We start from the raw sequence: 56,110 nt of genomic DNA, 5'->3' as shown, positions 1-56,110 counted from the left end.
AGGTGAGGGCCACGACGAGGATGCGTATTCGGCGCTGCATACGGGCGGCCGTCCAGCGCTCCATGCGGTGGGCCACCCGGGAGGCGCACAGGAAGGCCCGCTCCCGCGCGGTGAGGTCGTCCTCGCGGCGCTCGCGGGTGAACAGCACGTCGGCCAGGGCGAGATGGATGCCCCGGTAGAGGGTGCCGGGGTCGTGGCCGTGCTCCTGCCAGTTGCGGGCGGCCTCGGTGAGGTGGCGCTGCATGCGCAGCCGCTCGCGGTTCTCCTCGATCCACTGCTGCAGCCGGGGCCAGCCGGTGATCAGGGCCTCGTGGGCGAGTTCCACGTTCCCCTCGTCCACGGTGATCAGCCGGGCGCAGGAGAGCCGTTCGAGGACGACGGGCACCTCGGGGTCCGGCCATTCGCGCAGATCGGCGCGTCTGACCGGGCGGCGGCTGTCGGGGGTGCCGTCACCGGGGGCGATCAGGGCCAGCAGGAGCCGCCGGGCGGTGCCGGCCTGGTCGGGGGAGAGCCCGCCGTACACCTCCTCGGCCGCCGCGGCGATCGCTCCGTGGACGCCGCCCGCCTCCTCGTACGCGGCCAGCGTCAGCACTCCGCTACGGCGTCTGCGCCAGGTCTCGCGCAGGGCGTGCGAGAGCATCGGGAGCGCGCCCGGCTGGTCGTACACCTCCTCGACGATCCGCGCCGTCAGCTCCCGCTCGATCCTCAGACCCGCCGCAGTGGCCGGTTTGACGACGGCGTCCCGCAGTTCCTCGCGGGTCATCGGACCGACCGTCAGGCTCGTGTGCCGCAACGCCCCGGCGAGGCCCGGGTGTTCGGCGCACCGGCTGTGGAAGCCGGCGCCGACGGCAACGACCACGCGCAGTCGGCCGCCGGAGTCCTTGGCGGCGAGCAACTGGTCGACGAACAGCCACCGTTCGGCCCGGTCCCGGCAGAGCGTGAAGATCTCCTCGAACTGGTCGACCACGACCACGCGGTGGGGCTCGTCCGGTCCCGGTGCAAGCAGCCGGGCGTGGGTGGCGGCGGGCCGCGCGCCGGGGGTGATCAGCCGGAGCTCCGCCTCGCAGCCCGACTCCTCCACGACCTTCTCCAGGCGGGGCATCACCCCGGCCCGCAGGAGCGAGGACTTGCCGCTGCCGGACGCGCCGACGAGCACCGCGAACAGGTGCTCCTTCATCAACTGCACTGTTTCCCCGGCCAGTTCGTCGCGTCCGAAGAACAGCTCCTGGTCGCCCGGTTCGAACCGCGCCAGCCCCTGGTACGGCGACTCCCCCTCGGCCGTACCGCAGGCCGCGACCTCGTCGGCCGCCGCCGACAGCCGCTTCTCCCACTCGTCCGGGTCCGCCCCGCAGGCCTGCGCGTACGCCCGCACGACCGCGACCGACGGCAGCCGCTCGCCCGAGGCCGCGCGGGACAGGGCGGCCACCGAGACCCGGGCCCGTTCCGACATCGTCCGGTACGACGGGGAGCCGGCCTGCGCACGCAGTGACCGCAGCTCATGGGCGAAGCGCTGCACGGGCCCCGCGTCGGGATCGAGCGGCCGCTCGGGGCGTCCCCGCTGCCGACTGCTCATGGATGCTCCCGCAAATGACTTTTCACGTTCACAGGCAATCGCTTTCACAACGGGCCGGGGACGGCTGCGCGCTGGGCGGCGAGTATGTCATGACAGCTTGAGGGTTCAAAGGAACACAATGTGAAGCAGATGCAAACCGGCCATGCCGCGTACGCGAAGCCGGGTTTACGGCGTCGCCGCAGACGACCGACGGACTACCGCGGGGGCCCGGGCCACACCGCCGACGCGTCGTCACGGCCGGGATCGGACAGGCGGACCGGGCGGACCGGGATTGCGCGCGTGCGGCCCTCCGAAAGCGCTGTCCATGGGGCGGGGCGGCCCGAGTAGCACAGGCTGGTCAGCGCGAAGACGCCGTCGGCGTACACCTCGACGTACTCGCCGACGGTGAGGATCCGCAGGGAGGCGGCCGGTTCGGTCAGGACGGTCTCGTCGATGCGCTCCCCGCCGGGTCCGGTGATCCAGAGGTTCTTGCCGTCGCAGCCGACGGCCAGGGCGGGGCGGCCGTCGTCCCCGCCGGTCCGGAGGGTGATGTCGATCCGTCCGGAGACGGGCACGTCGCCGACCGCGTGCAGCACCGGGTCCTCCGTCTCCTCGCCCAGCCACCCGTCCAGGCCCGGCCACCACTCCAGGCGGGGCGCCGAATCGGCAGGTACGACAAGGGACTTGGGCTGGGCGAGCATGCCGCGGCAGCGTTCCCCGGCGTCGGTGAGGCCGACGCGCCGGGGGGTGGTGTGCAGGACGACGCGGGAGCCGTCGGGGGCGGTGATGACGCGGGGCGCGTAGGAACCGGTCGGGCCCAGCGGACCGCGGCGGGTCCACGGGCCCCTCAGCCGGGGCGCGGTCCACGCCTCGAAGCCGCGCGTCGAACCGATCGAGCCGAGCAGCAGCCAGCTGCCGTCGTCGAGGCGTTCCAGGACCGGGCACTCCAACTCGTTCACGTCACCGGGTGAGATGAGCGGCGGCCGGACCGTCCAGTGCTCCAGGTCGTCCGAGGTCGCCCACGCCACGCAGCCGCTGATCTCGACCGGGAGCGAGGCGTCGGCGGCGCAGACGACCATGACCCAGCCGTCGGACTCGTCGTCGCGTACGACGAACGGGTCGCGCCAGCCCATGCGTTCACCGGTGCGGTACCAGCGGGCGTCCGCCTCGACGACCGGTCCGGTGCCGTGGCGTCGCCAGCCGGTGCCGTCGGTGCGGTCGGAGTAGGCGAGGCCGACCGACTGCAGTGGCCAGCCGTCCGCCGTGAGGCCGCTGACGCCCGTGTAGAACATCGCCATTCCGGCGCCCTCGCCGTGCCGGACCGGGTGCATCGTCCAGACCGCCTGCTGGTCGAAGCGGCCGGGCAGTCCGTTGCCGAAGGCCGTTCCCTCGGGCCGCCAGGCGACCAGGTCGGTGGAGGTGGCCCGGCCGTAGGAGGTCTCCATCCGCAGATGGTCGAACTCGGCCGTCCACGGGCCCTGCAGATGCAGCACGACGTAGGTGCCGTCGTCGTCGCGGAGCAGGGCGAAGTCGTTCACGCAGAGGCCGGGCGGGGCGTATCGCATGCACAGTTCCTGTCGGCTAAGCGGTCTCGGTGCTGCATCGATATGCGGCTCCGCAGCGCTCAAACGCGTGCGCTGACCAGTGACCTCGAAGGTCTCGCTTGAGAATCGGCCCAAGTAAATCTGAACGCAAACGCTTGCGCAACAGGATGGGCGGGTTTACGGTCTCGTCACCCCCAGATCACACCGACGTGAAACCGACGGGAGAAAAGCGCTGTGACCGTCAGCATCACCGATGTCGCCCGCGCCGCCGGAGTCTCGGCGTCCACCGTGTCCCGCGCACTGCGCGGCCGGCCGGGCGTCTCCGACGAGGTGCGCGCACAGATCACGGCCGTCGCCGCGCAGCTCGGCTATACGGCGTCCCAGTCGGCGTCCAGCCTGGCCAGCGGGCGCACCTTCACCATCGGGGTCGTGGTCCCGTACGTGGGCCGCTGGTTCTTCGGCACCGTGCTGGACGCCGCCGAGCAGGTGTTCAGCGCGGCCGGGTACGACGTCCTGCTGTACAACCTGGGCTCGCCGGAGACCCGCAAGCGTTTCTTCGCCAGGATGCCGGTCCGCAAGCGGGTGGACGCGGTGCTGTCGCTGCTCATCCCCGACGAGGCGGAGTCCGCGGCGCTGCGCTCGCTGGGGGTGCCGCTGGCCAGCACCGTCGGCGACGCCCGGCCCGGCTTCAGCGTGGTCGGCATCGACGACCGGGCCGGTGCGGAGAGCGCCGTACGGCATCTGGTGAACCTCGGCCACCGCCGGATCGGCATGATCAGCGGGGCGAGCGGGCCGCTGCACTGGACCACGCCCGTCGAGCGCCGCCAGGGCTATCTGGACGTGCTCGCGGAGGCCGGCATCGAGCACGACCCGGCGCTGGAGGCGGACGGCGACTACACCGTCGAGGGCGGCGAGCGGGCCATGACCGAGCTGCTGGCCGCCTCCCGGCCGCCGACGGCCGTGTTCGCACAGTCCGACGAGATGGCGATGGGTGCGCTGCGCGCTCTGCGGCGGCACCGGCTGAAGGTGCCGGACGACGTGTCCGTCGTCGGCTTCGACGATCACGAACTCGCCGATGTGATCGGGCTGACCACCGTCGCCCAGCCGGTCGCGGGGCAGGGCGCCGAGGCCGCCCGGCTGCTGCTGCGGCAGCTCGACGAGCCGGACGCCGAGCGGTCCGGACACGTACAGATGCCCATCCGTCTCGTCCTGCGCGAGACCACCGCACCGCCGCGCCCGCGCGGACCCCAGTGACCGCACTCCCCCACTCCGGAAAGCACCAGCGCACCACGAACCCTCGCACCGCACGGAGGCATGAACCATGAGCTCGACCAACGGCTCGACCAGCAGAAGGCACCGCCGCACGGCCTGTACGGGGCTGGCGCTCGTCCTGCCGCTCGCGGCCCTGGCCGCCTGCGGCGGCGGCAGCGGCGGTGACACCTCCGCCGCCGCGGGCAGCGGCAAGGGCACGATCAAGGTCTGGGCCCACCAGGGGCAGAAGAGCGAGGACGCCGCCCTGCAGAGCGCGGTGAAGTCCTTCAACTCTTCCCAGGACAAGATCAAGGTCGAGCTGAAGCTGATACCCGGCAACGACTACACCAAGACCATCACCGCCACCGACGCCTCCCAGCTGCCGGACGTGATGGAGTTCGACGGCCCGACCATGGCGAACTTCGTCTACAACAAGAAACTCGCCGCGATCGACGACTACGTCTCCTCGAAGACGCTGGCCAACGCCACCGCAGCCAGCAAGGCGCAGGGCGAGATCAACGGCAAGCACTACGGCCTGGGCATGTACGACTCCGGGCTCGGCATATACGGCAACAAGAAGCTGCTGGACGCGGCCGGCGTGAAGTACCCGACGGGTCTGTCCGACGACTGGACGGCGGAGCAGTTCACCGCCGCGCTCAAGGCGCTGGGGGCCAAGGACTCCGACGGCAAGACCCTCGACCTCCAGGAGAACAACGGCCTCGCCACCGAGTGGGGCACCTACGGCTTCTCCCCGGTCGTCTGGTCGGCCGGCGGCGCCCTGCTCAAGGACGGCAAGGCCGAGGGCGCCCTCGACTCCCCGGCCGTGGTGAAGGCGATGAAGACCGTCCAGTCCTGGAAGACGTACGTCGACGCCAACACCGACGGCAACGCCTTCGCCAAGGGCCGTGTCGCGCTGAGCTGGGTCGGCCACTGGATGTACCCCGCCTACAGCAAGGCCCTCGGCAAGGACCTGGTGGTGCTGCCGCTGCCCGACTTCGGCAACGGGCCCAAGACCGGCCAGGGCTCCTGGGCCTGGGGCATCGGCGCGGGTTCGAAGAACGGCAAGGCCGCCGGCGCGTTCCTGGACTACCTCCTCGACGACACCAATGTCACCGCGATGACGACCGCGAACGGCGCCCCGCCCGCCACCAGGAGCGCACTCGCCGCGAGCCCCCTCTACAAGCAGGGCGGCCCGCTCCAGCTCTACGCCGACCAGCTCGCCAAGCCGTGCGGCGACAGCGACATCACCAAGTCCTGCGTCGCAGTGACCCGCCCGGTCACCGCCGGATACCCCACGGTCACCGCCAAGTTCAGCGAGGCCCTGAACTCGGTCTACGGCGGCGCCGACCCGAAGAGCGCCCTGGCGAAGGCCGCCCGCGCCATCGACCAGGACTTCTCCGACAACGCCGGTTACCAGATCCCGTAGGACCGTGTCGGCCGCGGCGGGCGCGCGCAGACGCTGCCCGCCGCGCCGGGAACAGGACTCCCCCGTGAACATCGTGGAACCCGCGCACGCCGCGGCCCCTGACCGGGAGCGGACCCCGCCCATGACCGCCGTGAAGACCGCCCGGCCGACGCGTTCCGGACCCAGGAGCCGCGACCGGCTGCACGGACTGCTGATGTCCGTACCCGCCGTCGCCGGGCTGATCGCCTTCGTCGGCATCCCGTTCGGCTATGCCGTCGTCCTCTCCTTCTACAACGTGCGCCTCGGCTCCCCGCTGGCGCCCACGTTCTTCGGCGTCGAGCAGTACCGGCGGCTGTTCACCGACCCGGACGTGTCCGGCCCGTTCCTGCGGGCGCTGCTGAACAACCTGACGTTCGCCGTAGTCGTCGTGCCGCTCCAGACGGGCCTGGCGCTCGCGCTCGCGATCCTCCTCAACCGCAAGCTGAAGGCGATCGGCCTGTTCCGGTCCCTGTTCTTCATGCCGGTCGTCTTCCCCATGACACTGGTGGCGGTCATCTGGCGGCTGATCCTCGCCCGCAGCGACCAGGGACTGCTCAACTCCGCGCTGCACGCGGTGAGTTTCGGCAACTGGGGCGCCTTCGACTGGCTCGGCGACGGCGCCACCGCACTGGCCTCGGTCATCGTGCTGTCCGTCTGGCAGGGCGTCGGCTTCCAGATGGTCATCCTGCTGGCCGGCCTCCAGCAGATCCCCGACGAGCTCTACGAGGCCGCCGAACTCGACCGGGCCTCGCGCCGGCAGCAGTTCCGGCACGTCACGCTGCCCGGCATCCGCGGCACCCTCGTCTTCGTCGCCATGCTCACCTCGGTGCTGTCGTTCCGCGTCTTCGACCAGATCTACGTCCTCATCCACGGCGGCGGCCTCGACGAGGACGCCACCCGCACGGTCATGTACCAGGCCGTGACCACCGCCTTCGACCAGAACAACATCGGCCAGGCGTCCGCGATCACCGTCGTCTTCTTCCTGATCGTCGTCGCCCTCACCCTCATCCAGCGCCGCGTCGTCCGGCCCGACAACGAGGACTGACACCGACCATGGCCACGACCCGCGTCCCCCTGCGCCGCTTCGCCGACTACGCCGTCCTCGGCGTCCTGGCGTTCCTCTTCGTGCTGCCCGTCCTGTACCTGCTCATGGGCAGCCTCAAGCCCTCCGACGAGGTGCTGAACGGCCTGACCGGCTTCCTCCCCACCCATCTGACCTTCGACAACTACGCGCACGTCCTCGACGCCCTGAACTCCGACAGCACCGGCTACTTCTGGCGCTTCATGGGCATCTCGCTGCTCGTCGCGTTCGTCGTCGTGACCGGCGGGCTGATCGTCAACTCGATGGCGGCGTACGGCATGTCACGGCTGAAGTGGCGCGGCCGGGAGGCCGTCTTCACCCTGGTCCTACTGCTGATGCTGGTGCCGTTCGAGTCGGTGGCGGTGCCGCTCTTCTACATGTTCAACGACCAGCGCAACACGGTCTTCGTCCAGGCGATCCCGTTCATCGCCAACGCCTTCTCGGTCTACCAGTTCCACACGTTCTTCCGGAAGATCCCGCCGAGCATCGAGGAGGCCGCCCGCCTCGACGGCGCCGGTCCCTGGCGCACCTTCTTCGCGATCATCGTCCCGATGTCGAAGCCGGTGTTCGCCTCGGTGGCCATCCTGACCTTCCTCACCCAGTGGGGCTCGTTCCTGTGGCCGGTCCTGATGGTCTCCGATCCCTCGGTCCGCCCGCTCCCCCTGGAGATGAGCGTCTTCCAGGGCCAGCAGCCCCCGGACTGGGGCCAGATCCTCGCCTTCGGCGTCCTTCTGGTCCTGCCCGTCCTGGTCGTCTTCGCCTTCTTCCAGCGCTGGTTCGTCCAGGGGGTCGCGAGCTCCGCGGTCAAGGGGTGAGCAACGGGAACGGCGGCGTCACCCGCCGACGCCCGCCCCGCTCCCCGGCACCCCGCCGACAGTGAACCCGATCACGGCCCCGCCCCCCTCCCGCTGAACCGCGAACGGCGCCCCGCCGTGCGCCATGGCGACCTCCCGCACGATCGACAGGCCGAGCCCGGAACCGGGCAGGGAGCGTGCGTCGGCCGCGCGGTAGAAGCGGTCGAAGATGCGGATCAGGTCGCTGTCGGCGATTCCGGGGCCGCGGTCGAGGATCTCCACGCGGACCGTGCCAGTGCGGGCGGGCCCGGAGACGGCGATCTCGATGGGCCCGGTGCCGTCACGGTCGAACTTGGCCGCGTTCTCGACGAGGTTGGAGATCGCCCGCTGGAGCATTCCCGGGCGGCCCTCGGTCGTCGTGTCGCCGCTCGCACGGACCGTGATCTGCCGCCCGCTGCGGCGCCGGGCGAGCCCCGCGACATCCTCGGCGATGTCCGCGAGGTCGACCCGCTGCGGCGGCTCGGTGTCGGACTGCCCGGCCGCCAGATCCACCAGCTCATTGACCAGGTCGGTCAGTTCGCGCGCCTCCTGGCCCAGATCCGCGACCAGGTCGTCGCGGGTGGCCGGGGGCAGTTCGTCGATCCGGCGCAGCAGGGAGATGTTCGTACGGAGCGAGGTGAGCGGCGTACGGAGTTCGTGGCCCGCGTCCTGGACCAGGCGGCGCTGGTCCTCCTCCGACTGGGCGAGGCGGCCCAGCATCCGGTCGAAGGCGCGGCCCAGGCGGCCCACCTCGTCGTAGCCGGTGACGGGCACCTCGATGCCGAGCCGGCGGGTGCGGGCGACGTCCTCCGCGGCCGAGGTCAGGATGATCAGGCGGCGGGTGATGCGCCGGGCCAGCCACCAGCCGAACAGACCGGCGGCGGTCACGACGGCGGCCATCAGCATCAGCGTGCGCTGCTGCAGCGCCCGCAGCAGATCCTCGGTGTCGCTGAACTCCTGCGCGACCTGCACCGCGCCCCGCCCCTCGCCCAGGGAGACGGTCTCGATGCGGTAGACGTCCGCGTCGACACTGACGTCCTTGTGCTCCTCCGTCTTCCCCGCGACATCGTCGGCCGCGATCGCCCGGTCGTGGCTCGTCACGGGCAGCCCGGGGCTGCCGGAGTCGACGACCTTGCCGTCCGGCCCCAGCACCTGCACATCCGTACGGGCGGGCCGCACGATGTCGTGGCCCGGCGCCGAGGAGGAGAAGTCGTCCGTCGTCATCCGGTGCGTGCTCACCTCGTCGACCAGGTCCTGCACGACCTGGTCGAACACGGACTCCTGGTCCACGCGGACCAGCCGGGCCGCGGCACTGTACGACAGCACACCGACCAGCACCGTGACGGCCGCGGTCACCGCCGCGAAGGACACCGCGAACGTGGTGCGCAGGGAGACCAGCCCGGGCCGCCGTCTGGCCAGCAGCCGCCTGAGCCGGCCCACTCAGTCCTCCCGCAGCACGTAACCCACACCGCGCACCGTGTGGATCAGCGCGGGTGCGCCCGGCTCGTCGAGCTTGCGGCGCAGATAGCCGACGTAGACGGCGAGGTTCTTGGAACCGGGCCCGAAGTCGTAGCCCCAGATGCGGTCGTAGATGGTGGAGTGGTCCAGCACAATGCCCGCGTTCCGCACCAGCAGCTCGAGCAGCTCGAACTCGGTCCGCGTCAGCTCCAGCTCCCGCTCGCCGCGCCAGGCGCGCCGCGCCTGCACGTCCATGCGCAGTCCGGCGGCGTCGATCTGCCGGTCGGAGGCCTGCGGCTGCTCCTTCGGTACGTCGGCCACGGTCCCGGTGTCCGGGCTGGTCCGGCGCAGCAGCGCGCGCAGCCGTGCGAAGACCTCCTCGACGTCGAACGGCTTGACCACGTAGTCGTCGGCGCCCGCGTCCAGGCCCGCGATACGGTCCGCGGTCTCGACGAGCGCGGTGAGCATGAGGATCGGTGTGCGGTCGCCCTCGGCGCGCAGCACCCGGCAGACCTGCAGCCCGTCGATGCCGGGCATCATCACATCGAGCAGAAGCACGTCCGGCGGGGTCTTGTGGGCCTGAGCCAGCGCCTCGACGCCGTCGGCGACCGCGGTGACCTGGTAGCCCTCCAGGCTCAGGGCGCGCTCCAGGGCGTGACGGATGGCGCGGTCGTCTTCGGCGAGCAGCACAGTTTGGGGCACGGCTCCAGTCTGCCAAGGTCCAGGTGTCGTACGACGTGATGAGCAGCTCACCGAGCGCCCTTCTTACTGGCCTCTCACCCCTGGGGCGCAACCAATGCGGCGCCCCTACCGTCCTCTCACCCTGTGGGTCGAAGGGCGGCGAGCTGCTGCTCGAAAGGCACCAACCCGGGCTCCGCCCTCTTCGTGGTGAGCCCCGCCATCAGCCCCGCGAGCTCCCCACCTGCCCGTTCGATCCGTCCGTCCAAACCCTCCGCGCCCCAGTCCTCCGAGGCGGCGTAGACCCCCGTCGGGACGACCACGGCCTTCAGGTACGCGAACAGCGGACGCAGCGCGTGTTCCAGCACCAGCGAGTGCCGGGCCGTGCCGCCGGTCGCCGCGATCAGCACCGGCTTGCCCGCCAGGGCGTCCGGCTCGACCACGTCGAAGAAGGACTTGAACAGCCCGCTGTACGAGGCGGAGAAGACCGGCGTGACGACCACCAGCCCGTCCGCCTCCGTCACCGCCTCGAGCGCGGCCGACAGATTCCGCCCCGGGAACCCGTTCGTGAAGTTGTGCGCTATCTCGACCGCGAGCTCGCGCAGCTCCACGACCTGCACCTCCACCGGGGTCTGCCGGCCCACGGCCGCGGCCAGCCGGTCCCCCAGCAACCGCGTGGACGACGGCACGCTCAGCCCCGCCGACACGACGACGAGCCTCATGCCACGACCTCCTTCTCCGCCGCGGCCAGCAGCGACGCGTGCGTCGGCGCCTCCGGCACGTCCGCCGGACGGCCCTTGGCGAACTCCTCGCGCAGCACCGGCACGACCTCCTCGCCCAGCATGTCGATCTGCTCCAGCACGGTCTTCAGCGGCAGCCCGGCATGGTCCACCAGGAAGAGCTGACGCTGGTAGTCACCGGCGTACTCCCGGAAGGACAGGGTCTTCTCGATCACCTGCTGAGGGGAGCCGACGGTGAGCGGCGTCTGGTCCGTGAAGTCCTCGAGGGAGGGCCCGTGGCCGTACACCGGCGCGACGTCGAAGTACGGGCGGAACTCCCGCACGGCGTCCTGGGAGTTCTTCCGCATGAAGATCTGGCCGCCGAGCCCGACGATCGCCTGCTCCGGCGTCCCGTGCCCGTAGTGCGCGTACCGCGTCCGGTAGAGCTCGACCATCCGCTTGGTGTGGTCGGCCGGCCAGAAGATGTTGTTGTGGAAGAAGCCGTCGCCGTAGTACGCCGCCTGCTCGGCGATCTCCGGCGAGCGGATCGAGCCGTGCCAGACGAATGGCGGGACCCCGTCCAGCGGCCGCGGCGTGGACGTGAAGCCCTGCAGCGGCGACCGGAACTTCCCCTCCCAGTCCACGACGTCCTCGCGCCACAGGCGACGCAGCAGCGCGTAGTTCTCGATCGCCAGGTTGATGCCCTGGCGGATGTCCTGGCCGAACCACGGATACACCGGGCCGGTGTTGCCGCGGCCCATCATCAGGTCCACCCGGCCGTCGGCCAGGTGCTGGAGCATCGCGAAGTCCTCGGCGATCTTCACAGGGTCATTGGTGGTGATGAGCGTCGTGGAGGTGGACAGGACCAGCTTCTCCGTCTGCGCGGCGACATAGCCGAGCATCGTGGTCGGGGACGACGGCACGAAGGGCGGGTTGTGGTGCTCGCCGGTCGCGAAGACGTCGAGGCCGACCTCCTCGGCCTTCAGCGCGATGGCGACCATGGCCTTGATGCGCTCGCGCTCCGTCGGCGTACGGCCCGTCGTCGGGTCCGGCGTGACGTCGCCGACGCTGAAGATCCCGAACTGCATGGTCGCTCAACCTCCAAGTTGTTGACTGTTCAACTATAGCGGTGAACTACCTCCGCGACCCACGTATTCCGCCGACTGTCAGTGCCGGACCGTACGCTCCCCTCATGGCCGCCCCACGCCGTGACACCCGAGGCATCGTCGGCGCCGCGGACTTCCTCGCGCGCGTGGACTTCCGCCGCCCCGAGCCCGCCGAGCAGCTGCGCCGGTACGTGGAGCACTACTGGCTGATCGACTGGGACCTCGCCGAGCCGTACGTCTCGCACGTGGTCCCGCATCCCGCGGTCCACATCGTCTTCCAGCACTTCGAGGGCCAGGAACCGTTCGTCGAGGTCGCGGGCATCCAGCAGGGCCTGTTCACCCAGAAACTGGAGGGGCGGGGACGGGTGTGCGGCATCAAGTTCCGGCCCGGCGCCTTCCGCCCCTTCGCACCCGGGCGGGCGGTGAGCGAGTGGACGGGCCGGCGGGTCCACTCCCCCGAGGACTTCCCGACGGCGGACCTCGCGGCCGTCCTCACCCCGGACGACGAGGCCGACCGGATCTCCGCCCTGGACGGCTTCCTGCTCTCCCTCGACCCCCGCCCCGACCCCCAGGCCGACCTCGCGACGGCCCTGGTCGACCGCATCCGCACCGACCGCACGATCCGCCGCGCCGGCGACTTCGCCCGCGCCGAGGGGATGTCCGTACGAGTGCTGCAGCGCCTGTTCGCGGGGTATGTCGGCGTCGGCCCCAAGTGGGTCATCCTGCGCTACCGCATCCACGAGGCCCTGGAGCGCGCGGAGACCGACCAGGACGTCGACTGGGCGGCCCTCGCGGCCGACCTCGGCTATGCCGACCAGGCCCATCTGGTGCGGGACTTCACGGCGACGGTGGGGGTGCCGCCGGCGGCGTACGCACAGGGCGTGCGCTGAGCGTTCCACTGGATGGGCCGCGATGTGCCGTCGGTCGTCTGCGGCATCGTCGTGGCTGGTCGCGCAGTTCCCCGCGCCCCTATGGGGCGCTACCACAGCCGCCCGTGAATTCGCTTGCCCTGCGTCGGTCACTCATGGATATTTATCTGCGTGACGCAGATTCTTCGTAACGCAACAGAAAGTTCAGCCCTCTCCGCCCGCGCCCGCTGGGCCGTGCTCGCCGTCGTGCTCGCCGCCGACGTCCTCGACCTGCTCGACGCGACGATCACCAACATCGCCGCCCCGACCATCACGCGGGACCTCGGCGGCGGCCCGAGTCTCGTCCAGTGGCTCGGCGCCTCCTACGCCCTCGCGCTCGGCGTCCTCCTGGTGCCCGGCGGACGGCTCGGCGACAAGTACGGGCGCCGGCGGCTGTTCCTGACCGGACTCGCCGGGTTCGTCGCCGCCTCGCTGGCCTGCGGGCTCGCCCCGAACCCGACCGCGCTGGTCGTCGCCCGGCTCGTCCAGGGCGCCTTCGGGGCGCTCGTCATCCCGCAGGGTTTCGGCATCCTCGGCGCGACCTGGCCGCGCGAGGAGATCGGCAAGGCGTTCAGCCTGTTCGGGCCGGTCATGGGCCTGTCCGCCGTCGGCGGGCCGATCCTCGCCGGGTTCCTCGTCGACGCCGACCTGGCGGGCCTCGGCTGGCGCCCCATGTTCCTGATCAACCTGCTTCTCGGCGGCGCCGCCCTGCTCGCCGCCGCCCGACTGCTCCCCCGCGACACCGGCGACCCGTCCGTCTCCGTGGACGTCCCGGGCGCGGCCCTGCTCGGCGGCGCGATGCTCGGCCTGCTCGGCGGCCTCATCGACGGCTCGGCGTCCGGCTGGACCGGCCGCCCGCTCGCCCTGCTCCTCCTCGGCCTCGCCCTGTTCGCCGCCTTCTGCCACCGCCAGCGCACCGCCGCCGAGCCCCTGATCCGCCCGACCCTCCTCCACAACCGCGGCTTCACCTCGGGCCTGATCCTCGGCGTCCTCGCCTTCGCCGCGGTCGCCGGCCTCCTCTACGTCGTCTCCCTCCACCTCCAGCGAGGCCTCGGCCACTCCCCCGCCGGCACCGCGCTCGGCCTGATCCCGCTGTCCGCGGGCATCGTCGTCGCGTCCATCGCCTGCTACCGGCTGATCCACGCCCACGGCCGACGGCTCGTCGTCGCCGGGCTGCTGATGATCCTGGGCGGCTGCGGCTGCCTGGCGCTCCTCACCGAGTCGTCCGGGTGGGCCCTCGTCCCGCCCCTCCTCCTCGTCGGCCTCGGCATGGGCACCTGCTTCGGCACCGTCTACGACGTCACCGTCGGCGACATCGCCCCCGAGGAGGCCGGCAGCGCGAGCGGCTCGCTCAACGCGGTGCAGCAGCTCGCCAACGCGATCGGGGCGGCAGCCGTAACGACCGTGTATTTCAAGGCGGTTGACGGCGGCGAGACCCACGCACTCCTCGTGAGCCTCGCCGTGGTCGCCGCGGCCGCCGCCCTGTGCCTGCCCCTCGTACGACTACTGCCGCGCAAGGCACAGGCAGAGCAGCACCGCTAAGGGATCAGCACCAACCGGCCGCGCACCCCGCCCTCCGCCAGGCGGGCGTGCGCCTTCGCCGCCTCCTCCAGGGCGTACGTCTCGGCCACCCGCAGGGTCAGCACGCCCTCGTCGACCAGCGCCGCCAGCTCGGCCAGCCGCGCCCCGTCGGCGCTCACCTCGACCGCGCCGGTCCGCACGCCGCGCACGGACGCCGGGGCCGCCTGCGGGATGACGCCGACGTACGCACCCCCGTCCCGCACCCACTCCAGAGCCACCTCCCCGAGGATCGCCGCATCCAGCACGGCGTCGACGCTCCCCGCCCCGACCGCACCGGACGCGAAGTGCGCCGCCCCCAGCGACCGTACGAGCTCCTCGTCGTCCTCCCTGGCCAGGGCCGTCACCGAAATCCCCCGGCGCGCGGCGAGCTGGAGGGCGAACCCGCCGACCGCCCCCGCCGCCCCGGTGACCAGCAGCGACTGCCCCTCCTCCAACTCCAGCAGATCCAGGGCCTGTACGGCGGTCAGGGCGTTCAGCGGCAGCGTCGCCGCGAGTACGGCGTCGACCGTGGCCGGCGCCTTGGCGACCGCGTCCGTGTCGACGACGACGTACTGGGCGTGCGTGCCCAGCGGCTTCACCATGCCGTAGTCCAGCGCCACCACCTCGTCTCCGACGCTCCAGGCAGTGGCCACGCCCGTCGCGTCCACGGTCCCGGCGACGTCCCAGCCGAACCCGAGCGGCTTGCCCGCGCCTCCGAAGGCACCGGCCCGCACTCCCGCGTCCACCGGGTTCAGCGCGGCCGCCGCGACCTTGATCCGCACCTGCCTCGCCGCCGGCTCCGGCACGTCCACGTCCACGACCTCCACGGCCTCGGGGCCGCCGAACGTCCTCACCACTGCAGCACGCATGGTCATTTCTCCCGTAATGAGACTCTTCGAACGGTTCGCTCTGCTGCAACAACCCTAGGAAGAGTTACTATCCAGGAGGAAGTAGTTACCTGGAGGTGCCTACCTCACCGGAGGGAGAGCCATGGCGACCATGACAGCGGCCCAGAAGCGCGAGCAGGCCCGCGTGGAGTACGACGCATTTCTCCGCGCCTGCCCCACCAACCAGCTCCTCGACCGCCTCAGCGACAAGTGGGTCAGCCTCGTCCTCGCGGCCCTCGTCTCCGGCCCCATGCGCTACAGCGACCTCAGCCGCAGGATCGCGGGCGTGAGCCCCAAGATGCTCACCCAGACCCTGCGCTCCCTGGAACGCGACGGCATCCTCACCCGCACGGTCACCCCGTCCGTACCGGTCCGCGTCGACTACGAACTCACCGAACTCGGCAGCAGCCTCGCCCAGTTGATGACCGCGGTGAAGACATGGGCCGAGACCCACTTCGACGAGGTGCACGAGGCGCGGGAGCGCTACGACGCCGCGAGCGCCTAGACCTCGCCGGCTCGCAGCCGCGCCACCTGCTGCCCGCTGAACTCCACCGTGCGCCGCATGTGCCCGATGACCACGGCGAGTTCGGCGTCGTCCAGCTCCTCGAAGAGGGCGGACCAGCCGCCGCCCAGCCGGTCCCACATCCGCCCGAACTCGGCGATCCGCTCCGGCACGGTCGCCACGAGCACCCGCCGCCGGTCGTCCGCGTCCCGCTCCCGTACGACGTAGCCCGCCTTCTCCAGCCGGTCCACCAGCCGCGTCGCCGACCCGGTCGTCAGCCCCGTCAGCTCGGCGATCCGGCCACTGGTCACCGGACCGCCCTCCAGCGTCAGCAGGTTCAGACACTGCAGATCGGTGGGGTGCAGCCCGAGGTGGTCGGCGACGGCCTGGTTGAAGAGGGCGTACGAGGCCATGTAGCGACGCGAGACACCGGCCAGCTCGTCGAGCAGCCGCTCACGCACGTTCCCGGCCATGCCTCGCTCCTCTTCGCGCCTCTTCGTCTGCGCCGTGCAGAGATCGTACGACGCGGACTCTCCAGAAGCAGTACTCGTCCCCGGTGGCGAGGACGAGCACCCGCTCCCGGTCGTTCTGCCGTCCGCAGTCGTCGCCACACGGACGTACGGATGTATCCCACGCGGAGCACACGGCAGGCGCCGCCCATCGGGTTACGGCACGCATGCAAAGCTGCGGGCATGCTCATCGCACGCTCCGCCGCCCTCTTCGTCGTCGCCGCCCTCTTCGAGATCGGCGGCGCCTGGCTGGTCTGGCAGGGCGTGCGCGAGCACCGCGGCTGGCTGTGGATCACCGGCGGCATCCTCGCCCTCGGCGCCTACGGCTTCGTCGCCACCTTCCAGCCCGACGCCCACTTCGGCCGCATCCTCGCCGCGTACGGCGGCATCTTCGTGGCCGGCTCGATCCTGTGGGGCATGGTCGCCGACGGCTACCGCCCCGACCGCTGGGACGTCACGGGAGCGCTGATCTGCCTGGCCGGCATGGCGGTGATCATGTGGGCGCCGAGGGGCCGATGAGCCGCTCTCAGGACGGCTCGTCGGGCAGCAGCCCCAGCTGCCCCAGGAACTCCATCTCGTCGAAGTAGAGCCGGTAGTCCGCGATCCGCCCGTCCGCGTCGACGGTGGCCAGGTCCACCCCGCGAATCCTGACCTCCTTCTGCGTCGGAGGCAGCGTGTCCCCGGAGGGCAGCTGGATCGGCCCGGTGTTCCGGCCGCTGAAGAACCCCTCGTCTATCGCCGTGTTCCCGATCTCGTACGAGTGCACCGTCTCGAACGACCCCTCCGGAATCGCGTCCGTCATCTGGCGCCAGTACTCGGCGATGTTGTCGCGCCCGCGGATCTCCCCTCCGTCGGGGGTGAACGCGACCGCATCCGGTGCGTAGAGCTCACTGATGGTCTTCGGGTCCGCGTGTGTGGTGACCGCCTCGGTGAGCCGGTCCATGACCTCACGTGCCTGCCCCATGATTCGCCTCCCGAACTGGAGGATCACCCATCTCAATCGTCCCACTCGGACCCCGCGGAAGCCCACCGGAGAACGAGACCGCAAACCGTCCACGCGCCCGGCCCGCCTATCCTGGCCGGACAGGCATTCGACGGTCCCGATCGGACCACGCAAGAGGAGCAGCCCATGGCCACCGCCGCACCGTCCGCCGCCTCCCGCATCGCCGTCGTCACCGGTGCGAGCAGCGGAATCGGCGCCGCCACGGCACGGCAGCTCGCCGCCGCCGGTTACCGAGTCGTCCTCACCGCCCGCCGCAAGGACCGCATCGAGGCGCTGGCGGAGGAGATCAACGCGGCGGGGCACTCGGCGGCGGCGTACCAGCTGGACGTGACGGACCGCGCAGCGGTCGACGAGTTCGCGACGGCCTTCAAGACGATCGGCGTCCTGGTCAACAACGCGGGCGGCGCACTCGGCGCCGACCCGGTCGCCACCGGCGACCCGGCCGACTGGCGCACGATGTACGAGACGAACGTCCTCGGCACCCTGAACATCACCCAGGCCCTCCTCCCGAAGCTGGTCGCAAGCGGCGACGGCACGGTCGTCGTCATCTCCTCCACCGCCGGGCACGGGACGTACGAGGGCGGCGCGGGCTACGTCGCCGCCAAGCACGGCGCCCACGTCCTCGCCGAGACCCTCCGCCTCGAGATCGTCGGGCAGCCGGTCCGCGTCATCGAGATCGCCCCCGGCATGGTCAAGACCGACGAGTTCGCCCTCACCCGCTTCGGCGGCGACGAGGAAAAGGCCACGAAGGTCTACGAGGGCGTTGCCGAACCCCTCACCGCCGACGACGTCGCCGACACCATCACCTGGGCGGTCACCCGCCCTCACCACGTCAACGTCGACCTCCTGGTCCTGCGCCCGCGCGCCCAGGCGTCGAACACCAAGGTCCACCGGGAGCTGTGATGACGGACGACGCCGCCCGTGAGGCCGAGCAGCAACGCCTGTCACTGGAGAAGAAGCGCGAACGCTACGTCTGGTACTACCTCGCGTACTTCCTCTTCGGCATCCACATCGTGGCCTTCGTGATGATCTACGCGGTGCTGCACGCCAAGTAGCCGTGCTGCACGGGAAGTAGCCGTAGAGTCACCGCACGTGGACAGACACATACCTTTCGACGCGCTGCACAACTTCCGTGACCTGGGCGGCTATAGGACCCCGGACGGCCGGCGGATCCGCCCCGGCCGCCTCTACCGCGCGGACTCGCTGGGCAAGCTGCAGCAGGGCACCGAGGACTGGTCCCGCTTCCTGTCCCTGGGCATCCGCACGGTCATCGACCTCCGCCACTCATGGGAGATCGAGAAGCGGGGCCGTATCCCGGACGACGCGTCCTTCGGCTACCACAACCTCAGCATCGAGCACCGCCCGTACAACCAGCCGGCGTTGCCCCCCGACGTCGACCCGGGCCCGTACCTGGCGGAGCGCTACATGGAGGTGGCGGAGGACGGCACGAAGGAACTCCGCCGCGCACTGGAACTGGTGGCGGACGCAGCGGAGTCGGGGCAGCCCCTGGTCTTCCACTGCGCGTCGGGCAAGGACCGCACCGGCCAACTGGCCGCGCTGGTACTGGAGTTGCTGGGCATCCCGGACGAGACGATCATCGAGGACTACAGCCTCACGGAACTGGCCACCGATGCGATGCTGGCGGCCTGGACGGCGAGGGAGGGCCGCGCACCGACGTGGCTGGGCTTCGGACGGGCACCGGAGTCGGTGATGCGGCTGTTCCTCGCCGCACTGAAGGCGCGCTACGGCTCGGTCGAGAACTACGTGACCAAGGAACTGTCCCTGGACGCCGACGCGTTGGCGACGACCCTCCGCACCCACCTCCTGGAACCCCGCCCCACCACCTGGCCACCCCTGACCTACCGCAAGGCGACACCGGCAGACGCGGAGACCCTGGTCCGCCTGCGCGACACGGCCGCGCTCTGGCAGTTGGCCCGCGGAATCGACCAATGGAAGCCGGGCGAAAAGGACGAGACCCACTTCCACACGCGCATGCAGCAGGGCGAAGTCTGGCTGACCCACGCGGGCAACCACCTGGCCGGCGCCTGGGAACTCTGGTGGGACGACCCGGCAGCCTGGGGCCCCCGCCCCGCGGACGCGGGCTACATCCACCGCCTGATGACAACACCGCACACGGCCCCGCCGGGCACAGGCCGCGAGATGCTGGCGCAAGCGGAGTCCCGCATCCTCGCCACCGGCCGCCCCTACGCCCGCCTGGACTGCCTGTCCTCCAATCCCCGCCTGCGCGCGTACTACGAGTCGGCGGGCTACAAGGTCGTAGGCGAACAGACGGCGAAGGACGGCGGGTTGGGCAGCCCGTACGCGGTGACGCTGCTGGAGAAGCGGCTCCTTTGACGGAATGGGGCCCGAGCCGCATGGGCTCGGGCCCCTCAGACGTGGACGCGAAACGGTCGTCGGCCGCGTCAGCCCTTCACACAGACGACCTGCTTCAGCTTCGCCACGACCTCCACGAGGTCCCGCTGCTGATCGATGACCTGCTCGATCGGCTTGTACGCACCCGGGATCTCGTCCACGACGCCGGAGTCCTTACGGCACTCCACGCCCCGGGTCTGCTCCTCCAGGTCCTTCGTCGAGAAGCGCCGCTTCGCCGCGTTGCGGCTCATGCGCCGACCCGCTCCGTGCGAGGCCGAGTTGAAGGCCTTCTCGTTGCCGAGGCCCCTCACGATGTACGAACCCGTGCCCATGGAACCGGGGATGATCCCGTACTCGCCGGAGCCGGCCCGGATCGCACCCTTGCGCGTCACGAGCAGATCCATGCCCTCGTACCGTTCCTCGCTCACGTAGTTGTGGTGGCAGGAAATCTCCGGCTCGAAGGTCGGCTTCGCCTTCCGGAACTCCTTGCGGATCACGTCCTTGAGGAGCGCCATCATGATCGTGCGGTTGTACTTCGCGTATTCCTGCGCCCAGAACAGGTCGTTGCGGTACGCCGCCATCTGCGGAGTGTCCGCGACGAAGACGGCGAGGTCACGGTCGACCAGACCCTGGTTGTGCGGGAGCTTCTGGGCCACGCCGATGTGGTGCTCGGCCAGTTCCTTGCCGATGTTGCGGGAACCGGAGTGGAGCATCACCCAGACGGAACCGGTCGAATCCGTGCAGACTTCCACAAAGTGATTGCCGGATCCAAGCGTTCCCATCTGCTTTTCTGCACGCTCGTGACGGAATTTGACCGCCTCGGCGACCCCGTCGAACCGTCCCCAGAAGTCGTCCCACCCGGCCGTACCGAACCCGTGCAGCCTTCCCGGGTCCACAGGGTCATCGTGCATCCCCCGCCCCACCGGAATGGCCTGCTCGATCTTCGACCGCAGCCGAGAAAGATCCCCCGGCAGATCATTGGCGGTCAGCGACGTCTTCACCGCCGACATCCCGCACCCGATATCCACCCCCACCGCCGCAGGACAAACAGCCCCCTGCATGGCAATGACGGACCCGACCGTCGCACCCTTCCCGTAGTGCACGTCCGGCATGACCGCGAGGCCCTTGATCCACGGCAGCGTCGCGACATTGCGGAGCTGCTGCAGGGCCACGTCCTCGACCGTCGCCGGGTCGGTCCACATGCGGATCGGGACCTTCGCACCCGACATCTCTACGTACGACATACCTTCCCCATTCCCCCGAAAACACGACAGAAGTCTGAAATCGCAAAACCGGCGCCAAGGTCGATGAAAAAGGACAACGGACCGGCGTCCACGGTGGTGCGTGCGATACACATTGTCTCCAGGGGACGCCCCCGTGCGGCAAGCGATTAACCAGCGGGGACACTGAAGCAACGGCCACAGAGCCACCGTCGAGAGGAGCCCGACCGTGCAGCGGAAGGCGTACGTATCCGGCGTCGCCGCGCTCCTCGTGGCGCTGCTGGCAGGCTGCACCGGCGGTTCGAGCGGCGGCGGCGGCGCGACGGATGACGTGAACCCGGGTGACGCCGGTACGGCGAGCGTGGTGGCGCAGCCGGGCAAGTACCGCACGCTCCCGGGACCGTGCAGCGCGGTGAGCCACGACACGCTCGACTCGCTGCTGCCCGGCATCAGGCAGATCGCCGACGCGGACCAGCGGGAGAAGGCGTACGAGGGCGACGCCACGCTCGCGTACGACAACGACCGCAAGGCCGGCTGCCGCTGGAAGGTCGACTCGACGACCGCGACCGACCGGCTGCTCGTCGACTTCGAGCGGGTTGTCTCCTACGACAACTCCGTGAGTGACGACACCCAGGCGCAGGAGCTGTTCGCGGAGAAGGAGACGGCGGCCGACCTGCCCGAGCCGACGAGTTCCGACAGCGGTTCCGGTGCCACTTCCAGTCCCAGTCCCAGTTCCAGTGCCGGTTCCAGTGCCACCGGCAGCGCCGACCCCAGTTCCTCGGCCTCGGCCTCGCCCTCGGCATCTGTCTCGCCTTCCGGCTCCGGCTCCTCGTCCCCCTCGTCGTCCGCGACCCCGGCCAACCTGCAGCCCCGCACCCTCGACGACCTCGGTGACGAGGCCTTCGTGGACGACGCTCTGAGCGGCCCGGGTTCGACGGCGCGGCAGCGCACGGTGACTGTGGTGTTCCGCACGTCCAACGTCATTGTGACCATCGAGTACGAGGAGCAGTCGGCCGTCGTCGGCACTGTTCCGGACAGCAAGGAAATGCAGGACAGGGCCCTGAATCTGGCCGCGCAGCTGGCCGACACGCTGGGCGGTTAGCGGTCGTTCGGCCGCCCCGGGCGCCCCTCCGTAAAGCAGTGGAAGCGGAAGCACACAGTTTCCTCACCGCGTACCGTGGCCCCTCGGACCCGATCCGCCGACCTCAGGAACCACAGCGTCATGAGTGAAGGAACCATGCAGCGACCAGCAGAGCGAGACCAGCGGAACCAGCGAGAGATGCGAGCGAGGCGGCCAGGCCGTCTGCTTGCCTGCGCGGTCGCAGTGCCCGTGATGGTGTTCGCCGCCGGCTGCTCCTCGGACTCCGGCTCCGGTGACGGAGAGAGCAAGGGCGCGAGCGCCGGGGACACGGCGCCGGCGACCGCGAGCACGGCGCCGACGGTGCAGGCTGCGGCGTACAAGAAGTTGCCGGGCTCGTGTGCGGTGCTGTCGAAGAAGACGCTCTCCTCGCTCGTGCCGCAGGGCGCCAAGTCCGGCAAGGAGGGCAAGTCGGGCGACACGGCGACGCGGGCGAGCTGCTCCTGGAGCAGTCTGGACAACAACGGTGTGAAGGGCTCGCAGTTCCGCTGGCTGAATGTGTCGCTGCTGCGCTTCGAGTCGGATGCCGCGCGTGGTGAGGGCAACCAGCTGGCGCACACGTACTACGAGAAGCAGGTGAAGGACGCCCAGGCGGTTCAGGGCGCGAAGAACCTGAAGACGCAGCCGGTTTCCGGGACGGGCGCCGAGGCGACGCTGGTGCGTTACGACCTGAAGAAGAAGGAAGGCTCCTTCAAGCAGCAGACGGTGGTGACGCGCGTCGAGAACGTCGTGATCACGCTCGACTACAACGGTGCGGGCCTGGCCGGTGAGAAGACCCCGAGCGCGGATGCGCTGGTGAAGGTCGCGGAGGCGGCGGCCAAGGAGGCGGTGGCCTCGGTGGCGGCGGCGAACGGCGGCGCAGGCGCGGGCAGTGGTTCGGGCACGGCGAAGCCCTCACCGTCCAAGTCGGCGTCGAAGTCGGCGTCCCCGTCCCCTTCGAAGTCCGCTTCGGCCTCTCCGTCCTCCTCAGCGTCGAAGAAGAGCTGACTGTCACATCTGGACGCCAACTCGCAGCTCAGCACCGCTTTTTGACGGAGCCCGGCCCCCTGAGGGGACCGGGCTCCACCCGTTCCGTTACCTCGCCGGGCGCACACATGTGCCACTCTGTTGCGCGCAACAGCACGCAATGGGAGGGGAGTACGGGTGGCCGCGCCACTGCAGCTGACTCGGATGCACCGGATTCTCATCGGCGTGGTCGTTTCCGGCGCCGTGATCATCGCCGGCATCGGCTTCGCCGGTTCGTATGCGGCGGTCCGTGAGTTGGCCATCAAGAAGGGTTTCGGGAACTTCTCGTATGTCTTCCCGATAGGCATCGACGCGGGCATCTGTGTCCTGCTGGCCCTGGATCTTCTCCTGACGTGGATCCGCATACCCTTCCCGCTGCTTCGTCAGACGGCCTGGCTGCTGACGGCGGCGACGATCGCGTTCAACGGTGCGGCGGCCTGGCCGGACCCGCTGGGTGTGGGCATGCACGCGGTGATCCCGGTGCTGTTCGTGGTCGCGGTGGAGGCGGCCCGGCATGCGATCGGCCGTATCGCCGACATCACGGCGGACAAGCACATGGAGGGTGTCCGCCTGACGCGGTGGATGCTCTCCCCGATTCCGACGTTTCTCCTGTGGCGCCGGATGAAGCTGTGGGAGCTGCGCTCCTACGAGCAGGTCATCAAGCTGGAGCAGGAGCGGCTGGTCTACCAGGCCCGGTTGCGTTCGCGCTTCGGCCGGGCGTGGCGGCGGAAGGCTCCGGTGGAGTCCCTGATGCCGCTCCGGCTGGCGCGGTACGGGGTTCCGCTGGCGCAGACGGCTCCGTCGGGACTGGCGGCGGCAGGCATCGAGCCGGCGCTGCTGCCGCCGGCGGCGGAGATCGCCCCACCGGTGGAGAGCCGTGCCACTGTGGCGGCGCCTGCGCCGCAGCCGGTGGAGCAGCTGAACCACGTTCCCGCGGCGGAGCTGCCGGAGGAGAGCCAGTGGCTGCACGCCCGGCACCCGCAGCAGGTCGAGTACCACGGCGACTACGACCCCACGTACGACCCGGAGCGGTACGCGCAGTGGTTCGCGGAGCAGCAGCAGGCCGAGCAGTACCAGCAGGACGAGTACCAGCAGGACCAGTACCGGGAGGAGCCCTCTCCGGAGGAGACCGGCAGCTTCCAGATCCCGGTCAGCCCGGGCCGTACTCGCGAGCTCGGTGAGGGCGGCGGCCCGCCGGAGCCGGACGAGGACGCGTACTACCAGGTCTTCCGTGAGTCGATAAAGAGCGGGAACGGAGCGCCCACTCCCAAGGGGTTCATTGCCGACGTCGAGGCGACGTACGGCATCACGCTCCCCGAGGCCGAGTCCAAGCGCATGGTGAACCGCTTCTCCAACCGTCTCAACGCGGAGATGCAGGAAGAGCACATCGCATGAGAAAGCGCCCGGTGCCGCACGGCACCGGGCGCTTTCTCAACGTGTCACTCCCCGAGCAGGGCCCGCACCCGCTCGTGTCCCACCGCCAGCAGCAGCGTGGGCAGTCGCGGACCGGTGTCGCGGCCGACGAGCAGGTGGTAGAGCAGCGCGAAGAAGGTCCGCTGGGCGGTCTTGATCTCCGCGGGCAGTTCCTTGGGCGTGGCGTCGGCGGGGAACCCGGCCTGCACCTTGGGCACGCCGTAGACGAGGTGGGTGAGCCCGTCGAGAGACCAGTTGTCGGCGAGGCCGTCGAGCAGCAGCCGCAGGGACTGCTGGGAAGCCTCGTCGAGGGACTTGAGCAGTTCGGCGTCGGGTTCGTCGCGCACGATGGTCCGCTGGTCGGCGGGGACGTGCGTGTTGATCCAGGCCTCGGCCTTGTCGTAGCGGGGGCGCGCCTCGTCGAGCGAGCCGAGCGGGTTGGCGGGGTCCAGCTCGCTCAGGATCCGCAGCGCCTGGTCCTCGTGCCCGGCGGTGATGTCGGCGACGGAGGCCAGCGTCCGGTACGGCAGCGGGCGCGAGGTCTTCGGCAGTTCGCCGCCGGCCGTACGTACCGCACGCGAGTGGGCCGCCACGTCCGCCGGGAGGGCCGATCCGTCGGTGACCTTCCCGTCCAGCTTGTCCCACTCGTCGTAGAGGCGCTGGATCTCCTGGTCGAAGGCGATCTTGAAGGACTGGTTGGGGCGGCGCCGGGCGTACAGCCAGCGCAGGAGCTGCGGCTCCATGATCTTCAGGGCGTCGCCGGGGGTCGGCACGCCGCCGCGTGAGGAGGACATCTTGGCCATGCCGCTGATGCCCACGAAGGCGTACATCGGCCCGATGGGCTGCTTGCCGCCGAAGATCCCGACGATCTGCCCGCCGACCTGGAACGAGGATCCCGGGGACGAGTGGTCGACACCGCTCGGCTCGAAGATGACGCCCTCGTACGCCCAGCGCATGGGCCAGTCGACCTTCCAGACCAGCTTGCCGCGGTTGAACTCGTTGAGCCGGACGGTCTCGGAGAAGCCGCAGGCGGTGCAGGCGTAGGTCAGCTCGGTCGTCTCGTCGTCGTACGAGGTGACCGTCGTGAGGTCCTTCTCGCAGTTGCCGCAGTAGGGCTTGTACGGGAAGTAGCCGGCGGAGCCGCTGCTGCCGTCGTCCTCGCTCGCTGCGCCGGATCCCTCCTCGGCCTCCAGTTCGGCCTCGTCGACGGGCTTCTGCTGCTGCTTCTGCTTCGCCGGGGCCTTCTTGGTGCGGTACTGGTCGAGGATCGCGTCGATGTCGGCGCGGTGGGCGATGGCGTGCAGGATCTGCTCGCGGTAGACGCCGGAGGTGTACTGCTCGGTCTGGCTGATCCCGTCGAACTCGACGCCCAGCTCGGCGAGCGACTCGACCATGGCGGCCTTGAAGTGCTCGGACCAGTTGGGGTGCGCGGACCCCTTCGGGGCGGGCACGGAGGTCAGCGGCTTGCCGATGTGCTCGGCCCAGGTCTCGTCGACCCCGGCGATTCCGGCCGGCACCTTGCGGTAGCGGTCGTAGTCGTCCCAGGAGATCAGGTGCCGGACCTGGTGGCCGCGGCGGCGGATCTCGTCGGCGACGAGGTGCGGGGTCATGACCTCGCGGAGGTTGCCCAGGTGGATCGGGCCGGAGGGCGAGAGGCCGGACGCGACGACCACGGGTTTGCCGGGGGCCCGACGCTCCGACTCCTCGATGACGTCATCCGCGAAACGGGAGACCCAGTCGGCGGTCTCGGTGCTCTGAGCCACGATCGGCACGTCCTTCTTTCTCCGGGGCAGCCAGTACGGTCAATCGGCTGACGCCCCATTCTCCCAGACCGCCTCGCGCCCGGGAAAACGGCTTTACCCCCCATGGGATACTGGCTGGGTATATCCATCCCCACGAGGAGAACGGCACCCTTTCCTATGGCCTCGGTCAAGTCCCTCAGCGACTCCGTCCAGCAGCATCTCGCGTCCGCGCTCTCGGCCACCCTGCCGGAGGCCGCCGGAGCAGACCCGCTGCTGCGACGTAGTGACCGGGCGGATTTCCAGGCCAACGGGATCCTGGCGCTGGCGAAGAAGGCGAAGGCGAACCCGCGGGAGCTGGCGACGCAGGTCGTCTCCCAGGTCGTCACCGGTGAAGGGCTGATCCAGGACGTCGAGGTCTCCGGGCCCGGCTTCCTGAACATCACGATCGCCGACCGCGCGATCACCGAGACGCTCGCGGCGCGTGCCGCCGACGGCGACCGGCTCGGTGTGCCGCTGAAGGAGAACCCGGGCATCACGGTCGTCGACTACGCCCAGCCGAACGTGGCGAAGGAGATGCACGTCGGCCACCTGCGCTCGGCGGTCATCGGCGACGCGCTGCGCGGCATGCTCGACTTCACCGGCGAGACGACGATCGGCCGGCACCACATCGGCGACTGGGGCACCCAGTTCGGCATGCTCATCCAGTACCTGTTCGAGCACCCCGGCGAGCTGGCCCCGGCTCAGGACGTCGACGGCGAGCAGGCCATGTCGAACCTGAACCGGGTGTACAAGGCGTCGCGTGCGGTCTTCGACTCCGACGAGGAGTTCAAGGAGCGGGCGCGGAAGAGGGTCGTCGCCCTGCAGTCCGGCGACAAGGAGACGCTCGAGCTGTGGCAGCAGTTCGTGGACGAGTCGAAGGTCTACTTCTACTCGGTCTTCGAGAAGCTGGACATGGAGATCCGCGACGACGAGATCGTCGGCGAGTCCGCGTACAACGAGGGCATGCCGGAGACCGCCCGCCTCCTGGAGGAGATGGGCGTCGCGGAGCGTTCCGAGGGCGCGCTCGTCGTCTTCTTCGACGAGATCCGGGGCAAGGACGACAAGCCGGTCCCGCTGATCGTGCAGAAGGCCGACGGCGGCTTCGGCTACGCGGCCTCCGACCTGACCGCGATCCGCAACCGCGTCGTCGACCTGCACGCGACGTCGCTGCTCTACGTCGTGGACGTGCGCCAGTCGCTGCACTTCAAGATGGTCTTCGAGGCGGCGCGGCGCGCGGGCTGGCTGACCGACGGCGTCACCGCGCACAACATGGGCTACGGCACGGTGCTGGGCGCGGACGGCAAGCCGTTCAAGACGCGTGAGGGCGAGACCGTACGGCTGGAGGACCTGCTGGACGAGGCGGTGCAGCGGGCCGCCGAGGTGGTCCGGGAGAAGGCACAGGACCTCACCGAGGACGAGATCCAGGAGCGGGCGACGCAGGTCGGCATCGGCGCCGTGAAGTACGCGGACCTGTCGACGTCGCCGAACCGGGACTACAAGTTCGACCTGGACCAGATGGTGTCGCTGAACGGCGACACGAGCGTGTACCTGCAGTATGCGTACGCCCGTATCCAGTCGATCCTGCGCAAGGCCGGCGAGACGAAGCCGGCCGCGCACCCGGAGCTCGAACTCGCCCCGGCGGAGCGGGCGTTGGGCCTGCACCTGGACGCGTTCGGCGACACGGTCTTCGAGGCGGCCGCGGAGTACGCGCCGCACAAGCTGGCCGCGTATCTGTACCAGCTGGCGTCGCTGTACACGTCGTTCTACGACAAGTGCCCGGTCCTGAAGGCGGACACCCCGGCGCAGGTCGAGAACCGTCTGTTCCTGTGCGACGTGACGGCCCGCACCCTGCACCAGGGCATGGCGCTGCTGGGGATCAGGACGCCCGAGCGGCTCTGAGGGCCACACGGCGGCCGAGGCCGAGGATGGCGGCGGATGCGGGTACGCCCCGCCCGGATTGAACGGGCGGGGCGTACCGATCCGTGGGCGGTGTGGTCAGCACCAGCCTCCGCCGAGGTTGGCGAACGCCTTCCAGGCGGCCCTGGTCTTGGGTCCTGCGTCGCCGTCGATGCCGCCGGTGTCGTAGCCGATGTGGACAAGGAAGCGCTGGAGGCCGCGGATGGTGTTGGGGCCGACGTCGCCGTCCACGGTTCCGGCGTTGAAGCCACGGTCGTTGAGGAAGGCCTGCCAGGCCTTCCAGCTCTTGGTGCCGAGCTGGCCGTCGATCGTGCCGGGGTCGAACTTCCCGACGGGGGAGGCGTCGCGGACGTAGCACTGGACGCTCTTGCCCTCGGTGGTGTTCAGGCCGAGGTTGTTCGTCGCCTTGATGGTGACGGTCCGGGCGCTCGTGGCCGACGCCGGCGCGGCGAAGCTGGTGCCCGCGGTGGCCAGGCCGCCGGCGGCGAGTCCGATCACGGCGGCGGCGCTGACCAGGGTCCTGGCCAAGGCGTTCGATCGCATTCGTGTCCCTCTCGGATCGTGGTGTGTGGTGCCGGGACGAGACTGCGGGGTGGGCGGCGGGGGCCGCCACGGTTGCCGCGGAAGTGACGTCCTCGCGGGACGTCCCGCCCGTTGACCTGCGGGGACGTGGTCCGGGGCGACGGTGCGCAGGGACGGCTGTCGGCGGGTGGTGGCCGATTCCGTATGGGTGCGGGGTGCACGTTCCGGTGCGGTCTTGTGAATGCTGGTGCAGAATGCGGCACGGGGTACAGGGGCCACTGACCACGGCCGCTGTTCATGAACGCGTGGGGGGACCATGTCGCGTTGGAAAGCGCTGCCTGCAGAACTCGATCCGCGTGTCCGGCAGTTACTGGTGCGCTTACGCCGGCTGAAGGACCACAGCGGGCTGAGCGTGCGTCAGCTGGCCGCGAGGACGGGGTACAGCCCGAAGTCGTGGGAGCGGTATCTGGGCGGCCGTTCGCTGCCGCCGCGGGAGGCCGTGGAGGCGTTGGCCCTGATCGGCGGCGACGACCCGACCCGGCTGCTCGCACTGCACGAAGTCGCCGTCGAGGCCTGGGGGAACGGGCGCGGCGGAACTGCCGTACCGGATACGGACGTTCCCGAAGGGGCCGTATCCGAAGGGGCCGTAACTGGCAGGACCTTGTCCGAAGGGGCCGTACCGGAGCCGGAGATCCTGTCGGCGGGCCCCGATGGCGGGGGCGCGCGGTCGTTGCGTATCGCGCTCGTGGCGGGGGCGGTGGCTCTGGTGCTGGCCGTCTCGTCGGCGGTGCTGGTGACCTGGCGGCTCATGGACCACGGCGGCCGCGCGGCGACGGAGGAGACGACCACGGTCACCGTGACGGCCGGGGTGTCGGTGCCCACGTACACCTGCCGTCTGAAGCAGGCCGACGGCCGCTGGTACGCGGGCAACAGCCCCACGCGGGACGCCACCGTCGGGTATGGCGACGCCGGGCCGGAAGTGGCCGAGGTGCAGTGTCTGCTGCGCCGGGCGGGCATCTCGCCGGGTGGTATCGACGGCATGTTCGGCCCGCTGACGCAGGGCGCGGTCAAGCGCTTCCAGAAGCAGGCGCGGCTCGACGTGGACGGTGTCGTCGGCCCCCACACCTGGAAGGCGCTGCGGGGATGACACCGGAACAGGCGCGACTGGCCGCCGCGCTACGGGAGTTGAGAACCCGCACCGGTCTGAGCCTGGCGGCCCTCGCGGCGAAGACGGCGTTCAGCAAGTCGTCCTGGGAGCGCTACCTCAACGGCAAGACGCTGCCGCCGCGCGCCGCGGTGCAGGAGCTGTGCCGTCTGGCCGGCGAGGCGGACGGCCGTTGTCTGGCGCTGTGGGAGATCGCGGAGTCGGAGTGGAGCGGACGGGCGACGGAGGCGGGGCGGGCGGGTACGCCGACGCAGGCGCCGTCTCCGGTCGCGGCTCCGGCTGCGGATCCGGTCGCGCCTCCGGATCCGCCGACGGCCGAGCGTGCGGCTCCGGCGGAGGCTGGACAGAGCGGTGGTCACCGGGGTGTGGCAGCGGTGGCGGTGCTCGCGTCGGTGTGTGCCGTGGCCCTCGGCGGCGTGGCGGTCACACTGCTTGTGCTGCCGCGCCAGAACGACGAACCCCGGCCGACCGCCGCGGCCACGTCCACTCCCGGGCCGCACTGCCGGGCTTCGTCCTGCGAGGGCAGAAACCCGATGAAGATGTACTGCGCCGCCTCACCGGACACCCTCGCCACGCATCACACGGCCACCGGGGCCTGGCTGGAACTGCGCTACAGCAAGGTGTGCGGGACGAGTTGGGCGCGGATGTGGGGCACGCGGGTCGGCGACCGGCTCGAGCTGACGGCGGGCGGCCGGGTCCGTGGCGCCGAGGTCGAGAACGCCGTCGGCGCGGACAACTTCGTCTACACCCCCATGACGGTGACCCGCCCGGGAACCGCCATCCGCACCTGTTTCCGGCCGACGGCGGACGGCAGGGGCGATGGCGGCAAGGGCGATGCCAAGGAGGAGTGCTTCAACTCCGTTTCGCGGTGACGGCCATCGTGGCGTACGGCATGGTGATGCTGCCGCCGCGCGCGTCGATGGCGTTCCCGGCCGCCTCCAGGACCTCGGCGAGGCTGTCGGCCGGGAGGCGGGTGAAGGCGCCGTGGGTGGGCATGACGTCCAGCCAGGCGTCGCGGGTGTAGGTGAACTCCCAGTCGTACCGCCAGTGTTCGGGTTCAGCGAAGCCGCCGGCGGTCCGGATCCCGTCGCACACCTTGTCGAGGATGATCCGGTACGTGTCCACGGGGGGCCTGGTGATGGCCGCACGGAAGTCGAACGGGGCGTCGGGCACGACGCGTTCGCAGACGTCGGCGACGGCTTCGGCCAGGTCGGCCGGGATCCGGGCCACGTTCCAGAAGACGGACAGCAGCCCGCCGGGCCCGAGGACGCGGGCCGCCTTCGCGGCCCCCGCAACAGGGTCGATCCAGTGCCAGGCGGTCCCGGAGACGACGGCGTCGAACCGCCGCTTCCCCGGCTCCCATTCCTCGAACTTCGCCACGTCCACAGCCACGCCGGTCTCCAGCCGCCGCGCCAGCTCGGCCATACGTGCGTCGGGCTCGACCCCGAGCACTCTGCACCCGGCGGCCCTGAACTGCCGGGCGGCGATTCCGGTGCCGCAGCCGACATCGAGGACGTGGGGGAGGTCGGGGCCGGGGCTCGCGGCGACGATCCGCTCCACCAGGGCGTCCGGGTAGCGGGGCCTGGCCCGGTCGTAGCGCTCGGCGTCGACGCCGAACGACTCCGCGATGTCCCGTCGCTGATGGGGCCGGTTCTCGGCGGACGATAAAGTGGGCATGCGCCCACTATGAGTGGGCACGCGCCCACTCGTCAATGGGCATGCGCCCACTCGTGCCGTGACAGGAGCCGGTATGCCGACAGGTGTTGCCATCCGCGACCCACGCCAGCAGCTCTTCGACGCCGCCGAGCGCATCCTGCTGCGCGCCGGCCCGAACGCCCTGACCAGCAGGGCGGTGACGGCGGAGGCGGGCTGCGCGAAGGGGGTTCTGCACCGGCACTTCGCGGACTTCGACGCGTTTCTGGCGGAACTGGTGCTCGGCCGTATCCGCCGGCTGGACGGCATGGACGCCGCGCTCCGGGAGGCCGCCGGAACGGGCACGGTCGCCGGGAACCTCATCCGCGCGATCACTGACCTGTTCGACGCGGTGGCGATCGCCGTCGTGAGCCTGGTCATCGCCCGGGACGAACTCCGCGCCCGGCTGCGGGCGGCCGGCTCGAGCGGCATCCCGCTCATGACGGAGGCGTCAGCGATGCTCAAGGGCTACCTTGCCGCCGAGCGCGAGCTGGGCCGTATCGCGGCGGACGCCGACGTCGACGTCCTCGCGCCCACCCTGCTCGGAGCCGCGCACCTCCTGTTCGCCGACCGGGAGGCGGGACCGCCGGACGCGGCGGCGGTGCACAGAACGGTGACGGCGGTCGTCGCGGGTGCGGTGCGGTAGCCAAGTCGGCCCGGACGGCCTCTGCGGGAGCGTTGTCAGTGACCGGCCCTACAGTCACTGACATGGCGACTCTTCCCAATCCCCTGCCACAACTCGCATCTCTCGGGCTCGGACTCCCGCCGGGCGGGCTGGTGAACGCGACGGACGACGGGCCGTGGCACGAGCCGTTGCTGTGGCTGGCCGACGGCCGGGCGGCGCCCGGCGCCCGGGCCGCGCTCCAGCAGTCGGCACCGGCCGCCGGTCTGCTTCCGGTGGTCCTCGATGTCGGCGCCGGTCATGGCGGGCCGGAGCAATGGCAGTTGATGCCCGCCGAGATGTCCTACCCCGGGGATCACGACGCCGAGGAGGTGCTGGAGGAGCTCTGGGACGAGTGCGCGGAGGACGACGCCGACTGGCCCGGTCCGGCCGCCGCCCGGCCCCTCGACGCCGACGCGGAACCCGAATCCGTGGCCTCCGACGTCGTGGACTCCCTTCTCGACGGCGGTGGCCCCCTCAAGGAACCCCGCCTCGCTCTCGTCCCCGCCCGCCGCAGCGCCGACATCCCCGCGGCGATCGGCTGGACGGGCCCGGCGAACCACGAAGGCGACACCGCGCGCCTGTGTTCCGTACTCCGCTCCTGGGAGGACCGCTTCGGCATACGGGTCGTGGCGCTCGGCTTCGACCAGCTGCTGGTGTCCGTCGCCGCCCCGCCCACCACCCTCGCCGAGGCGGAGGCCGTCGCCGCCGAGCACTTCGCGTTCTGCCCGGACAACATCCTGCAGGGCGCGGACACCACCCTGGCCGCATACGCCGAACACCAGCTCCTCAACCAGCCGGCCTGGCACTTCTGGTGGGACTGACGGCCCTGCGCAGGCCGCCGCACGCAAACGCCGCGGCCGGTCCGGTGGTGGGCACACCGGTCTCGACCGCGGCGTAGGGGCTGCCTTCAGATGACGCCGAGAACGTGGTGGAGGACAAGAACCAGACCGGCGAGCAGAGCAGGGACGACCATTTGAGACCTCCATGTACGAAATGTGAAGTTTCTGCCGTCCTCGATAACGTCACACTCCCACCCGCGTTACGGGCCTGATCCAAACAGGACAGCCCGGCTACGGGCCGCTGCTCTTCAGGCCTTGTTGCCGATCAGGCGTCCGGCTGCTCCGGGACGGGAGCCGCGTGGGCGGCGCGCCGGTGATGCACCGGGACCATGAGCGCGACCGGCCGGCCGAAGTCGGCGGTCTTCGCGGCCTGTTCGAGGATCTGCGCCGGGTTCCTGAAGTCGGCGTCGACGTAGTCCGTACGGCCGTCGGGTCCGCCGGCGAGCAGGGCACGCGCGTGCGCCAGCACCACGGGGTCGTTGGCGGCGACTGCCGCCCGGTCCGCGGCATTTGCCGTCGCCCGCACCGTGAACTCACCGGTCCCGGGCCCCCGACACGTCCCGTATCGAACCCCTGGGACATGACATCCCTGCAGGTCAGAGGCCATCCCATCGCCTCGGCGTCCCGAATCGCCCGCAGACTGTGGCGCGCGGAGCCGATCACCGCTCAGGCTGGAATCCCCCAGCCCGCCGCCCACGGAAGGCACGTACCACCATGCCCGCCCGAGCCCGCCGCACCCGCCTCCTCGCCGCCACCGCCCTGGTACTCGCCGCGTTCGCACTGACGGGATGCAGGGACGGGAAAGGCCTTCAGGACGAGGGCCCGGCAACGACCCGCTCCCTGCACGCTCCTGCCGGGCACGCTCCTGCCGCAGCGAACGCGAAGAGGCCGCCCGGTCATGAACCGGGCGGCCTCGATGCTCAGGCGATCAGGCGTGGGCCAGAGCCGCTTCCTTCGGGTTCGGGCCGTACTTGTTCACGCCCGGCTGGCTGTCCGAGCACTGGAAGACCAGCAGGGTGATGGGACCGGCGATCGGGACGATCCCGAAGAGGATCCACCAGCCGGAGTGGCCCGTGTCGTGCAGACGGCGGACGGACACGGCCAGGCTGGGCAGCAGGATCGCGACGTAGAAGATGCCCGCGAGAGCCAGGACGGCCGTGACCTTGGCCCCGATGCCGATGCCGATCAGCACGGCGTAGATGACCACGACGAACAGCGTGTACATCCAGTACTCCTTGCGGCGCGCGCGCCCGCTGAACACCGCGTACTTCTTCAGCGCCTCGAGAAACCAGCTCATGTGCGTCCCCCCTGGGATCGACGTTCGGACCATCCGGAATGGATCAGGCCAAGCGCAGAAGGTATGGACCCGGCCGAGAGCCCGTCAATCCAGTACGTCTGCGCAGTTCAACGCGGCGTGGGGGGGTTCAGGACGCGAACCACCCCACCAGGGTTGACCTAATTCCGGACAGATCCACCGACGACAGCGGGGAGTTGGGAAGACGGACAACGCCCGTTCCTCCCACCGAGTTGCTTCCGTTGCCGAACCGAGTACGTTCCGATGCCGACAAGTCGCCGATTCGAGGCCGGAAGTATCCCCATCCGTTGTCGAAGTCAGCGCAACTTCTGCGCCACTTCGGTCGCCCAGTACGTGAGGATGTTCTGCGCACCGGCCCGCTTGATCCCGGTCAGCGCCTCCAGGATCGCCCGGTCGCGGTCGATCCAGCCCTTCTCGGCGGCGGCCTCGATCATCGAGTACTCACCGGAGATCTGGTAGGCGGCGACCGGCACGTCCACCGCGTCCGCGACCCGCGCCAGGATGTCCAGATACGGTCCCGCCGGCTTCACCATCACCATGTCGGCGCCCTCTTCGAGGTCGAGCGCCAACTCCCGCAGCGACTCACGCGCATTGGCGGGATCCTGCTGATAGGTCTTCCGGTCCCCCTTCAGGGAGGAGGCGACGGCCTCCCGGAACGGCCCGAAGAAGGCGGACGCGTACTTCACCGTATAGGCGAGGATCGCGACGTCCTCCCGCCCGATCTGGTCGAGCGCGTCGCGGACGACCCCGATCTGCCCGTCCATCATCCCGCTGGGCCCCACCACATGGGCTCCCGCATCGGCCTGGACCTGCGCCATCTCGGCATACCGCTCGAGCGTGGCGTCATTGTCGACGCGCCCGGCCGCGTCCAGTACCCCGCAGTGCCCGTGATCGGTCGTCTCGTCGAGACAGAGATCGGACATGACCAGAAGATCGTCCCCGACCTCGGCCCGCACATCACGGATCGCGACCTGCAGAATCCCGTCCGGGTCCGTCCCCGGCGTCCCGAGGGCGTCCTTCTTCTCCTCCTCCGGCACGCCGAACAGCATGATCCCGGAGATCCCGGCGGCCACCGCCTCGGCGGCCGCCTTCTTCAGGCTGTCGCGCGTGTGCTGGACGACACCGGGCATGGCGCCGATCGGCACGGGCTCGCTGATGCCCTCTCGTACAAAGGCCGGGAGGATGAAGTCCGCCGGGTGCAGCCGGGTCTCGGCGACCATGCGCCGCATGACGGGGGTGGTCCGCAGCCGCCGCGGCCGCGTGCCGGGGAAGGATCCGTACTTCGTCATGCCACCTACGCTACGCCCGGCTCACAGGCACCTTTGCCGACGGTATGTCGGGGCTGCATGCCGGACCGCACAGCCTGCCGTCGCTCGCGATGCGCCCTCCACCCCGGGGGTCCATCCTGAAATGAGCAGAGAGCCCTGAAATGGGCGAAGAGCAAGGACCGGGCCCCCGTCCCCTCGCCGCGCACGCCTACACCCACGCCTGCCTGCGCGAAGGAGGAGGACGAGATGACCGCCACCCACCACCCCCCGCACCACACCCCGGACCTGTTCGCCCTGTCGGAGATCCACGGCCCCGTCCTCCGCCCCGGCGACGACGCCTACGTGGCCGAGGTCACGGGCTTCAATCTGTCCGCCTTCCACAACCCGGACGTCGTGGTCGGGGCGGCCGGCGCCGACGACATCGTGACGGCGATGCGCTGGGCCGCGGCCACCAACACCCCCGTAGCCGTCCAGGCCACCGGCCACGGCGCGAACTTCCCGATCGACGGCGGCCTGCTCATCAGCACCACCCGCATGACCGACGTGACGATCGACCCGGCCGAACGCACCGCGACGGCCGCCGCCGGCGCGAAATGGCGCCACGTCCTGGAGGCGGCCGCCCCCTACGGCCTCGCCCCGCTCAACGGCTCGTCCTCGGACGCCGGCGTCGTCGGCTACACACTGGGCGGCGGTCTCCCCATCCTCGGCCGGGCCTACGGCTACGCGGCCGACCGGGTCCGCTCCGTCCAGGTCGTCACCCCCGACGCAACCCTGCGCACGGCGACCGCCGACACCGAACCCGACCTCTTCTGGGCCCTGCGCGGCGGCAAGGGCAACGTAGGAGTGGTGACCGAGCTGACCTTCGACCTGGTCCCGCTCTCCACGGTCCTGGGCGGCGGCATCTACTTCCCCGGCGAACACGCGGAGACGGTCCTGCGCACCTGGGCCGACTGGACGACCACCCTCCCCACCCAGATGTGCAGCGCATACACGATCCTGCGCCTGCCCCCGATCCCGCAGATCCCCGAGCCCCTGCGCGGCGGCTTCTGGGCGCGCGTCGCACTGGCCTGGACCGGCGACGCGAAGGAGGGCGAGAGCCTCCTGGCCCCCATCCGCGCGGCCGCCCCGGTCACCATCGACACGGTGGAGGAAATGCCGTACGCGGCCATGGACCGCATCTACCTGGACCCGGAGGACCCGCTCCCCGCCCGCGAGGCCTGCACCCTGCTCAAGGCACTGCCCCCGGACGCCCAGACGGCCTTCCTGGCCGAGGCGGGCCCGGCCGTCCCCGACCTCCCGCTCCTCCTGATCGAGCTGCGCCACATGGGCGGCGAACTCTCCCGCCCCGCCCCCGTCGAGGACGCCATCTGCGCCCGCGACGCCAGCTACCTCCTGGAAACGGTCGGCGTCCTGCCCGACCCGAACACCGCCGCGGCCGTGGAATCGGCCACGACGGCCCTCCACAACACCATGTCCCCGTGGAGCACCGGCCACACGCTGGTCAACCTGCACGGAAGGCCGGGCGACGAGAAGGACCGTGCGCGCGCATGGACCGAGGAGGTCTACACCCGCCTGAGCGAGACGAAGTCGCATTACGACCCGAGCAACTTGCTGCGCTTCGGGCACGCCGTAACACCCGCGTAGCTGCGGGCAGTCGTGCCGCTGGGGCGGCACCCGTCCCAAAGACAGCGGCACCCCGCCGGCGCGGGCGAGCGACACCCACCCCCACCCCCCTCAGCCCCGGCGGACGGCCACGTCGTTACGTCGTCCGCCGCCGCCTGGCCCCCGGCCGCCGCTCGCTGGGCCGAGTAACCGGATCCCCGGCATCCAGCGCCGCAGCCCGCCTCCGCAACCCGAAGTCGGCAAGAGCCTCCGCCAGCTTGTGAACCGACGGCTCCGGAGCCATCACATCCACCCGCAGCCCATGCTCCTCAGCAGTCTTGGCGGTAGCCGGCCCAATACACGCGATCACCGTCACGTTGTGCGGCTTGCCCGCAATACCCACCAGGTTCCGCACAGTGGACGACGAAGTGAAGAGCACCGCATCGAACCCACCCCCCTTGATCGCCTCCCGCGTCTCCGCCGGCGGCGGCGAGGCCCGCACGGTCCGATAGGCCGTGACGTCGTCGACCTCCCACCCGAGCTCGATCAGCCCGGCGACAAGGGTCTCCGTGGCGATGTCGGCCCGCGGCAGGAACACCCGGTCGATCGGATCGAACACCGGGTCGTACGGCGGCCAGTCCTCAAGCAGCCCCGCAGCCGACTGCTCCCCACTGGGCACCAGATCCGGCTTCACACCAAACGCAACCAGCGCCTTGGCGGTCTGCTCCCCGACCGCGGCGACCTTGATCCCCGCGAAAGCCCGGGCATCAAGCCCGTACTCCTCGAACTTCTCCCGAACCGCCTTCACCGCGTTGACCGAGGTGAACGCGATCCACTCGTACCGCCCGGTGACGAGCCCCTTCACGGCCCGCTCCATCTGCTGGGGCGTCCGCGGCGGCTCGACGGCAATGGTCGGCACCTCGTGCGGTACGGCCCCGTAGGACCGCAGTTGGTCGGAGAGCGACGCCGCCTGCTCCTTCGTACGCGGCACGAGGACCTTCCAGCCGAACAGCGGCTTGGACTCGAACCACGACAGCCGGTCGCGCTGGGCGGCGGCGGAACGCTCACCGACCACGGCTATCACCGGCCGCCCGCCCTCGGGCGAGGGCAGCACCTTGGCCTGCTTCAGCGTCTGGGCGATGGTCCCCAGCGTCGCCGTCCAGGTCCGCTGACGAGTGGTCGTACCGGCCACCGTCACGGTGATCGGCGTGTCCGGCTTACGGCCGGCCGACACCAGCTCACCCGCGGCCGCACCCACGGAGTCGAGCGTCGTCGACACGACCACCGTCCCGTCGGAGACACCCACCTCCGTCCAGCACCGGTCCGAGGCGGTACGGGCGTCCACGAACCGCACGTCCGCGCCCTCGGCGTCGCGCAGCGGGACACCGGCGTACGCAGGCACGCCGACGGCCGCGGCGATACCGGGCACGACCTCGAAAGGCACGCCCGCGGCGGCGCAGGCGAGCATCTCCTCGGCGGCGTACGCATCGAGTCCGGGGTCCCCGGACACCGCACGGACGACCCGCCTGCCGCTGCGTGCGGCCTCCATGACAAGATGTGCGGCATCCCGTACCGCGGGGACCCCAGCGGTTGTTGACGAGCTGTCAACAACCGCGAGCTGAGGTGTGCCCGTGCCCGGAAGCGGGTCCGACGAAGGACCCCCGTCCGTGTGCACTTCGGCGACACCTTGTCTGGCGTGCTGACGCACCACGTCGAGCACGTCGTGCTCGGCGACGAGGACGTCCGCGTTCGCCAGCGCCTCCACGGCGCGCAGAGTCAGCAGTCCCGGATCCCCGGGTCCGGCACCGAGGAAGGTGACGTGACCGTGTTCAAGGCCGGCGGGAAGGGTGGTGGGGCTCAATGTGCTCGCTCCCCCATCAGACCGGCCGCGCCCTGGGCAAGCATCTCGGCAGCGAGTTCACGGCCGAGCGCCATTGCTTGGTCGTACGTCTCGGGCACGGGACCGGTGGTGGACAGCTGCACCGTACGAGAGCCGTCGGTCGTGCCGACGACGCCCCGCAGGCGCATTTCTCTGACAATCTGCCCGTCGGCCAGCAGGTCGGCCAGCGCGCCCACAGGGGCGCTGCAGCCGGCCTCCAGGGCGGCGAGCAGTGACCGCTCGGCAGTCACGGCGACCCGCGTGGACGGGTCGTCGAGCTCACCGAGCGCTGCGATCAGTTCCGCGTTGTCCGCGGCACACTCGATCGCCAGTGCCCCCTGGCCGGGGGCGGGCAGAACCGTGTCTATCGACAGGAAGTCGGTGACCTCGTCGATGCGGCCGATCCGGCTGAGGCCGGCGGCGGCCAGGACGACGGCGTCCAGCTCGCCGTCACGGACGTATCCGATCCGGGTGTCTACGTTGCCCCGGATCGGCACGGTCTCGATGTCCAGCCCGTGGCTGCGCGCGTACGCGTTCAGCTGCGCCATGCGGCGCGGCGAGCCGGTGCCGATCCTCGCCCCGCGGGGCAGGTCGGTGAACTTCAGCGCGTCCCGGGCGACGATCACGTCGCGGGGGTCCTCGCGCAGCGGGACGGCGGCGAGCGCCAGCTCCTCGGGCTGCGCGGTGGGCAGGTCCTTGAGCGAATGAACCGCGAAGTCGACCTCACCCCGCAGCAGCGCGTCGCGCAGCGCCGTGACGAACACTCCCGTGCCGCCGATCTGCGCGAGGTGCTCACGCGACGTGTCGCCGTACGTGGTGATCTCGACGAGCTCCACGGGCCGTCCGGTCACCTGGCTCACGGCGTCCGCCACTTGCCCGGACTGGGCCATGGCGAGTCTGCTTCGCCTCGTCCCCAGTCTCAATGCCTTGCTACTCATGCCGGCCCTCGGTTCTTGCTGTTCTCAGATTCATCGTCGGCGCCCTCGGCCCGGGAGACGGCGGCCACCGCTTCCTGGTCGAGGTCGAACAGGGTCCTCAGGGCATCCGCGTACCCCGCACCACCCGGTTCGGCCGCGAGCTGCTTGACCCGTACGGTCGGCGCGTGCAGCAGCTTGTCGACGACGCGCTTGACGGTCTGCGTGATCTCGCTGCGGTGCTTGTCGTCGAGCGCGGGCAGCCGCCCCTCGAGCCGCGCGATCTCACTCGCGACGACATCGGCGGCCATGGTGCGCAGGGCGACCACGGTGGGCGTGATGTGCGCGGCCCTGAGCGCCGCCCCGAAGGCAGCGACCTCGTCGGCCACGATCCGCCGCACCTGGTCCACGTCGGCCGCCATCGGAGCGTCCGCGGAGGCCTCGGCGAGCGACTCGATGTCGACGAGCCGCACCCCGGTCAGCCGGTGCACAGCCGCGTCGATGTCGCGGGGCATCGCCAGGTCGAGGAGGAACAGGACGGGCGCGGGACGCGGAGCCTCGACGACCGGCTCGGGCTTACGGCGCTCCGGAATCCGCCCGACCGTGGCGACGGTGGCGGCGAGCGCCGTGATCAGCTCGGCATCGGCCTCGGGCGCCGGGCGGGCGGCCTCGCGGCGGTCGACGGTGCCGTTGTCCACCCAGGCGGCGTGCTGCTCCAGGGTCGCCGCATCCATCCCGGCGACCGCGGCCTCACCCGCCACGGAGAAGCCTTGCTGCACGGCGGAGAGGTCGAGCGGACAGTTCTCGTCGGAGCCGAGTCCGGTGCCCGACTCCGTCACGCCGCGGGCAATCGTGCCGCCCAGGGCGGCTCCCGACCCGAAGACGGGCGGCACCCCGCCGGCGCCGGGCTGCGCGACCGTCCCCCGGCCCGCCCCGACGTCCGGCGCGCCATCGGCCAGACGGCCCTGCACCGCCGTAGCGACCGCCTCACCCGTCAGCACGAGACCGGTCGCGCCGGTACAGGACACCACAACATCGGCACGTGTCAGCTCGCCCGGCACCGCATCCATCGGTACCGCGCGGGCCAGCACGTCCGCGTCGTCGCCGTCATTCAAGATCTCGACGAGCCGCTCGGCACGATCCGGCGTCCGGTTCGCGATCACGATCTCGCCGACCCCGGCCCGCGCGAGCGTGGCGGCGGCCAGCGAGGACATCGACCCGGCCCCGATGACCAGCGCCTTCTTGCCGCGGGCCCAGTCCTGCACATCCCCACCCGCGGCCAGCTGCTCCAGCCCGAAGGTGACCAGAGATTGCCCGGCCCGGTCGATCCCGGTCTCGGAGTGGGCGCGCTTGCCGACCCGCAACGCCTGCTGGAACAGGTCGTTCAGCAGCCGTCCGGCGCTGTGCAGGTCCTGCGCCTTGGCCAGCGAGTCCTTGATCTGCCCGAGAATCTGCCCTTCCCCGACGACCATGGAGTCGAGCCCGCAGGCCACGGAGAACAGATGGTGAACCGCCCGGTCCTCGTAGTGGACGTACAGATAGGGCGTGAGCTCGTCCAGTCCCACCCCGCTGTGCTGGGCGAGCAGCGTGGACAGCTCGGCGACACCGGCGTGGAACTTGTCGACGTCGGCGTACAGCTCGATGCGGTTGCAGGTCGCGAGCACCGCGGCCTCGGTGGCGGGCTCCGCGGCGACCGTGTCCTGCAGCAGCTTGATCTGGGCGTCCGCGTTCAGCGCGGCCCGCTCCAGGACGCTGACCGGGGCGCTGCGGTGGCTCAGCCCGACGACGAGGAGACTCATGCCGGCATCACGGCGGGTACGTCCCCGTCGGGCCCCTGCTCGGCGGACTCCTGGCGGGCGGCGGCGACCGGCCCCGAGCCGTCGGGCCCCGCGGCCTCGGCCTCTTCGCCGGCCTTGCGCTGCTCGTGGAAGGCGAGGATCTGCAGCTCGATCGACAGATCCACCTTGCGTACGTCGACGCCGTCCGGGACGGACAGCACGGTCGGCGCGAAGTTCAGAATGGAGGTGACCCCGGCGGCCACGAGCCGGTCACAGACCTGCTGGGCGGCACCGGCGGGAGTGGCGATGACGCCGATGCTCACCCCGTTGTCCTCGATGATCTTTTCCAGGTCATCGGTGTGCTGCACGGGGATTCCCGCAACCGGCTTCCCGGCCATCGCCGGATCGGCGTCTATGAGAGCCGCGACCCGGAACCCACGGGAGGCGAACCCGCCGTAATTGGCCAGAGCGGCGCCGAGGTTACCGATACCGACGATCACAACCGGCCAGTCCTGGGTGAGCCCCAGCTCACGCGAGATCTGGTAGACGAGATACTCGACGTCGTACCCGACACCACGAGTCCCGTACGAACCCAGATACGAAAAATCCTTGCGCAGCTTGGCGGAGTTGACGCCTGCGGCAGCAGCCAGCTCCTCGGACGAAACCGTGGGTACCGAGCGCTCCGACAGTGCGGTCAGGGCGCGGAGGTACAGCGGAAGCCTGGCGACGGTGGCCTCGGGAATCCCTCGGCTACGGGTCGCCGGTCGGTGAGTTCGGCCAGTTGCCACGGTGCTCCTGCGGGTAGAGCGGGGCTGTAGGCGGTCACACGTACCCAGACCGCCCCGTCGACAGCAGGCTATGTCTTTGTGAACGCGTGCACAAAGATGGTGTCCGATTTGCCCGGCCAACGTGACCGGGGTCACGCGCCCCCGGCGCACTGATGCAGAACCGGCGCACAAGCACCACCGCTCCCTGTCCTCTGGGGGCAAAACCGCACACTCTCCTCTTACGATCCCCGCCCCCGAGACCAGTCGCCGTCGATCCTAAGCGACGTTCCGGACGACTTGGACTACTCAGTCAGTGCCTTGCGCAACCGCTGCTCGTCCACGCGCCAGAAGGTGTGCTGCCGGCCGTCGACGAGAACAACGGGAATCTGCTCCCAATACTGGTCATGGAGCTGCCGATCCAGGGAGATGTCCTTCGCCTCCCACTCCACCCCCACCTCCCCGCACACCTTCTCCACCACAACCTGTGCGTCATCACACAGATGGCACCCGGGCTTACGAATGAGAGTGACGATCCGGCCCTGACCGTCCTGGGCCTTACGTCGGAAGAGGGGACTCATGTCAGCCATTCTCGCGCGCCCGAGCAGTGGCGGCACACCCGTGAAAACGCCAATGAACGGGCGGGTCAGATCAGTTCTTTAACGACACGGTCGCGGAGAGTTCACAGCGTTCAAACCTCTCGCGTCTGGAGGCACCGAACAAACTGGCTATGCTCACGGGCATGGCCGCTCTCGGATGGCTCACTCCCCGTAGGCGCTCCGCCACGGCGCGGAGCGTGTTGGCAGGCGAGGCCTCGGCGGAGGCAGCGCGCAAGTCCTCGCAGGACGTCCCCCCGGAGGAACCGGAGTTCCCCGTGCTCGGCGACGACAAGGCTGCCGCCTTCTTCGACCTCGACAACACCGTGATGCAGGGCGCTGCCCTCTTCCACTTCGGCCGAGGCCTCTACAAGCGCAAGTTCTTCGAGACCCGCGACCTGGCCAAGTTCGCCTGGCAGCAGGCGTGGTTCCGGCTCGCCGGTGTCGAGGACCCGGAACACATGCAGGAGGCCCGCGACTCGGCCCTCTCCATCGTGAAGGGCCACCGCGTCGCGGAACTCCAGTCCATCGGCGAGGAGATCTACGACGAGTACATGGCCGAGCGCATCTGGCCGGGCACTCGCGCACTCGCCCAAGCGCACCTGGACGCAGGCCAGAAGGTCTGGCTGGTCACGGCGGCCCCGGTCGAAATCGCCACCGTGATCGCCCGCCGCCTCGGCCTCACCGGCGCCCTGGGCACGGTGGCCGAGTCCGTCGACGGCGTGTACACGGGCAAACTGGTGGGCGAACCCCTGCACGGCCCGGCAAAGGCGGAAGCAGTACGGGCCCTGGCCGCCGCGGAGGGCCTGGACCTGACCCGCTGCGCCGCCTACAGCGACTCCCACAACGACATCCCGATGCTCTCGCTGGTCGGCCACCCCTACGCCATCAACCCCGACACCAAGCTCCGCAAACACGCCCGCACCCGGGACTGGCGCCTGCGCGACTACCGCACCGGCCGCAAGGCAGCCAAGGTAGGCATCCCCGCAGCAGCAGGCGTAGGCGCAGTAGCAGGCGGCACAGCAGCAGCAATCGCCCTCCACAGACGCCGCCGCTAGCGCCTGCCCGGTGCAGCCGCCCCGAGCGGGGCCCGGCGCGTGCATCGACTCCCTCCCCTGCCTTGCACACGACGCCCGGGTCCACCGGGACCGACCAGCCGCGCTGCAAGCCAACCCAAAATCGAATCACAAGAGCAAACACCCCACGCTGCAAGCCAGTCCGGGGCGGCAGCGAACACCGGCGCCCCGCATCCCGACCCCCACTGCGCGCGAATCCGGCCCAACAAACACCCTGCACTGCAAGCCGATCCAGCAGCGAACACGGATCCATAGCGAGCCAGTCCAGACCAAACACCGCCCCGACAGCAAACCCCCCCGCCTGCAAGCAAGTCCGAACCCACACACGACTCCGCTGCCAGCCAGCCCCCAACACCCAAGGCCGACGTCACCGCCTCAACCCCCCACGGAGCGCACCCTCGGAAGGCCGGTCCGCCACTTCAGCCCGCCCGGCGTTAGAGGCCGACGCCGCCGTCCCAATCCCCCACCCACCCGAGGGGCGCACCCTCGGGACGCCGATCCGCCACTTCAGCCCGCCCGGCGTTAGAGGCCGACGCCACCACCCCAACCCCCCACCCACCCGCGGGGCGCACCCTCGGAACGCTGGCCCGCAACTTCAGCCCGTCCGGCGTTTGAGGACGAGGCCGTTCAGGCCGATCGGGGTCCGGGGCGGAGCCCCGGCGGGGTGCAGGGGCAGAGCCCCGCGAGGGGTGCAGGGGACGCAGTCCCCGCCGGGGTGCAGGGGCGGAGCTCCTGGCGGGGTCGAAGGGGCGGCAGCCCCTGGGGACGGGACGGGTAGGGGCGGCGGGGGCGAGAAAACCTCAACACCCGCACCATCCCTGATCACACAGCGACCAGCCCCGCCCCAGACACGCCAATCGCCAGGACATACCCCCACACCCCCCTGTCCAGTCCCATTGGCTGCACACGGCCACAACACGCCCCGTTCCCACTCGAAACACGACCCATTTCGATCAACAACCAGTCACGCTACGGCACTTGATAGGCCGCCAATCGGTTACAGAAGCGACGTAATCGATGATTTGAGCAACTGGGTGTAGCAGCGCCTGCACGAAGCGTTATTCTCCTCAGACGCAAACCGGTACCCCTCCGTCGCTACGACGGGTGAAAGGTCCCGCACTGCACGTGATGGAAGCTCTGCCTCTGGGAGTCCCGTGTACCCACACGTCGGGGTTGACGCCTCGGGCCTGGCTACGCTGCGCGCAACGGTCCACAACCTGTTGCGCGGCTTCGTCCCCACCGCGTACGCCGTCCCCGCCCTAGCCGTAGCCAGCACCCCCGTCGGCCCGTGCTACGCCCTCGCCGACGGCAGCACCGCCGCCGTCGGCAGACGCGGCCGCGCCGCCGGCGCCACCACCACCCGCCGTCCGGCCGCGGACAGCGACAGCGCCCGGATGATGGACCTCGTCGAGCGCGCCCAGGCCGGCGAGGCCGACGCCTTCGGCCGCCTCTACGACCAGTACAGCGACACCGTGTACCGGTACATCTATTACCGCGTCGGCGGCAAAGCCACCGCCGAGGACCTCACCAGCGAGACGTTCCTGCGCGCCCTGCGCCGCATCGGCACCTTCACCTGGCAGGGCCGCGACTTCGGCGCCTGGCTGGTCACCATCGCCCGCAACCTCGTGGCCGACCACTTCAAGTCGAGCCGCTTCCGCCTCGAGGTGACGACCGGCGAGATGCTCGACGCCAACGAGGTGGAGCGCTCCCCCGAGGACTCCGTCCTGGAGTCCCTCTCCAACGCCGCACTGCTCGACGCCGTACGACGGCTCAACCCCCAGCAGCAGGAGTGCGTCACGCTCCGTTTCCTCCAGGGCCTCTCCGTCGCCGAGACCGCCCGCGTGATGGGCAAGAACGAGGGCGCCATCAAGACCCTCCAGTACCGAGCCGTACGCACCCTGGCCCGCCTCCTCCCGGACGACGCCCGCTGACGGAGCGCAGGGAACGCACCCGGCACACACCGAGCCTGACAGAACACACCCCGTACACGCTCGGTGATGTCCAACTAGCTGTCAGTGAAAGTCCGTTGACTTCCCGATCCGATCATCCGTCGTCCGTAACCCAAGTGCCGAGACGCTCGTTGTGCGGGATGCAGGCTCCCTGTGGTCACTCCCTGGCCGTCTCCGATCACTCGATCGTGTGGATGTGGTCAGAGCGTGCAACCCTCAGGACCCCCTGGGGAGTCGACCGTCATCACGAGAGGAGGTGCCGCCAGTGATCGCGAACGTATCGGCACACCGGCGGGCGAACGCCTTCGCCCAGGCCCTGGAGGAGCAGCCGGACCAGGGCACGGCGGCCGAGCAGTCCGACGGACCGGCCCCGGCCCCGGCTGCTGCGGAACAGACCGAGCAGGGCCGCCTGTTGGCCCTGGCGGATGGTCTCGGCGAGTTGCCCAGACCGGAGCTGGACCCCGAAGTCAAGGTCGTCCAGCGGGCGCAGCTGGTGGCCGCGTTCGAGGCCATGGTGCAGGAGGGCGCCGGCGGCGAGGCGGCGGATGCTGCGGTACCTGAGCAGCGCTCCCGTGGCGCGCACCGGGCGAGCCCATTGGGCAAGCTGCGACCGCGGTCACGGCTGACCAAGGGCCTCGCGGCGGGCGGGCTCAGCGTCGGCGTCGCGGCGGGCGCCTTCGGCGGAGTCGCCGCCGCCAGTTCGGACGCCCTGCCCGGTGACTCGCTCTACGGACTCAAACGCGGCATCGAGGACTTCAAGCTCAACTACCTGTCCGACGGGGACGACGAGCGCGGAGTGGCCTACCTCGATCAGGCCTCCACCCGGCTGGCCGAGGCCCGTCGCCTGATGGAGCGTGGCCGCGGCGGCGGCCACCTCGATCACGAGTCCGTAGGCGAGATCCGCCGCACCTTGTCAGGCATGACGCGCGACGCGTCAGAGGGCCACCGGCTGCTGCACGAGGCATATGAGCGCGACCCCAGGTCCCTCGGCCCCATCCAGGCCCTGTCCGCCTTCTCACGCTCGCACCGCGAGGTCTGGGGAGCCCTCCGCCAGAGGCTCCCGGTCCAGCTCGGGGACGTCAGCAGCCAGGTGTCGTCGGTGTTCGCCGCCATAGACGAAGAGGTCGCCCCGCTGCAGTCCCTGCTGCCCCCGTCCCCGGCCCACGGCGGCGGCAACGGCAGGGGACACGGCTCGGGCAAGGCGTCCAAGGGCACATCCGGTTCCGGCCGGGGCTCGACGGCGTCCGGCACCGGCAGCGGCTCCGCCGGCAAGAGCCACTCCAGCAGCCCCAGCCAGTCGGCCGGCTCCACCGGCGAGGGCCTGCTCGGAGGCAGCACCGGCGGCCTGCTCGACCCGCCCAAGGACAGCGGCAGCGCCTCCCCGTCGTCCACCAGCAAGTCTCCGACCACCGAACCGGACGTGACGATCCCACCGCTGCTCCCGGGCCTGCTCCCCGGCCTCGGCATCGAAAGCGGGGAAACCAACCAGTAGCCCGTACGGCAACGGGGGCGCCCTTCTCACAAGGGGCGCCCCCGTCGTCGTACGAAAAAGACTCAGAAGAAGACCGACCGCCGCTGCACCAGCAACTTGGCCCCTCCGCCGTCGGGCAGAGCCGTGAGCCGGCTCAGAAGAACACAGACCTCCGCTGCACCAGCAACTTGTACAACGTGTGCTGAATCTGCTCCCTCACCTGATCCGTCAGGTTGAACATCAGCATCGGGTCCTCCGCGGCCTCCGGCGGATATCCATCCGTCGGGATCGGCTCGCCGAACTGGATCGTCCACTTCGTCGGCAGCGGGACCGCACCGAGCGGGCCCAGCCAGGGGAACGTCGGCGTCAGCGGGAAGTACGGGAAGCCGAGCAGGCGCGCGAGCGTCTTCGCGTTGCCGATCATCGGGTAGATCTCCTCGGCCCCGACGATCGAGCACGGGATGATCGGGGTGCCGTGGCGCAGAGCCGTGGAGACGAAGCCGCCGCGGCCGAAGCGCTGGAGCTTGTAGCGCTCGCCGAAGGGCTTGCCGATGCCCTTGAAGCCCTCCGGCATGACCCCGACCAGCTCGCCCTGGCCCAGCAGCCGTTCGGCGTCCTCCGCACAGGCCAGGGTGTGACCGAGCTTGCGGGCCAGTTCGTTGACCACGGGCAGCATGAAGACGAGGTCCGCCGCGAGCAGGCGCAGATGGCGGCCCGCGGGATGGTTGTCGTGGACGGCGACCTGCATCATCAGGCCGTCCAGCGGCAGCGTCCCGGAGTGGTTGGCGACGATCAGCGCGCCGCCCTCCGACGGGATGTTCTCGACGCCCTTCACCTCGACCCGGAAGTACTTCTCGTACACCGGGCGCAGCAGGGACATCAGGACCTGGTCGGTCAACTCCTCGTCGTAGCCGAAGTCGTCGACCTCGTAGTCGCCGGTGAGGCGGCGGCGCAGGAAGTTCAGGCCGCTCGCGACACGCCGCTCCAGGCCGCCGCCATCCTGCGGCCGCTGGGGCGGCTGTTCCTCATGCGTCACGGGAACATCATCCTGCGCGCGCGCCCTGCTGGGCAGGGGCTGGACCTCGCCGACCAGCGCGGGTTCCGCGGTCTTGCGTCGGCTCCCCGCGCTCCGGCGCCGCGTCGGCCGTTGTACGGCGCCCCCGCGGGACCGGTCGTCGTCGAACGGAATGACCTTGGCATCCGCCATCGTTGATGCGCTCCTCAGTTGGCGCTCTGCGTCGGGGGGTGGCCGCCACCCAGTACGGGCAGCGCGGCGATCCGGTCGACGGCCCCCGCAAGGGCCTCCGGCGGCAGCAGTCCGGGTCCACGGCTGCGTCCGAACTCCGCGAAGGTCTCCGCCGTCGTGTACTTCGGCCGGAATCCGAGCGTCTCCCGCATCTGGTCCGTCGCCACGACCCGGCCGTGGGTGAGCAGCCGGATCTGCTCGGGCGAGAAATCGGTCACTCCCAGCGTACGGACCAGCGAGCCGGCCCAGGTGACGGCCGGCAGCAGCAGGGGCACGGTGGGCTTGCCGAGCCGCCGCGAACACTGCGACAGCAGCAGGACGCCGTCGCCGGCGATGTTGAAGGTGCCGCTGTTGAGCGTGCCCCGCTCCGGATCGTGCGAGGCGATCCGCAGTACCTCGATCACGTCGTCCTCGTGCACGAACTGCAGCCGCGGGTCGTAGCCGAACACGGTCGGCAGGACCGGCAGCGCGAAGTAGGAGGCGAGCGGCGTGTCGGCCGTCGGCCCCAGGATGTTCGCGAACCGCAGCACACACACGGCCACATCGGGCCGCCGCCGCGCGAAGCCCCGTACATACCCCTCGACCTCGACCGTGTCCTTGGCGAAGCCGCCGCTGGGCAGGGACTTGGGCGGGGTCGTCTCGGTGAACACCGCGGGATCACGGGGCGCGGACCCGTACACGTTCGTACTGGACTTCACGACCAGCCGCTTCACGGTCGGCGATTTCTGGCAGGCGCCGAGCAGCTGCATCGTGCCGATGACGTTGGTCTCCTTGATCGCGGCCCGGCTGCCGCTGCCGAGCCCGGTCGCGCTCACATCCATGTGTACGACCGTGTCGGCGCCCGTCTCGGCGAGCACGCGCGCGATGGTGGGCTGCCGGATGTCGGCCTGGATGAAATCGGCACCGCCCAGGTGGTGCTCGGGTGGGACCGCGTCCACGGCGACGACCCGGTCCACCTGCGGGTCACGCTGGATCCGTCGTACGAACCGGCCCCCAAGCCTGCGGGCCACTCCGGTCACGAGCACGACCTTGCCCAAGATCTGCGCCTTCCTTCCAGCCCATTCCGGTATTCGTAGCGTGCCGCGTTCCCCGTGTGCGGCCAACTTAGCGGGTCGATGTTGCGCTGTGATGACCACCCAATGCACGAAGTGACGACATCCACAGACGTACGAACAGACCAAGCCATGTGAAACACGTGCGTACGCACAGGCCTTGTGCGAGGTCCCGTGCGCTTCTGGGAGCTTCTGTGAACTCCAAACGCGTGTGGCCCCCCACCGGTTGCGGTGGGGGGCCACAGAACACGCTCCTGCAGTGTCGCTTACTTCTTGTTGCGACGCTGAACGCGCGTGCGCTTGAGCAGCTTGCGGTGCTTCTTCTTGGCCATCCGCTTGCGCCGCTTCTTGATAACAGAGCCCACGACTACCCTCGCTCACTTCTCATCACTCGGTGCTGGGCGCCATGGGCCCATACGACCTACAAGGGGCCAGCCTACCCGCCCGAGCGCTGAGGTCGTAATCGAGGGTGCCGGGGGAGATCCTGAAGTGCCCTGAGGATCCCCCCGGGATCGCCGTCAGGCGGTTTCCACCCCCACGTAGCTCTCGCGGAGGTACTCGTGAACCGCGTTCTCGGGGACGCGGAAGGACCGCCCCACCCTGATCGCGGGCAGATGACCGCTGTGCACCAGCCGGTACACGGTCATCTTCGACACTCGCATCACCGAGGCGACCTCCGCCACGGTAAGGAACTGAACCTCGCTCAGAGGCCTCTGTTCAGCAGCCATGACACACCTGAACCTTCCGCACTCGACGGCCACCGGCTTCCCCTTCCGGTGACTCTTCGTCGCTGCGTGCTCACTCCCCAATGTAGGGGCGGGTGATGCGAGTGGGGAAGAGGTGCACCCATCGGCGGCCTACTGTGACAGACACGCTCGATTGAGTACGTAGCGGGTAAGCGGCCGGTAGTAATCAGACCGCACGGCGTCATCAAGTGGAACGACGACCGACACGGACCCCTCGGCCTCTCCCACGAAGAGCGCGGGGTCGTCCGTATCGGCAAGACCAATGGCCTCGAACCCCAGCTGACCTGCCCCGCAGACCCAGCCGTGGTCCCCGACGACCAACTCGGGAAGCGGCCCGCCGGCCTCGGCCGCCGCAGCCAGCGCGGTACGAACCGGGAGCGGTGAATGCGTGTGTGCGCCGGTCGCACCACCGGGGCGTGGCGCGCCGGGTTCCCGCACCAGCGCGACTCCTTGTACGTAGTCAAGGTTGTACGTGCGTAGGCCGAACCGGGTCGTTATGTCGACACAGTGACCATGCGCCGGTGTGAGGACGGTACATCCAGCCGCCGACAGTGCGTCCGCCAAGGCGGCGTAGAAGCCGAGCAGGCGGTGCGGGTGGCCGGTGCCGAGGAGTACAGGGGCGCTGCGCTGGGCGGCTGCGGCGAGACGCTCCGCGAAGGCATCCAGAGCGGTCAGAGTCCGCTCCGGATCGATCACATCATGGCCGGAGACATGCCGTGGATCGGCCGAAACCCCACACTTGTCCGCCATCAACTCGATCAGATCCAGCTGCCGCCACGTCCATTCGGGATCGAGCCCGATCAGCACGCGGGGGTCGCGAGCGGCGAACAGCCGATAGCTGCGCAGGCTCTCCTCCCGGGAGGTGGCCACGGGCCCGGCGAGACGGGCGGCCAGGAGATGGGCGCGCAGGGCTCCGGTGCTCAACACGTCTCGATGGTGGCCGACGGGGATGGGGAGGGTCATGCGAACGGGCAAACACCGCACAGTTGGCGTAACGGCACCCGTGACACTGGTGACAGAACAGCGACGGAACGGCCCACAACCGTCGACGGGACTCCCTGGTCTCACTCTGCGTGGACGGCAACGACCAACCGTCCCAAGCACGTTGACCGACATCAGTCGACCGACACAACAGGGGGAACACCATGAACAAGCTGTCCCGTCGCGCCACGACCGCCGCCGCACTCACCGTGCTGGCCCTCGGCGGCACCGTCGCCGCCACCGCTCCGGCCTCCGCGGCCACCACCAAGGCGGCAGCCGCGTCCTACAACGGCGCCTGCGGCACCGGCTACAAGGTCATCGACTCCACTCCGGTGGGCAACTCCGGCAAGGTGTTCCTGACCTGGAACGAGTCGACCGGCAAGAACTGCGCCGTGACCATCCGCAACACCACGGGCGCGAAGATCTACATGTCCGTCGAGCTCAACGCCCTCGTCGGCCACGAGACCACGCCGGTCAGGGACGAAGGCCAGTACACGTCCTACGCCGGTCCCGTCTACGTCGAGGCCCGCGGCCACTGCATCGAGTGGTACGGCGTCATCGGCAACGCCTCGGGCGGCGACTCGGGCCACTGCGGCTGACGCAGGCAAGGGGTGCCGCTGCGACTCCCGTAGCTGCGGGCAGTCGTGCCGCTGGGGCGGCACGGGTGGGCGCAGCGGCACCCCGCACGCACGGGCAAGCGCCCCCCTGCCCAGCCCCCAACGGCGGGCGCCCTACGCCAGCAACCCCCGCAACGGAAACACAGCCCGCCGAGTAGCCAGCACCGCCTGATCGAGCCGATCCGCAGGGTCATACCCCGCATCCCACTCGGCCCAAGACACCGGCCACCGCCCATCAGTCATCCGCGCAGGCGCCAACTGCCGCGTCCGCGCAAACACTTCCTGCCGCCACCCCTCCGGAATCACCGCCTCCGGCGCAATCTCCCGCCCCGCCACAATCCCCACAAGATGCGTCCACGACCGCGGCACAACCTCGACGACCGCGTATCCACCCCCACCCAGCGCAACCCACTTCCCGTCGGCGTACTCATGCGCAAGCTCATGACAGGCGACCTGCACGGCCCGCTGGGCGTCCAACGACACGGCCAGATGCGCGAGCGGATCCTCGAAGTGCGTATCGGCCCCGTGCTGCGTCACCAGCACCTGCGGCCGGAAATCGGCAATCAGTTCCGGTACGACGGCATGGAAGGCCCGCAGCCACCCGGCATCCCCGGTCCCGGCCGGCAGCGCCACATTCACGGCCGACCCCTCAGCGGAGTCGGCCCCCGTCTCCTCCGGCCATCCTGTCTGCGGAAACAACGTCCGCGGATGCTCGTGCAGCGAGATCGTCAGCACCCGCGGATCTTCCCAGAAGGCCGCCTGCACCCCGTCCCCGTGATGCACGTCCACGTCGATGTACGCGACGCGCTCGGCGCCCAGCTCCAGCAGCCGAGCGATCGCCAGCGAGGCATCGTTGTAGATGCAGAACCCCGAGGCACCGCCCGGCATCGCATGATGCAACCCGCCCGCGAAGTTCACCGCGTGCAGCGCGTCCCCGCGCCACACCGCCTCTGCGGCCCCCACCGACTGCCCGGCGATCAGCGCGGACACCTCGTGCATCCCGGCGAAGGCGGGATCGTCCATGGTCCCCAGCCCGTACGCCGCGTCCGCCGTCTCCGGATCCGCCGAAGCCGCCTTCACCGCGTCGACGTAGTCCTCCCGGTGGACGAGCCGCAGGGTCGACTCCCCGGCGGACTTCGCCGCTACCACCTCGATGTCCTTGTCGAGCCCGAAAGCATCGACAAGACGCCTGGTCAGGGCGAGCCGGACCGGATCCATCGGATGGTCCGGACCGAAGTCATAGCCCGTTACTGCCTCGTCCCACATCAGCTGTGCGCGGCCACTCATGCCCGCCACCGTATCGGTCCGGTTGAGGAGCGAACGACCGGGCGTACACGAGGGTCACCAGCACCAACACCATCGGCACGAGCATGGCCCAGCGATAGCTCCACGCGTCCCCCAGCGCCCCCACCAACGGCGAGCCGATCAGAAAACCGACGTAGTTGAAGACATTGAGCCGCGCGACCGCTGCATCCGACGCCCCCGGGAACAACCGCCCGGCCGCCGCAAAGGTCTGCGGCACCAGCACGCACAACCCCAGCCCCAGCAGCGTGAACCCGAGCATCCCCACCCAGGCCCCAGGCGCGACGGCCACCACCGCGAACCCCACCGCCGCCACCAGCGCCCCCAGCCGTACGACCGCCACGGCCCCGAACCGCCGCACACCGGAGTCCCCCAGCGTCCGCCCCAGCAGCGTGGTCACCATGTAGACGTTGTACGGCACGGTCGACAGCTGCTCCGAGCTCCCGAGCACGTCCTTCAGATACTTGGCGCTCCAGTTGGAGACGGTCGAGTCCCCGATGTACGCGAAGGTCATGACAAGACACAGCGGCAGCAGCAACTTGAAGACGACGGACTGCCCCTGCCTCTCTCCCTCTTCCGCCTCTTCCGGTACGTCGGCGGAGGCGCCTCCACCGACGTACCACCGACTCCCGACCAGCGTGGCCGGCAACAGCACCGCGACGACCGGCAGATACGACACCCACAGCGCGAGATGCCAGTGCGCACCGGCCCACGCCAGCGAGGCCCCCACGATCCCGCCCAGGCTGAACGCCGCATGGAAACTGAGCATGATGCTGCGGCCGTACGCCCTCTGCAGGCTCACCCCGAGCATGTTCATCGAGGCGTCGAGCCCGCCCACGGCGAGCCCGAAGGCGCCCAGCGCGATCCCCAGCTCGGCCAGGTGCTCCCCGGACCCGACGCCGAGGAGCGCCAGCAGCACGACGGGCTGCAGGCACCGCAGCAGCAGACCGGGCCGTATCCGCTTCACCAGCTGCTCGGTCGTCACACTCCCGACGCCGGCCAGGATCGGTACGGCGGCCAGGAAGACGGGCAGCAGTGCGTCGGAGACCCCGTACCGGTCCTGAATGGCCGGGATGCGGGTCACCAGAAGGGCAAAGGTGGCGCCCTGGGCAAAGAAGCTGAACGCCAAAGAGGCCCTACCGCGCCGCAGCACATCTGTCATGGCGGCGAGCGTAGGGCCCCGGACTACCTGTGGGTAGATCAAGCCAAAGATGAATTTTCCTCAGCTTTACCTTCGAGCGCTTCAGGCGGCCACAGCCACCTCGGCCTTCACCGTCTCCTCGGCCGCCTCGACCTCCGCGGCGAGCATCCGCTCCATGGGCCCGGCGGCGAGCGCACCGCCGACCACGATCCCGATCCCGACCGCCGCCATCAGAACGACCGACCCGAGCCACACCATGGTGTCCACGGGCACGGTGTACGCCCCCACGATCCGCGCGACGCACTCCCCGAGCAGCACCGCACCCCACACCAACGAGAAGACCCGCTCCCTGCGCCGGAAGTCCGCCGACCGGGCCGCGGTCCCGTCGATCAGCCGCCCCCAGGCCGCTTCCTTGGCCGCGTCCTTGACCAGGAAGGGCTTGAGCCCCGCGGTCATCATCGGCCGTCCCAGCATCACCGACACCAGGATCCCGATCCCGACGGTGCTGCTGACCCCGCTGTCCTTGGCGAGCATCAACCGCGGATCACCGGAGACGAAGCTGAGCGCCAGCGAAACCACGTTCACGACGAGGATGAGAGCAGCGAGTCCGTTGGTCTTCCGCTCCTTGACCGCGCACCACCCGGTCCGCAGGGCCGGCACCACGCTGCTCCAGGCGAGCGCCGCGAAGGTGCTCATCCCGAAGCCGTCCTTGAACAGGTAGTACGAACCGAGGGGCACCGCCACATCCATGAGCAGGGGGGCGAAGTTGTTCTTGGTGCTCGTCTGCGTGCTCGTCTTCGTCGTCATGCCCTCAGCTTGCCGTCCGGCACCCGATCGCCAGTAGAAACGATCGTCCGGAGCTCGGCATGACAAATGTCAGACCAGCAGGTCAGCCAACTCCCCCATGTTCGAGAAGAGTTGAGTCGCCCCTACGAGCCTCTCGGCAGGCGACATGGCGGTGAACCCGAAGACATCCATCCCGGCCGCAACAGCCGCCTGCACCCCCAACGGACTGTCCTCGACCACCACACACCGCTCCGGTACGACCCCCATCCGCTCGGCGGCGTAGAGGAAAAGGTCCGGCGCCGGCTTCCCCCGCCCCACATCCTGCGAACTGAAGATCCGCCCGTCATCGAACCACCGGTCCAGCCCGGTCTTCCGATGCCCCACCCGAATCCGCTCATGACTCCCGGAGGACGCGACACAGTACGGCACCCCGTCAGCAGCCAGCTTCTCCACGACACCGACGGCCCCGGCAACCGGCTCCAACTCCCGCTCGAACGCGGCAAACACGCGCGCATGGAAGACGTCGTCGAAGTCGTCCGGAAGCCTCTGCCCGGTTCGCTCCTGGATCAGGTCATGGATCCGGTGCATGGCAGCGCCCATGTAGTCGCGAAGAGAGTCCTCGTAGGAGGTCGGATGCCCCAGCTCGGTGAGACAGGCGGCCAGGAGCCGGTTGGAGATCGGCTCGCTGTCGACAAGGACGCCGTCATTGTCGAAGATCACGAGGTCATAGCGCATACCCCGAGCCTAAACGCAGAAAACCCCCGTGCTGAATGGCACGGGGGTTTTCTCACAATTTGTTCGGCGGCGTCCTACTCTCCCACAGGGTCCCCCCTGCAGTACCATCGGCGCTGTAAGGCTTAGCT

53 protein-coding genes and 1 pseudogene (1 of these 54 cut by a window edge) are annotated in these 56,110 nt (G+C 70.1%); 24 read left to right on the top strand and 30 right to left on the bottom strand.

The window, feature by feature from the left end; translation table 11 throughout:
* Together ACFY10_RS37905 and ACFY10_RS37900 are read right to left on the bottom strand one after the other, a co-directional pair.
* A protein-coding gene (locus tag ACFY10_RS37905) for a helix-turn-helix domain-containing protein (protein ID WP_390669837.1) crosses the window boundary here: on the bottom strand, positions 1 to 1,573 show its 5' portion. 2,375 nt of this gene lie to the left of the window's left edge; 1,573 of the gene's 3,948 nt are visible here — the first part of the coding sequence; its start codon is at positions 1,571 to 1,573; its stop codon lies off the left edge, out of view.
* Positions 1,574 to 1,767: 194 nt separating this feature from the next.
* Positions 1,768 to 3,117 (bottom strand): mucin-1, encoded by a 1,350-nt coding sequence (locus ACFY10_RS37900; RefSeq protein WP_390669836.1) that lies wholly within the window; start codon positions 3,115 to 3,117, stop codon positions 1,768 to 1,770.
* A gap of 213 nt (positions 3,118 to 3,330) precedes the next feature.
* On the opposite strand from ACFY10_RS37900, the gene ACFY10_RS37895 reads away from it, so the two are divergent.
* From ACFY10_RS37895 to ACFY10_RS37880, 4 genes are all read left to right on the top strand, one after another.
* Positions 3,331 to 4,350: a LacI family DNA-binding transcriptional regulator gene (locus ACFY10_RS37895; protein WP_390669834.1), complete on the top strand. Its 1,020-nt coding sequence runs from the start codon at positions 3,331 to 3,333 to the stop codon at positions 4,348 to 4,350.
* Between the two features lie 67 nt (positions 4,351 to 4,417).
* Positions 4,418 to 5,773: an ABC transporter substrate-binding protein gene (locus ACFY10_RS37890; RefSeq protein ID WP_390669833.1), complete on the top strand. Its 1,356-nt coding sequence runs from the start codon at positions 4,418 to 4,420 to the stop codon at positions 5,771 to 5,773.
* Positions 5,774 to 5,837: 64 nt separating this feature from the next.
* Positions 5,838 to 6,836 (top strand): carbohydrate ABC transporter permease, encoded by a 999-nt coding sequence (locus ACFY10_RS37885; RefSeq protein ID WP_390669832.1) that lies wholly within the window; start codon positions 5,838 to 5,840, stop codon positions 6,834 to 6,836.
* Between the two features lie 8 nt (positions 6,837 to 6,844).
* Positions 6,845 to 7,687: a carbohydrate ABC transporter permease gene (locus ACFY10_RS37880; RefSeq protein ID WP_390669831.1), complete on the top strand. Its 843-nt coding sequence runs from the start codon at positions 6,845 to 6,847 to the stop codon at positions 7,685 to 7,687.
* 18 nt (positions 7,688 to 7,705) lie between these two features.
* On the opposite strand, the gene ACFY10_RS37875 is transcribed toward ACFY10_RS37880, so the two are convergent.
* The 4 genes from ACFY10_RS37875 to ACFY10_RS37860 form a co-directional block, all read right to left on the bottom strand.
* Entirely contained in the window at positions 7,706 to 9,145 is a 1,440-nt protein-coding gene (locus ACFY10_RS37875; protein WP_390669830.1) for an ATP-binding protein, read from the bottom strand.
* A complete protein-coding gene (locus tag ACFY10_RS37870; RefSeq protein ID WP_390669829.1) occupies positions 9,146 to 9,865 on the bottom strand; it encodes a response regulator transcription factor in 720 nt (239 codons plus the stop codon).
* Between the two features lie 116 nt (positions 9,866 to 9,981).
* Positions 9,982 to 10,563: an FMN reductase gene (locus ACFY10_RS37865; RefSeq protein ID WP_388819144.1), complete on the bottom strand. Its 582-nt coding sequence runs from the start codon at positions 10,561 to 10,563 to the stop codon at positions 9,982 to 9,984.
* Positions 10,560 to 11,648, bottom strand: a complete 1,089-nt coding sequence (locus tag ACFY10_RS37860; protein ID WP_390669828.1) for an LLM class flavin-dependent oxidoreductase — start codon at positions 11,646 to 11,648, stop codon at positions 10,560 to 10,562. Before ACFY10_RS37860 ends, ACFY10_RS37865 begins: the two co-directional genes overlap by 4 nt.
* A gap of 104 nt (positions 11,649 to 11,752) precedes the next feature.
* Between ACFY10_RS37860 and ACFY10_RS37855 the strand changes: the two genes are divergently transcribed.
* Entirely contained in the window at positions 11,753 to 12,556 is an 804-nt protein-coding gene (locus ACFY10_RS37855; protein ID WP_390669827.1) for a DUF6597 domain-containing transcriptional factor, read from the top strand.
* Between the two features lie 150 nt (positions 12,557 to 12,706).
* The gene (locus ACFY10_RS37850) at positions 12,707 to 14,116 is read left to right on the top strand and encodes an MFS transporter (protein WP_390669826.1); all 1,410 of its coding nucleotides are present in this window, start codon (positions 12,707 to 12,709) and stop codon (positions 14,114 to 14,116) included.
* Here ACFY10_RS37850 and ACFY10_RS37845 read toward each other — a convergent pair.
* Positions 14,113 to 15,003, bottom strand: coding sequence for an NADP-dependent oxidoreductase (locus tag ACFY10_RS37845; RefSeq protein WP_390669825.1), 891 nt, complete (start codon positions 15,001 to 15,003; stop codon positions 14,113 to 14,115). The two genes, ACFY10_RS37850 and ACFY10_RS37845, sit on opposite strands and share 4 nt — an antisense overlap.
* Positions 15,004 to 15,124: 121 nt before the next feature.
* Between ACFY10_RS37845 and ACFY10_RS37840 the strand changes: the two genes are divergently transcribed.
* Positions 15,125 to 15,526 carry a winged helix-turn-helix transcriptional regulator gene (locus ACFY10_RS37840; RefSeq protein ID WP_390669823.1) on the top strand — a complete coding sequence of 134 codons (402 nt, stop codon included), beginning with the start codon at positions 15,125 to 15,127 and terminating at the stop codon, positions 15,524 to 15,526.
* On the opposite strand, the gene ACFY10_RS37835 is transcribed toward ACFY10_RS37840, so the two are convergent.
* Positions 15,523 to 15,996 carry a MarR family winged helix-turn-helix transcriptional regulator gene (locus ACFY10_RS37835; protein ID WP_390669822.1) on the bottom strand — a complete coding sequence of 158 codons (474 nt, stop codon included), beginning with the start codon at positions 15,994 to 15,996 and terminating at the stop codon, positions 15,523 to 15,525. The two genes, ACFY10_RS37840 and ACFY10_RS37835, sit on opposite strands and share 4 nt — an antisense overlap.
* Positions 15,997 to 16,215: 219 nt before the next feature.
* On the opposite strand from ACFY10_RS37835, the gene ACFY10_RS37830 reads away from it, so the two are divergent.
* Positions 16,216 to 16,551: a YnfA family protein gene (locus ACFY10_RS37830; RefSeq protein WP_390669820.1), complete on the top strand. Its 336-nt coding sequence runs from the start codon at positions 16,216 to 16,218 to the stop codon at positions 16,549 to 16,551.
* 7 nt (positions 16,552 to 16,558) lie between these two features.
* Here ACFY10_RS37830 and ACFY10_RS37825 read toward each other — a convergent pair whose 3' ends face one another.
* Complete coding sequence (locus tag ACFY10_RS37825) at positions 16,559 to 16,996, bottom strand: ester cyclase (protein WP_390669819.1); 438 nt, start codon at positions 16,994 to 16,996, stop codon at positions 16,559 to 16,561.
* Positions 16,997 to 17,161: 165 nt separating this feature from the next.
* On the opposite strand from ACFY10_RS37825, the gene ACFY10_RS37820 reads away from it, so the two are divergent.
* Genes ACFY10_RS37820 through ACFY10_RS37810 form a run of 3 tightly spaced genes read left to right on the top strand, consistent with a single transcriptional unit; the run spans position 17,162 to position 19,390 of the window.
* Positions 17,162 to 17,938 carry an SDR family NAD(P)-dependent oxidoreductase gene (locus tag ACFY10_RS37820; protein WP_390669817.1) on the top strand — a complete coding sequence of 259 codons (777 nt, stop codon included), beginning with the start codon at positions 17,162 to 17,164 and terminating at the stop codon, positions 17,936 to 17,938.
* Entirely contained in the window at positions 17,938 to 18,090 is a 153-nt protein-coding gene (locus tag ACFY10_RS37815; protein ID WP_361278311.1) for a hypothetical protein, read from the top strand. The genes ACFY10_RS37820 and ACFY10_RS37815 overlap by 1 nt, the downstream gene beginning before the upstream one ends.
* A gap of 37 nt (positions 18,091 to 18,127) precedes the next feature.
* Positions 18,128 to 19,390 carry a GNAT family N-acetyltransferase gene (locus ACFY10_RS37810; protein ID WP_390669816.1) on the top strand — a complete coding sequence of 421 codons (1,263 nt, stop codon included), beginning with the start codon at positions 18,128 to 18,130 and terminating at the stop codon, positions 19,388 to 19,390.
* 68 nt (positions 19,391 to 19,458) lie between these two features.
* Here the strand turns inward: ACFY10_RS37810 and ACFY10_RS37805 are convergent, their stop codons facing one another.
* Positions 19,459 to 20,652 carry an RtcB family protein gene (locus ACFY10_RS37805; protein ID WP_390669815.1) on the bottom strand — a complete coding sequence of 398 codons (1,194 nt, stop codon included), beginning with the start codon at positions 20,650 to 20,652 and terminating at the stop codon, positions 19,459 to 19,461.
* A gap of 205 nt (positions 20,653 to 20,857) precedes the next feature.
* On the opposite strand from ACFY10_RS37805, the gene ACFY10_RS37800 reads away from it, so the two are divergent.
* The 3 genes from ACFY10_RS37800 to ACFY10_RS37790 all read left to right on the top strand — a co-directional run bounded on the left by ACFY10_RS37800 (position 20,858) and on the right by ACFY10_RS37790 (position 24,166).
* Complete coding sequence (locus ACFY10_RS37800) at positions 20,858 to 21,730, top strand: DUF3558 domain-containing protein (protein ID WP_390669814.1); 873 nt, start codon at positions 20,858 to 20,860, stop codon at positions 21,728 to 21,730.
* Between the two features lie 135 nt (positions 21,731 to 21,865).
* Positions 21,866 to 22,753 (top strand): DUF3558 family protein, encoded by an 888-nt coding sequence (locus ACFY10_RS37795; protein ID WP_390669813.1) that lies wholly within the window; start codon positions 21,866 to 21,868, stop codon positions 22,751 to 22,753.
* Positions 22,754 to 22,909: 156 nt separating this feature from the next.
* Positions 22,910 to 24,166, top strand: coding sequence for a DUF2637 domain-containing protein (locus ACFY10_RS37790; protein ID WP_390669812.1), 1,257 nt, complete (start codon positions 22,910 to 22,912; stop codon positions 24,164 to 24,166).
* A gap of 44 nt (positions 24,167 to 24,210) precedes the next feature.
* On the opposite strand, the gene lysS is transcribed toward ACFY10_RS37790, so the two are convergent.
* The gene (lysS, locus tag ACFY10_RS37785) at positions 24,211 to 25,956 is read right to left on the bottom strand and encodes a lysine--tRNA ligase (RefSeq protein ID WP_390669811.1); all 1,746 of its coding nucleotides are present in this window, start codon (positions 25,954 to 25,956) and stop codon (positions 24,211 to 24,213) included.
* A 147-nt stretch (positions 25,957 to 26,103) separates the two neighbouring features.
* Here lysS and argS point away from each other — a divergent pair, with 147 nt between their 5' ends.
* A complete protein-coding gene (argS, locus tag ACFY10_RS37780; RefSeq protein WP_390669810.1) occupies positions 26,104 to 27,864 on the top strand; it encodes an arginine--tRNA ligase in 1,761 nt (586 codons plus the stop codon).
* A gap of 96 nt (positions 27,865 to 27,960) precedes the next feature.
* Here argS and ACFY10_RS37775 read toward each other — a convergent pair whose 3' ends face one another.
* Entirely contained in the window at positions 27,961 to 28,425 is a 465-nt protein-coding gene (locus ACFY10_RS37775) for a peptidoglycan-binding protein (RefSeq protein WP_390669809.1), read from the bottom strand.
* A gap of 295 nt (positions 28,426 to 28,720) precedes the next feature.
* Here ACFY10_RS37775 and ACFY10_RS37770 point away from each other — a divergent pair, with 295 nt between their 5' ends.
* Both ACFY10_RS37770 and ACFY10_RS37765 read left to right on the top strand, forming a co-directional pair.
* On the top strand, positions 28,721 to 29,551 hold the full coding sequence (locus ACFY10_RS37770) for a peptidoglycan-binding protein (RefSeq protein ID WP_390669808.1): 831 nt from the start codon (positions 28,721 to 28,723) through the stop codon (positions 29,549 to 29,551).
* On the top strand, positions 29,548 to 30,441 hold the full coding sequence (locus ACFY10_RS37765) for a DUF2690 domain-containing protein (RefSeq protein WP_390669807.1): 894 nt from the start codon (positions 29,548 to 29,550) through the stop codon (positions 30,439 to 30,441). Before ACFY10_RS37770 ends, ACFY10_RS37765 begins: the two co-directional genes overlap by 4 nt.
* Here the strand turns inward: ACFY10_RS37765 and ACFY10_RS37760 are convergent.
* Positions 30,422 to 31,246: a class I SAM-dependent DNA methyltransferase gene (locus tag ACFY10_RS37760; RefSeq protein WP_390669806.1), complete on the bottom strand. Its 825-nt coding sequence runs from the start codon at positions 31,244 to 31,246 to the stop codon at positions 30,422 to 30,424. The two genes, ACFY10_RS37765 and ACFY10_RS37760, sit on opposite strands and share 20 nt — an antisense overlap.
* Before the next feature lie 73 nt (positions 31,247 to 31,319).
* On the opposite strand from ACFY10_RS37760, the gene ACFY10_RS37755 reads away from it, so the two are divergent.
* Positions 31,320 to 31,907, top strand: a complete 588-nt coding sequence (locus ACFY10_RS37755; protein ID WP_390669805.1) for a TetR/AcrR family transcriptional regulator — start codon at positions 31,320 to 31,322, stop codon at positions 31,905 to 31,907.
* A 62-nt stretch (positions 31,908 to 31,969) separates the two neighbouring features.
* Complete coding sequence (locus ACFY10_RS37750; protein WP_390669804.1) at positions 31,970 to 32,746, top strand: DUF4253 domain-containing protein; 777 nt, start codon at positions 31,970 to 31,972, stop codon at positions 32,744 to 32,746.
* Positions 32,747 to 33,077: 331 nt separating this feature from the next.
* Here ACFY10_RS37750 and ACFY10_RS37745 read toward each other — a convergent pair.
* From ACFY10_RS37745 to hemB, 3 genes and pseudogenes are all read right to left on the bottom strand, one after another.
* Positions 33,078 to 33,308 (bottom strand): annotated as a pseudogene (locus ACFY10_RS37745) (SAM-dependent methyltransferase); the annotation flags it as partial.
* A 384-nt stretch (positions 33,309 to 33,692) separates the two neighbouring features.
* Positions 33,693 to 34,061, bottom strand: coding sequence for a DUF805 domain-containing protein (locus ACFY10_RS37740; protein ID WP_390669803.1), 369 nt, complete (start codon positions 34,059 to 34,061; stop codon positions 33,693 to 33,695).
* A gap of 314 nt (positions 34,062 to 34,375) precedes the next feature.
* Complete coding sequence (hemB, locus tag ACFY10_RS37735) at positions 34,376 to 35,368, bottom strand: porphobilinogen synthase (protein WP_390669802.1); 993 nt, start codon at positions 35,366 to 35,368, stop codon at positions 34,376 to 34,378.
* 225 nt (positions 35,369 to 35,593) lie between these two features.
* On the opposite strand from hemB, the gene ACFY10_RS37730 reads away from it, so the two are divergent.
* Positions 35,594 to 36,991 carry an FAD-binding oxidoreductase gene (locus ACFY10_RS37730; RefSeq protein WP_390669801.1) on the top strand — a complete coding sequence of 466 codons (1,398 nt, stop codon included), beginning with the start codon at positions 35,594 to 35,596 and terminating at the stop codon, positions 36,989 to 36,991.
* A gap of 115 nt (positions 36,992 to 37,106) precedes the next feature.
* On the opposite strand, the gene ACFY10_RS37725 is transcribed toward ACFY10_RS37730, so the two are convergent.
* From ACFY10_RS37725 to ACFY10_RS37705, 5 genes are all read right to left on the bottom strand, one after another.
* Entirely contained in the window at positions 37,107 to 38,810 is a 1,704-nt protein-coding gene (locus ACFY10_RS37725; RefSeq protein WP_390669800.1) for a uroporphyrinogen-III synthase, read from the bottom strand.
* Complete coding sequence (gene hemC, locus ACFY10_RS37720; protein WP_390669799.1) at positions 38,807 to 39,766, bottom strand: hydroxymethylbilane synthase; 960 nt, start codon at positions 39,764 to 39,766, stop codon at positions 38,807 to 38,809. Before hemC ends, ACFY10_RS37725 begins: the two co-directional genes overlap by 4 nt.
* Positions 39,763 to 41,541, bottom strand: coding sequence for a glutamyl-tRNA reductase (locus tag ACFY10_RS37715; RefSeq protein ID WP_390669798.1), 1,779 nt, complete (start codon positions 41,539 to 41,541; stop codon positions 39,763 to 39,765). The genes hemC and ACFY10_RS37715 overlap by 4 nt, the downstream gene beginning before the upstream one ends.
* A complete protein-coding gene (locus tag ACFY10_RS37710) occupies positions 41,538 to 42,308 on the bottom strand; it encodes a redox-sensing transcriptional repressor Rex (RefSeq protein WP_389088843.1) in 771 nt (256 codons plus the stop codon). Before ACFY10_RS37710 ends, ACFY10_RS37715 begins: the two co-directional genes overlap by 4 nt.
* Before the next feature lie 281 nt (positions 42,309 to 42,589).
* Positions 42,590 to 42,874, bottom strand: coding sequence for a glutaredoxin family protein (locus ACFY10_RS37705; protein WP_390669797.1), 285 nt, complete (start codon positions 42,872 to 42,874; stop codon positions 42,590 to 42,592).
* Between the two features lie 152 nt (positions 42,875 to 43,026).
* On the opposite strand from ACFY10_RS37705, the gene ACFY10_RS37700 reads away from it, so the two are divergent.
* The 3 genes from ACFY10_RS37700 to ACFY10_RS37690 all read left to right on the top strand — a co-directional run bounded on the left by ACFY10_RS37700 (position 43,027) and on the right by ACFY10_RS37690 (position 47,397).
* Positions 43,027 to 43,938, top strand: coding sequence for an HAD family hydrolase (locus ACFY10_RS37700; protein WP_390669796.1), 912 nt, complete (start codon positions 43,027 to 43,029; stop codon positions 43,936 to 43,938).
* 1,172 nt (positions 43,939 to 45,110) lie between these two features.
* A complete protein-coding gene (locus ACFY10_RS37695) occupies positions 45,111 to 45,887 on the top strand; it encodes an ECF subfamily RNA polymerase sigma factor, BldN family (protein ID WP_390669795.1) in 777 nt (258 codons plus the stop codon).
* 283 nt (positions 45,888 to 46,170) lie between these two features.
* Positions 46,171 to 47,397 (top strand): DUF5667 domain-containing protein, encoded by a 1,227-nt coding sequence (locus ACFY10_RS37690; protein WP_390669793.1) that lies wholly within the window; start codon positions 46,171 to 46,173, stop codon positions 47,395 to 47,397.
* A 133-nt stretch (positions 47,398 to 47,530) separates the two neighbouring features.
* On the opposite strand, the gene ACFY10_RS37685 is transcribed toward ACFY10_RS37690, so the two are convergent.
* The 5 genes from ACFY10_RS37685 to ACFY10_RS37665 form a co-directional block, all read right to left on the bottom strand.
* The gene (locus tag ACFY10_RS37685; protein WP_390669792.1) at positions 47,531 to 48,583 is read right to left on the bottom strand and encodes a lysophospholipid acyltransferase family protein; all 1,053 of its coding nucleotides are present in this window, start codon (positions 48,581 to 48,583) and stop codon (positions 47,531 to 47,533) included.
* A gap of 14 nt (positions 48,584 to 48,597) precedes the next feature.
* Entirely contained in the window at positions 48,598 to 49,659 is a 1,062-nt protein-coding gene (locus ACFY10_RS37680) for an NAD-dependent epimerase/dehydratase family protein (RefSeq protein WP_390669791.1), read from the bottom strand.
* Positions 49,660 to 49,940: 281 nt separating this feature from the next.
* A complete protein-coding gene (locus ACFY10_RS37675) occupies positions 49,941 to 50,039 on the bottom strand; it encodes a 30S ribosomal protein bS22 (RefSeq protein ID WP_003948845.1) in 99 nt (32 codons plus the stop codon).
* 153 nt (positions 50,040 to 50,192) lie between these two features.
* A complete protein-coding gene (locus ACFY10_RS37670) occupies positions 50,193 to 50,402 on the bottom strand; it encodes a helix-turn-helix domain-containing protein (protein ID WP_016437488.1) in 210 nt (69 codons plus the stop codon).
* A 129-nt stretch (positions 50,403 to 50,531) separates the two neighbouring features.
* The gene (locus tag ACFY10_RS37665) at positions 50,532 to 51,347 is read right to left on the bottom strand and encodes a phosphatase (RefSeq protein ID WP_390669790.1); all 816 of its coding nucleotides are present in this window, start codon (positions 51,345 to 51,347) and stop codon (positions 50,532 to 50,534) included.
* Positions 51,348 to 51,565: 218 nt separating this feature from the next.
* Between ACFY10_RS37665 and ACFY10_RS37660 the strand changes: the two genes are divergently transcribed.
* Positions 51,566 to 52,000 carry a spore-associated protein A gene (locus tag ACFY10_RS37660; RefSeq protein WP_390669789.1) on the top strand — a complete coding sequence of 145 codons (435 nt, stop codon included), beginning with the start codon at positions 51,566 to 51,568 and terminating at the stop codon, positions 51,998 to 52,000.
* A 132-nt stretch (positions 52,001 to 52,132) separates the two neighbouring features.
* Here the strand turns inward: ACFY10_RS37660 and ACFY10_RS37655 are convergent, their stop codons facing one another.
* The 4 genes from ACFY10_RS37655 to ACFY10_RS37640 all read right to left on the bottom strand — a co-directional run bounded on the left by ACFY10_RS37655 (position 52,133) and on the right by ACFY10_RS37640 (position 55,982).
* A complete protein-coding gene (locus ACFY10_RS37655; protein WP_390669787.1) occupies positions 52,133 to 53,305 on the bottom strand; it encodes an acetoin utilization protein AcuC in 1,173 nt (390 codons plus the stop codon).
* Positions 53,256 to 54,482: an MFS transporter gene (locus ACFY10_RS37650; RefSeq protein WP_390669786.1), complete on the bottom strand. Its 1,227-nt coding sequence runs from the start codon at positions 54,480 to 54,482 to the stop codon at positions 53,256 to 53,258. The genes ACFY10_RS37655 and ACFY10_RS37650 overlap by 50 nt, the downstream gene beginning before the upstream one ends.
* Before the next feature lie 81 nt (positions 54,483 to 54,563).
* Positions 54,564 to 55,268 carry a VC0807 family protein gene (locus tag ACFY10_RS37645; RefSeq protein ID WP_390669785.1) on the bottom strand — a complete coding sequence of 235 codons (705 nt, stop codon included), beginning with the start codon at positions 55,266 to 55,268 and terminating at the stop codon, positions 54,564 to 54,566.
* Positions 55,269 to 55,337: 69 nt separating this feature from the next.
* Positions 55,338 to 55,982 carry an HAD family hydrolase gene (locus ACFY10_RS37640; protein WP_390669784.1) on the bottom strand — a complete coding sequence of 215 codons (645 nt, stop codon included), beginning with the start codon at positions 55,980 to 55,982 and terminating at the stop codon, positions 55,338 to 55,340.
* Between the last annotated feature and the right edge of the window lie 128 nt (positions 55,983 to 56,110).

This window comes from Streptomyces sp. NPDC001401 (assembly GCF_042895385.1).
Lineage (GTDB): Bacteria > Actinomycetota > Actinomycetes > Streptomycetales > Streptomycetaceae > Streptomyces.
Note: the sequence above shows the minus strand (reverse complement) of the source record. Positions and strands in the feature narration are given on the sequence as shown.

Bases quoted from the DNA above. Each gene is read 5' to 3' on its own strand.
- ACFY10_RS37900 (WP_390669836.1), bottom strand. From the start codon at position 3,117: ATGCGATACGCCCCGCCCGGCCTCTGCGTGAACGACTTCGCCCTGCTC.
- ACFY10_RS37890 (WP_390669833.1), top strand. From the start codon at position 4,418: ATGAGCTCGACCAACGGCTCGACCAGCAGAAGGCACCGCCGCACGGCC.
- ACFY10_RS37880 (WP_390669831.1), top strand. From the start codon at position 6,845: ATGGCCACGACCCGCGTCCCCCTGCGCCGCTTCGCCGACTACGCCGTC.
- ACFY10_RS37865 (WP_388819144.1), bottom strand. From the start codon at position 10,563: ATGAGGCTCGTCGTCGTGTCGGCGGGGCTGAGCGTGCCGTCGTCCACG.
- ACFY10_RS37860 (WP_390669828.1), bottom strand. From the start codon at position 11,648: ATGCAGTTCGGGATCTTCAGCGTCGGCGACGTCACGCCGGACCCGACG.
- ACFY10_RS37855 (WP_390669827.1), top strand. From the start codon at position 11,753: ATGGCCGCCCCACGCCGTGACACCCGAGGCATCGTCGGCGCCGCGGAC.
- ACFY10_RS37845 (WP_390669825.1), bottom strand. From the start codon at position 15,003: ATGCGTGCTGCAGTGGTGAGGACGTTCGGCGGCCCCGAGGCCGTGGAG.
- ACFY10_RS37840 (WP_390669823.1), top strand. From the start codon at position 15,125: ATGGCGACCATGACAGCGGCCCAGAAGCGCGAGCAGGCCCGCGTGGAG.
- ACFY10_RS37835 (WP_390669822.1), bottom strand. From the start codon at position 15,996: ATGGCCGGGAACGTGCGTGAGCGGCTGCTCGACGAGCTGGCCGGTGTC.
- ACFY10_RS37830 (WP_390669820.1), top strand. From the start codon at position 16,216: ATGCTCATCGCACGCTCCGCCGCCCTCTTCGTCGTCGCCGCCCTCTTC.
- ACFY10_RS37825 (WP_390669819.1), bottom strand. From the start codon at position 16,996: ATGGGGCAGGCACGTGAGGTCATGGACCGGCTCACCGAGGCGGTCACC.
- ACFY10_RS37820 (WP_390669817.1), top strand. From the start codon at position 17,162: ATGGCCACCGCCGCACCGTCCGCCGCCTCCCGCATCGCCGTCGTCACC.
- ACFY10_RS37815 (WP_361278311.1), top strand. From the start codon at position 17,938: ATGACGGACGACGCCGCCCGTGAGGCCGAGCAGCAACGCCTGTCACTG.
- ACFY10_RS37805 (WP_390669815.1), bottom strand. From the start codon at position 20,652: ATGTCGTACGTAGAGATGTCGGGTGCGAAGGTCCCGATCCGCATGTGG.
- ACFY10_RS37795 (WP_390669813.1), top strand. From the start codon at position 21,866: ATGCAGCGACCAGCAGAGCGAGACCAGCGGAACCAGCGAGAGATGCGA.
- argS (WP_390669810.1), top strand. From the start codon at position 26,104: ATGGCCTCGGTCAAGTCCCTCAGCGACTCCGTCCAGCAGCATCTCGCG.
- ACFY10_RS37775 (WP_390669809.1), bottom strand. From the start codon at position 28,425: ATGCGATCGAACGCCTTGGCCAGGACCCTGGTCAGCGCCGCCGCCGTG.
- ACFY10_RS37770 (WP_390669808.1), top strand. From the start codon at position 28,721: ATGTCGCGTTGGAAAGCGCTGCCTGCAGAACTCGATCCGCGTGTCCGG.
- ACFY10_RS37765 (WP_390669807.1), top strand. From the start codon at position 29,548: ATGACACCGGAACAGGCGCGACTGGCCGCCGCGCTACGGGAGTTGAGA.
- ACFY10_RS37760 (WP_390669806.1), bottom strand. From the start codon at position 31,246: ATGCCCACTTTATCGTCCGCCGAGAACCGGCCCCATCAGCGACGGGAC.
- ACFY10_RS37755 (WP_390669805.1), top strand. From the start codon at position 31,320: ATGCCGACAGGTGTTGCCATCCGCGACCCACGCCAGCAGCTCTTCGAC.
- ACFY10_RS37750 (WP_390669804.1), top strand. From the start codon at position 31,970: ATGGCGACTCTTCCCAATCCCCTGCCACAACTCGCATCTCTCGGGCTC.
- ACFY10_RS37740 (WP_390669803.1), bottom strand. From the start codon at position 34,061: ATGAGCTGGTTTCTCGAGGCGCTGAAGAAGTACGCGGTGTTCAGCGGG.
- hemB (WP_390669802.1), bottom strand. From the start codon at position 35,368: ATGACGAAGTACGGATCCTTCCCCGGCACGCGGCCGCGGCGGCTGCGG.
- ACFY10_RS37730 (WP_390669801.1), top strand. From the start codon at position 35,594: ATGACCGCCACCCACCACCCCCCGCACCACACCCCGGACCTGTTCGCC.
- hemC (WP_390669799.1), bottom strand. From the start codon at position 39,766: ATGAGTAGCAAGGCATTGAGACTGGGGACGAGGCGAAGCAGACTCGCC.
- ACFY10_RS37715 (WP_390669798.1), bottom strand. From the start codon at position 41,541: ATGAGTCTCCTCGTCGTCGGGCTGAGCCACCGCAGCGCCCCGGTCAGC.
- ACFY10_RS37705 (WP_390669797.1), bottom strand. From the start codon at position 42,874: ATGGCTGACATGAGTCCCCTCTTCCGACGTAAGGCCCAGGACGGTCAG.
- ACFY10_RS37700 (WP_390669796.1), top strand. From the start codon at position 43,027: ATGGCCGCTCTCGGATGGCTCACTCCCCGTAGGCGCTCCGCCACGGCG.
- ACFY10_RS37685 (WP_390669792.1), bottom strand. From the start codon at position 48,583: ATGGCGGATGCCAAGGTCATTCCGTTCGACGACGACCGGTCCCGCGGG.
- ACFY10_RS37670 (WP_016437488.1), bottom strand. From the start codon at position 50,402: ATGGCTGCTGAACAGAGGCCTCTGAGCGAGGTTCAGTTCCTTACCGTG.
- ACFY10_RS37660 (WP_390669789.1), top strand. From the start codon at position 51,566: ATGAACAAGCTGTCCCGTCGCGCCACGACCGCCGCCGCACTCACCGTG.
- ACFY10_RS37655 (WP_390669787.1), bottom strand. From the start codon at position 53,305: ATGAGTGGCCGCGCACAGCTGATGTGGGACGAGGCAGTAACGGGCTAT.
- ACFY10_RS37650 (WP_390669786.1), bottom strand. From the start codon at position 54,482: ATGACAGATGTGCTGCGGCGCGGTAGGGCCTCTTTGGCGTTCAGCTTC.
- ACFY10_RS37645 (WP_390669785.1), bottom strand. From the start codon at position 55,268: ATGACGACGAAGACGAGCACGCAGACGAGCACCAAGAACAACTTCGCC.
- ACFY10_RS37640 (WP_390669784.1), bottom strand. From the start codon at position 55,982: ATGCGCTATGACCTCGTGATCTTCGACAATGACGGCGTCCTTGTCGAC.